Raw genomic sequence first — 54,960 nt, forward strand, 5'->3', positions numbered from 1 at the left:
GCACACGCTGCGCGCCGCCGCCAAGCAGGCCGCCGCAATCAGCCCCAAAAACCGGCCTTCAGACAGGCACGGGCGGAGGCACCCGGCCCCCGCCCGTGTCGATGTCGGCGCGCTGCCCGGCCGTGCTCAGACGATCGTCGCGCGGGTCTTGGCCACCACCTCGTCGCGGGTGACACCGGGCGCAAGCTCGACGATCTGCAGCCCGTGATGGGCGATGTCGAAGACGCCGAGATCGGTGATGATCCGGTCCACCACCTCCTTGCCGGTGAGCGGCAGGGTGCATTCCTTGAGGATCTTCGGCTCGCCCGCCTTGTTGGTGTGGTCCATCACCACCACCACCCGGCGGACGCCCGCGACAAGGTCCATCGCACCCCCCATGCCCTTGACGAGCTTGCCGGGGATCATCCAGTTGGCGAGGTCGCCCTTCTCGGAAACCTCCATGGCGCCCAGAATCGCCATGGCGATCTTGCCGCCGCGAATCATGGCAAATGACGTGGCGCTGTCGAAATAGCAGGTATGCGGCAGCTCGGTGACGGTCTGCTTGCCGGCGTTGATGAGATCGGGGTCGACCTCGTCCTCGGTCGGGAAGGGGCCGATGCCCAGCATCCCGTTTTCCGACTGCAGCGTCACATGGATGCCCTCGGGAATGTAGTTGGCCACCAGCGTCGGGATGCCGATGCCGAGGTTTACATACATTCCGTCCTCGAGCTCCTGCGCGGCGCGGGCCGCCATCTGGTCGCGTGTCCAGGGCATGACGTTTCCTCCTCTCAGGCCGCGCGCACGGTGCGCTGTTCGATGCGCTTCTCGAAGGTGCCCTGCACCAGCCGGTGCACGTAGATGCCGGGCAGGTGCACGTGATCGGGGTCGATCTCGCCGGGCTCGACGATTTCCTCCACCTCCATCACGCAGACCTTGCCGCAGGTCGCCGCGGGCACGTTGAAGTTGCGCGCGGTCTTGCGGAAGATGGCGTTGCCGGTGGTGTCGGCCTTCCAGGCCTTGACGATGGCAAGATCGGCGACGATGGCGCGCTCGAGGATGTAGGTGCGCCCGTCGAACTCCTTGTGCTCCTTGCCCTCGGCAATCACCGTGCCGACGCCCGTGGGCGTGTAGAAGGCGGGAATGCCCGCCCCGCCCGCGCGCATGCGCTCGGCAAGCGTGCCCTGAGGGTTGAATTCCAGTTCCAGCTCGCCGGCGAGGTACTGGCGCATGAATTCGGCATTCTCGCCCACATAGGACGAGATCATCTTCTTGATCTGCCGCGTCTGCAGGAGAAGCCCGAGGCCGAAATCGTCAACGCCGGCGTTGTTGGACGCGACGGTGAGATTCTTCACCCCCGAATCGCGGATCGCGGCGATCAGGTTCTCGGGAATGCCGCACAGGCCGAAGCCTCCGGCGGCGATGAACATGCCGTCAAAGAGCAGCCCCTCGAGGGCCGCGGCGGCGGATGGGTAGACCTTCTGCATGAAGGGGATCCTCCTTGTTCCTCGCCCGTTACATGCGACGAGGGGAAGGGGCCTGTCAATTCGCCGCACCGCGGCAGGGGCCGGAGGAAGGGGCGGCGGCTCAGGCCTTCTTGCCGGCGCGTGCGGGGCGTTTCTTTCCCTTCGTCGCCTTCTCGGCGATGAGCTCCACGGCCATTTCCATGGTCACGGCCTCGGGCTCCACCCCCTTGGGCAGGGTGGCGTTGACCTTCTCCCATTTCACATACGGCCCGTAGCGGCCGCTCATCACGTTCACCGCGCCGCCCTTCTCGGGATGCTCGCCGAGCTCCTTGATGGGCTTTGCCGCCGCCCCGCGCCCGCCACGCGCGGCCTTCTGGGCGAGAAGCTCCACCGCCCGGTTCATGCCGATCTCGAACACCTCGTCGACATCCGCCAGACTGGCATAGGTGCGCCCGTGCCGCACGTAAGGGCCATAGCGGCCGATGCCGGCCTCGACCGGCTCTCCATCTTCGGGATGGGGGCCGATGACGCGCGGCAGGCTGAGGAGCTTCAGCGCCTTTTCCAGCGTCATGTCGGCCGGATCCCAGCCCTTGGGCAGCGAGGCGCGCGGCGGCTTGGGGTTCTCCTCCGTCGCCTCGCCGCGTTGCACGTAAGGCCCGAAGCGCCCCGTCTTCAGCCAGATCGCATCCTCCCCGTCATAGCCGAGAAGCCTGCCCTCCGGCCCAAGGTCGTTCTCCTCCTCCAGCCCCGGCGGACCGAAGGGGCGCGTGTAGCGGCATTCGGGATAGCGCGAGCAGCCGATGAAGGCGCCGCCCGAGCGGGCGGTCTTCAGCGACAGCCGCCCCTCGCCGCAGGCCGGGCACAGGCGCGGATCCTTGCCGTCGGGCCGCGGGGGGTAGAGATGTGGCGCGAGCACCTCGTCGATCTTCTCGAGCACCTCGGAGATGCGCAGATCGGCGGTCTCGTCGAGATGGGCCTTGAACTCGCGCCAGAAGGCGCGCAGCACCTCGTGCCAGTCCCGCAGCCCGGCCGAGATCTCGTCAAGCTCCTCCTCCATCTCGGCGGTGAAGTCGTAGCTGACGAACTTGGCGAAATAGGTGACGAGAAAGGCCGTCACCAGCCGGCCCTTGTCCTCGGGGATCAGCCGGCCCTTCTCCTTGCGCACATACTCGCGCTCCTGAATCGTGGAGACGATCGAGGCGTATGTGGAGGGCCGGCCGATGCCGAGCTCCTCCATGCGCTTGACGAGCGTGGCCTCGGTGTAGCGCGGCGGCGGCTGGGTGAAGTGCTGCTCGGGGGTCACCGTGCGCTTCTCCACGGGCTCGCCGGTGTTGAGCTGGGGCAGGCTGCGGTCGGCTTCCTCCACCGCGTCGTCGTCGCGGCCTTCCTCATAGACCTTCAGAAAGCCGTCAAAGAGCATCACCTGGCCCGTGGCGCGCAGAACGACCTGCCCGTCGGGGCTGGCAATGTCGGCGGTGGTGCGCTCGAGCCGGGCCGAGGCCATCTGGCTTGCCAGCGTGCGCTTCCAGATCAGGTCGTAGAGCTTGCGCTGGTCGGGGTCGGCGATGCGCAGCTTCGAGACATCGCGGCTCATGTCGGTGGGCCGGATGCACTCATGCGCCTCCTGCGCGTTCTTGGCCTTGTTGTGGTAAATGCGGGGCTTTGCCGGCAGATAGTCCTTGCCGTAACGCGCGCCGATCTCCTCGCGCGCCGCGGCGACGGCCTCGGGTGCCATGTCGATGCCGTCGGTGCGCATGTAGGTGATGAGGCCGGCCTCATAGAGCCTTTGCGCGGCATTCATCGTCTGCCGCGCGCCCATGCCGAACTTGCGGCTCGCTTCCTGCTGGAGCGTCGACGTCATGAAGGGGGGCGCGGGGTTGCGGGTGACGGGCTTCGCCTCGACCTCGGACACGGCGAGCGGCCGGCTTTCGACGGCCTTCACGGCAAGCTCGGCGGCGGTGGCATCGGCGATGTCGAAGCGGTCGAGCTTGCGGCCGGCGAGCTGCGTCAGCCGCGCCTCGAATTCCTGGCCGCGCGGAGTGACGAGAACCGCCTTCACCGTCCAGTATTCGCGCGGGACGAAGGCCTCGATCTCCATCTCCCGCTCGACGATGAGCCTGAGCGCCACCGACTGCACCCGCCCCGCCGAACGCGCGCCGGGCAGCTTGCGCCAGAGCACCGGCGAGAGCTTGAAGCCCACGAGATAGTCGAGCGCGCGGCGGGCGAGATAGGCCTCGACAAGAGGCATGTCGATGTCGCGCGGCGCCTTCATCGCCTCGGTGACCGCGCGCTCGGTGATGGCGTTGAACACCACACGCGAGACGGCGGTGTCCTTCTTCAGCGCCCGGCGGGCGCGCAGAACCTCCGTGAGATGCCAGCTGATCGCCTCGCCCTCGCGGTCGGGGTCGGTGGCGAGAATGAGCGCGTTGTCCTCCTTCAGCGCGTCGGCAATCGCCTTCACGTGCTTGCGGCTCTCAGGGTTGATCTCCCACTTCATGGCGAAGTCGTGGTCGGGGTCGACCGAGCCGTCCTTCGCCGGCAGATCGCGCACATGGCCGTAGGAAGCGAGCACCTGATAGCCGCTGCCAAGATACTTGTTGATGGTCTTAGCCTTGGCGGGCGATTCGACGACGACGATGGGCATGGGGCTCCTTGCCTCGGGGCTGGATGCGATTGGGCGCGCACCATGTGGGCGGCAGCCCGGCAATGTCAATGAGCAGTGCTCAGAGGCAGGGCGCCGAAGAGCCACCGAAACGGTTGGCGGCGGGCTCCGCGGCGGCGGGCGCCATGCGGGTCGGGGTCTGTCCGGCGGCACGCTCTTTCCCCCGCTGCCACGGGCGGTCCCGGGCGACCCGCCCGCGCTATTGTGCCGCCGCACAGGCAGCCGCGCCTTCGGTATCGCCGCGCGCTCGCTCCGCCGGATGCCGGCGCAAGGCCCCGGCCGCGTTCAGTCCACCCGGCTCAAAAGGCCGCCCGGCTGGCGTTGGATGCGCCCCTCGAGTTCGAGCGCGACGAGCTCCGGCGTGACGCGCGCGGCGGGGAGGGCGAGGTCGCGTATGAGCTGATCCTCGGCAAGGGGGCTCGGGCCGAGCCGGTCGAGGATGGCGCGGTGGAGCGCGGCGGTTTCGGCGAGGTTGGCCGCCGCGCCGCGCCCCGCTTTCGGGTCATCCGTCCCGGCATCCCCGCCGGCGCCGGCGGAGCGAGGCGCCATCTGCGGCGCGGTGCCGCTCAGTGACGCCTTTGAGCGAGCCGTCGGTTCGGGGCCTGTCGGCATGGCCAGCGTCCGCGCCACGCGCCGCGCGCGCGACCGTGCAAGTGCCGCGCTCTCCTGCTCCCCGACCTGCGCCTGCCTTCCGGGCGTTGCGGAGGCCGGCAAGGGGAGAGCCTGCAGGCCGAGCGCCTCGAGAACGTCGTCGATGCCGCGTACCAGCGTGGCGCCGTCGCGGATCAGCATGTTGCATCCGGCCGCGCGCGCATCAAAGGGATGGCCCGGCACGGCCAGCACCTCGCGCCCCTGATCGAGCGCCCCGCGCGCCGTGATCAGGCTGCCCGATCGCGCTGCCGCCTCGACCACGAGCACCGCCTGCGCGAGGCCCGATATGATGCGGTTGCGCGCCGGAAAGTGCCGGGCGAATGGCTGGTCACCGGGCGGTCGCTCGGAAATGCGCAGCCCGCGCTCGGCAATCTCCTGCGCCAGCGTGGCGTTTTCCGTCGGGTAGATCACATCGACACCGCCGGGCATCACCGCCACGGTTCCGGCTTCGAGCGCCGCCAGATGGGCCGCGGCGTCTATGCCGCGGGCAAGCCCCGAGACAACAACGATGCCCACCTCGCCAAGCCCGGTGGCAAGGCGTCGGGCCATGCGCGCGCCAAGACTCGAGGCGTTGCGCGCGCCCACGAGAGCAACCATCGGGCGACGCAGAAGCTCCTCGCGCCCCATGACCCAGAGAATCGGTGGGGCATCGGGAATGAGCGCGAGAAGGGGGGGGTAGTCGGCAGCGCCGAAGGCAATCGGGCGGGCGCCGGCGCGGCGCCCCCCCTCAAGCTCGGCTTCAGCCTGTTCGCGGCTGCAAGGGGAATAGTCTTTGACCCCGGCGGCGCGCGCCACCTCCGGCAATGCGGCCAGCGCTGCATCCGCCGAGCCATGCTCGGCCATGAGCCGGTGAAAGGTGGTGGCGCCGACGCGCCGCGAGCGCAAGAGACGGAGCCACCACAGCCAATCCTCGTCGCTTCGGGGTGGGGTGAGGGGGTGGGGGGAAGGGACAAAGTCCTCGGCCATGATGATTCCGTCTCTTGCGGGGCCGACATTGCACCGCAGACGGTTAACGGGCCGTGAACGCCCAACCGGAAATTTCCCGGCGGCCCGGCGAGGGCTCAGGTGGCGCTGCCGCCCACCGTGAGCCCGCCGATCAGGATGGTCGGCTGGCCGACGCCCACCGGCACCCACTGCCCGGCCTTGCCGCAATTGCCCATGCCCGGATCGAGCGCCATGTCGTTGCCGATCGCGCGCACGTGGCGCAGCGCGGTGGGGCCGTCGCCGATCAGCGTCGCGCCCTTCACCGGCGCGCCGATCTTGCCGTTCTGCACCCGGTAGGCCTCGGTGCAGGAGAAGACGAACTTGCCGTTGGTGATGTCCACCTGCCCGCCGCCGAAGCCCACGGCGTAGATGCCATCCTTCAGCTCGGCGATGATGTCGGCCGGATCGGCCTCGCCGCCCAGCATGTAGGTGTTGGTCATGCGCGGCATCGGCGGATGCGCAAAGCTCTGGCGCCGGCCGTTGCCGGTGGGCGCGACTCCCATCAGCCGGGCGTTCTGCCGGTCCTGCATGTAGCCCACTAGGATGCCGTCCTCGATGAGCACATTGCGCCCCGAGGGCGTGCCCTCGTCATCGACGGTGAGCGAGCCGCGGCGCTCGGGGATGGTGCCGTCATCAAGCACCGTCACGCCCCTCGCGGCCACCTGCTGACCCATCAACCCGGCGAAGGCCGAGGAGCCCTTGCGGTTGAAATCGCCCTCGAGCCCGTGGCCGATTGCCTCGTGCAGCAGGATGCCGGGCCAGCCAGGGCCGAGCACCACGTCCATCACGCCGGCGGGCGCGGGCACCGATTCGAGGTTGACGAGCGCGATCCTGAGCGCCTCGCGCACCTTGCCCTGCCAGTGCTCGGGCGCCATCAGCCGCGCCAGCCCGAAGCGGCCGCCGCCGCCGGCCGAGCCGGTCTCGCGCCGGCCGTTCTGCTCGACGATCACCGAGACGTTGAGACGCGCCATCGGGCGCACGTCACGCACGGAGATGCCCTCGGGGCGGAGAATCTCCACCTCCTGAAGCGAGGCGGCGATGGTGGCTGACACCTGCACCACCCGCGGGTCGAGGCCGCGGGCGAAGGCATCGATCTCGCGCAGAAGCTCGATCTTGGCGGGAAATGCGGCCTCAGCCATCGGGTCGATCTCGGCATAGAGGCGGCGATTTGTGGCGCGTGGCGGCTCGGCCAGGGTTCCGCCGCCGACGCCCACGGCGAGGCGTGCCGTGGCCACGGCGCGGGAGATGGCCGGCTCGGAGATCTCGGTGGAGTGCGCGTATCCCGCCGTCTCGCCGGCGACGGCCCGCAGGCCGAAGCCCTCCGAGGCGTCGAAACTTGCCGTTTTTACCCGCCCATCGTCGAGGTGGATCATCTCCGAATGGCGCCGCTCGAAAAAGAGCTCGCCGTCGTCGGCACCCGCGACGGCCTCGCGCAAGAGCGCGAGCGCACGTTCGCGATCGACCCGCGACTCGAGCGGGCGGAAGGGGTTGGCGATGCCGGCTTCGGCCGCCGCCTTGCCGGCGACTTCTCGGCTTTGCGTCGTGTCTGGCATTTGTCCTCCGGGAGTTGCGGCCCGCTCGGCTGCGAGCGTCCGAATGCCGCAATCGAAAAGCTTGTTCCTCGCCTCATAATATGGTCTCAAGCGGCCAACCTGCAACGCGGCGTCGGCCGTGCGCGCAACCCGTGCATCGGCCCGGCCGCGGAAAGCTGAATTCGGGAACGGCGGCAGCGGCCGCGCGAATGAACAGGAAGTGGACATGCGAATGACAACCGCTCTGAGGGCTTTCTCCGGCCTCGCGGCCATGGGCAGCACGTTTCTCGCCGCGGGTATTGCGGCGGCGCAGGACCAGTTCGAGGGGCTCGCCTCCATCGGCAAGCCTCAAGACGCGGGAACCGGCTTCCAGCCCGCGGCCACGAAACTCGCGCGCGACCTGCAGTGGCTCGACGGGATGATTCTCGTCATCATCACCGCGATCGTGATCCTGGTGCTGACGCTGCTTGCGTTGGTGATCCTTCGCTACAACAAGCGGATGAACCCCAATCCCGCTCGCTTCACCCACAACACCCCGCTCGAGGTGACCTGGACTGTGGTGCCGATCGGCATCCTCGTCTTCATCGGCGCATTCTCGCTGCCGGTTCTGTTTGAGCAGCAGGAGATCCCCGAGGGCGACATTGTCATCAAGGTCACCGGCTACCAGTGGTACTGGGGCTATGAATATCCCGAGGAGGGGATCGCCTTCGATGCCTTCATGCTCCAGAAGGACGAGCTTGCCGATTACGGCTATTCGGAAGACGAATACCTCCTGGCTGCATCCAATGCGGTCGTGGTGCCGACCGGCAAGAAGATCGTGATGCAGGTCACCGGCGCGGACGTGATTCACAGCTGGACGATTCCGGCCTTCGGCGTGAAGCAGGACGCGGTGCCCGGGCGCCTCGCCGAGCTGTGGTTCGAGGTCGATCCCGGCAATGAGGGTGTCTATTTCGGCCAGTGCTCCGAGCTTTGCGGCAAGGACCACGCCTACATGCCGATCGTGGTGAAGGCGGTGACCGAGGCCGAGTACGAGGCCTGGCTTGCAAAGGCGAAGGAGGAGTTCGCGGCCCTGCCGCCGGCCTACAAGGTGGCGTCGAACTGAAATTGGCCGGGGTCCGGGGGCGTTGCCTCCGGCCGCGGCCGGGAGGATGGCTGACCTCATGACCGATACCAGCGCACGGCAATTCGAGGGCGAGGCCCGCTTCGGCGACTACGTGGCGCTTCTGAAGCCGCGGGTGATGTCGCTTGTGGTCTTCACCGCGCTGGTGGGTCTTCTGGTGGCGCCCGTGCGGCTTCACCCAGTCGAGGCCTTTGCCGCCATCCTCTTCATCGCCATCGGCGCCGGTGCTTCGGGTGCGCTCAACATGTGGTGGGACGCCGATATCGACGCGCGTATGCGCCGCACCGCCAAGCGCCCGATCCCGGCCGGCGTGGTGGAACCGGGCGAGGCGCTGGCCATTGGCGTGGCGCTGTCCGGCCTGGCGGTGGTGATGCTGGGGCTCGCGACAAACCTTCTTGCCGCCGCCCTTCTCGCATTCACCATCTTCTTCTATGCCGTCATCTACACCATGTGGCTGAAGCGCTGGACGCCTCAGAACATCGTCATCGGGGGGGCTGCGGGGGCCTTTCCGCCGATGATCGGCTGGGCTGCGGCGACAGGGAGCATCTCGCTCGAAGCGGTTCTGATGTTCGCGCTCATCTTCATGTGGACGCCGCCGCATTTCTGGGCGCTCGCGCTGTTCACCCGCTCGGACTATGCCGAGGCGGGCGTGCCGATGCTCACCGTCACGCACGGGCGGAGCGTGACGCGGGCCCACATCCTTGCCTACACGCTCGCGCTGGTGCCGGTGGCCCTCGGCCTGGGGCTGACCTCGATCGGCGGGCCGATCTACCTGGCGGTGTCGCTGGCGCTGAATGCGCGATTCGTGCTCGGCGCCTGGCGCATCTGGCGGCGCGAGGAAACGGAGGCCGAGGCCGACGGCTACCGTGCCGAGAAGCTGTTCTTCCGCGACTCTCTTGCCTACCTCTTTCTGCACTTCGGTGCGCTTCTTGCCGAAGCCGGTCTGAGGATGCTCGGCCTAGGGGGGGCGACATGGCTCTGAAGGTCGAACATGAGCTGCACCGACGCCGGCGCGGCCGCAATGTGGGGCTGGCGCTGTTGCTTGCCGGTTTCGTCGTGCTGGTGCTGGCGCTGACGGTGGTCAAGGTGCAGCGCGTGGGCTTCGCCCCGCTGCAGGGATATGACCATGTGGTTCAGCCCACGCTCGTGCCCGCCGCCGAGGGTGGCAGGTCGCTCGATCCCGTCACGCAGGGGAGGGGCAATTGACAAGGTTCTGGCAGCGTCTGGACGGAACGCGCCGCACGCTCGTCGCCACCCTTGCCGTCGTGGTCTTCATGGGCGCGATGGCGTGGGCCGCAGTGCCTTTCTACAACTGGTTCTGTCGGGTCACCGGCTTTGGTGGCACCGTGCTTGTGTCCGAGACCGGGTCGGAGCAGGTGCTTGACCGGACGATGTTGATCCGCTTCGACGCCTCGAAGGAACGTGGCATGCCGTGGGAGTTCCGCCCGTTGCAGACGAGCATGGAGGTGCGCATCGGCGAAACCGGGCTTGCCTTCTACGAGGCCTACAATCCGACGGACCGGCCGGTTGCCGGTAGCGCCAGCTACAATGTCGCGCCCTACGAGGCGGGTGGCTACTTCATCAAGATCGACTGTTTCTGCTTCACCGAGCAGGTGCTGGCGCCGGGCGAGCGCGTGCAGATGCCGGTGACGTTCTATGTCGATCCGGAGATCGTGAATGACCCGGACGCCCGCAGGCTGCGGCACATCACCCTGTCCTACACCTTTCATGAAATCGATCTGCCGGAGGAATATACCCTGCCCGGCAGTGCCGAACAGGCTGCGCTCAGCCCCGAGGACGGGGGCGGAACGGAGCTGAACTAGGAACAACGACAATCGACCCAGCGAGGGATCCGAGACCATGGCGCATGCGAAGAACCACCCCTATCACATCCTGAACCCGTCGATCTGGCCGTTTCTCGGCGCGGTATCGGCCTTCATCATGCTTTTCGGCGCGGTGCGCTGGATGCACGGCATGGGCCCGTGGGTCTTTGCCGTCGGCGCGCTTGGCGTTCTCTACGTCATGTACGGCTGGTGGTCCGACGTCATCCGCGAGGCGCGCGAAGGCGATCACACCCCGGTGGTGCGCCTCGGGCTCCGGATGGGCTTCCTTCTTTTCATCGTCTCCGAGGTGATGTTCTTCGCCGCCTGGTTCTGGACCTTCTTCAAGCACGCCCTCTACCCGATGCATCCCGAGGGGCTGTCGCCGAAGGTCGATGGCGTGTGGCCGCCCGAGGGCATCCAGACTTTTGATCCCTGGCACCTGCCGCTCATCAATACGCTGATCCTGCTGTGCTCGGGCGCGGCCGTCACCTGGGCGCACCACGCGCTGGTGCACGGGAATGACCGCAAGGGGCTGATCAACGGTCTGGCGCTCGGCATCTTCCTTGGCGCCATGTTCACCGTGCTCCAGGCCTATGAATATGCGCACGCCGGCTTCGGCTTTGCCGGCAACATCTATGGCGCCACCTTCTTCATGGCCACCGGCTTTCACGGCGCGCACGTGATCATCGGCACCATCTTCCTGACCGTCTGCCTGATCCGGGCGCTCAAGGGCGACTTCACGCCCGAACAGCATGTCGGTTTCGAGGCCGCGGCCTGGTACTGGCACTTCGTCGATGTGGTGTGGCTGTTCCTCTTCGGGGCCATCTACATCTGGGGCAGCTGAGCCACCGCCGGGGTCAGAGGCTTGATGCCTCCGGCGGGGGTATTTCAGCCAGGATGATGAAAAGGGGGGCGCGGAGCGGTCCGCGCCCCATTGCGTGGGGGCTCATGCATCATGCGGCGCGTGTTTCTGCCGGCGATCTTCGGGCTTGCGGGGGCGGCGGTGCTGCTCTCGCTCGGTTTCTGGCAGTTGCAGCGCCTTGAGTGGAAGCAGGCGCTCCTCGCGGAGATGACCGCCCGCGCCGCTGCCGCCCCGACGGCCGTGCCCGAGGCTCCGGATCCCGAGCGTGACCGGTTTCGTCCGGTACGCGTGCGCGGGCGTTTCACCGGCGCGGAGCTGCATGTGCTGACCTCCATGCGCGGGGCAGGGCCGGGATTTCGGCATGTGGCCGCTTTCGTGACCTCGGACGGGCGGCGGATCATGATCGACCGCGGCTTTGCGCCCGCTTCGGCTGATGTTGCGCCTGCGCAGGGCGAGGCCGAGGTGATCGGCAATCTCGACTGGCCGCGCGAGAGCGACTTCTTCACGCCCGAGCCCGATATCGAGCAGGGGCTGTTCTTTGCCCGCGACGTGACCGCGATGGCCGAGTTTCTTGGCACCGAGCCGCTGCTCGTGGTGGCGCGGCGGGCGGAGCCTGCCGACCCGCGCCTCACGCCGATGCCGGTCGATCCCTCGGCCATCCCGAATGACCATCTGGGCTATGCGATCACCTGGTTCCTGCTCGCGGCTGTCTGGCTGGGGATGACAGGGCTTTGGCTGTGGCGTATCAGGCGGCGCGAAGGCTGAAAAGGGCAGGGCGACATGCGATATATCTCCACCCGCGGCGCGGCACCGGAGCTTGGCTTCGAGGAGGCGATGCTGACCGCGCTTGCGCGCGACGGCGGGCTCTATGTACCGGCCGAGGTGCCGCAACTGTCGGCGGAGGAGATCGCCGCGCTGGCCGGGCGCGCCTATGAGGAAATCGCCTTTCGCGTGATGCGCCCCTTCATTGGCGAGGCGTTTTCCGATGCCGAGCTCGAGGGCGCCATTGCGCGGGCCTATGCAGGCTTCGGCCATGCCGCGCGCGCACCCGTCAAGCAGATCGGGGCGAACCACTTCCTGCTTGAGCTCTTCCACGGGCCGACGCTGGCGTTCAAGGATTTCGCCATGCAGCTCATCGGCCAGCTCTTCCAGCTGGCGCTGAGCCGGCGGGGCGAGCGCGTGACCATCGTCGGCGCCACCTCCGGCGACACCGGCTCGGCCGCCATCGAGGCCTTCCGCGGGCTCGATGCCGTGGATGTGTTCATCCTCTTCCCCGAAGGCCGGGTGAGCGAGGTGCAGCGCCGGCAGATGACCACGCCCGATGATGGCAATGTGCATGCCATCGCCGTGAAGGGCGATTTCGACGACTGCCAGGCGCTGGTGAAGGCGATGTTCAATGACCACGCCTTTCGCGACCGGGTGCATCTTGCCGGGGTCAATTCGATCAACTGGGCGCGGGTGCTGGCGCAGGTGGTCTATTACTTCGCCTCGGCCACCGCGCTGGGCGCCCCGCACCGGCCGGTCAGCTTCACCGTACCCACGGGCAATTTCGGCGACATCTACGCCGGGCACATCGCCCGCCGCATGGGGCTTGAGGTGGAACGGCTCGTGATCGCCACCAACCAGAACGACATTCTCCACCGCACGCTGGCGACGGGTGCGCATGTGAAGGAGGGCGTGCGCCCCTCGATCAGCCCGTCCATGGACATTCAGGTGTCGTCCAACTTCGAGCGCGCGCTGTTCGAGGCGTTGGGGGGCGAGGGGCGCGCGGTGGCCCAGCTGATGGCCGAGCTTGCCGAGCAGGGCGGCTTCACCCTGCCGCAGGGAGCGCTTGAGTGGCTACGGGCGCATTTCGCCTCCGGCCGCGCCTCGGAGGAGGAGACGCTCGACACCATCGCGCGCGTCTTCCGCACGACCGGCGAGGTCATTTGCCCCCACACCGCCGTGGGCGTGAAGGTGGCCGAGGAGCATTTGGGCCGCGCGCCCATGGTGACGCTCGCGACCGCGCACCCGGCGAAGTTTCCCGATGCGGTCGAACGCGCCACCGGCCTGCGCCCCCCTCTTCCCAAGCGCATGGCCGATCTTTATGACCGGCCGGAGCGGGTCACGGTCATTGCCAACGATCTTGCCGCCATTGAGAAGCTGATCGAGGAGCGTCGCGCGCGGTGACGGTGGAACTCACCACGCTTGCCAACGGCTTCCGCATCGTCAGCGAGGCGATGCCGGGGCTGCATTCGACGGCGCTTGGCGTCTGGGTGACGGCCGGCGGGCGCCATGAGGCGCCCGAGGAAAACGGCATTGCCCATTTCCTCGAACACATGGCCTTCAAGGGCACCACGACCCGAAGCGCGCTCGAGATCGCCGAAGCCATCGAGGATGTCGGCGGCTATCTCAACGCCTACACCTCCCGCGAGGTGACGGCCTATTACGCGCGGGTGCTCGAGGGCGATGTCGCGCTGGCGCTCGACGTGATCGCCGACATCCTGCTCAACCCCGTGTTCGATCCGGCCGAGATCGAGGTGGAGCGGGGGGTGATCCTGCAGGAAATCGGGCAGGTCAGCGACACGCCCGACGACCTGGTCTTCGACAAGTTGCAGGAGGTGGCCTATCCGGGGCAGGCGCTGGGAAGGCCGATCCTCGGCACGGCCGAACGGGTGCGCGCCTTCTCGCGCGATGATCTGATGTCGTTCATTGCGCGCCACTATGCGCCTGAGCGCATGATCCTCGCCGCCGCCGGCGCCGTGGATCACGCCGCGCTGGCAAGACAGGCCGAGGCCTCTTTCGGCGCGCTCACCCGCCATGGCCGCGAAGCAGTGGCGCCGGCGCGCTTTGCATGTGGCGAGTGGCGCGAAATCAAGCGGCTTGAGCAGGTGCACCTGGCGCTTGCCTTCGAGGGGCCGGGCTATCGGGCCGATGACTTCTACGCGGCGCAGGTCTATTCCACTGCCATGGGCGGCGGCATGTCATCGCGGCTGTTTCAGGAGGCGCGGGAGAAGCGGGGGCTGTGCTATTCGATCTTCGCCCAGACCGGCGCCTATGCCGATACGGGAATGACGACGATCTACGCCGGCACCAGCGCGAGCGACATCGCCGAGCTCATGGCGCTCACTGCCGACGAGCTGCGCCGCGCGGCCGATGGCATTTCCGAGGCCGAGGTGGCGCGGGCGCGCGCGCAGCTCAAGGCGGGGCTCCTGATGGGGCTCGAAAGCCCTTCGGCGCGGGCCGAGCGGGCAGCACGGATGCTGGCGATTTGGGGCCGGGTGCCGCCGATTTCCGAGACCATCGAGCGAATAGATGCCGTCGATGTGGCCGCCGTGCGCGCCTTCGCGGCAAGGACGGCCGAGGCGTCGGCGGCGATGGCCGTCATCGGCCCGGCCGACGCGGCGCCGCCCCTCGAAGCGCTGCGCGAAAGGCTCGCCGCCTGATGTTCGCTCGCCGCCGGCGCGTCAGGATCGAAACCGAGCGGATGTTCCTGCGTCCGCCCCAGCATGGCGATTATCGCGCCTGGGTGGCGCTCCGGCAGGCGTCGGCGGCGTTTCTCACCCCCTGGGAGCCGAGCTGGGCACCCGACCATCTCTCGCGCCGTGCCTTCACCAACCGCGTCTACTGGGCGAGCCGGTCGATCGCCGCCGAAACGGCACTGCCGCTGTTCCTGTTCCGCCGGGAGGACGAGGTGCTGCTCGGCGCCATCACGCTCGACAACATCCGTCGCGGGCCGGCCCAGGCGGGAACACTCGGCTACTGGATCGGCGCGCCGCACGCGCGGCAGGGCTACATGCGCGAGGCGATCGAGGCGGTGGTGCATCACGCCTTCACCACGCTCGATCTCAGCCGCATCGAGGCTGCCTGCCTCCCCGAGAATGCCGCCTCGCGCGGGGTGCTCGAGAAATGCGGCTTCAAATACGAGGGCGTGGCGCAGAGCTACCTGCAGATCAACGGCCGGTGGCGAAATCACGTGCTCTATGCCAATCTGAGACCCGACCGGCGCGGTCGCACGGAGATCGGCGCAGGCTGAGCGGCGCGCGCCGGTGCCAGCAAGGGAGGCACCCATGAGGCGCGTCACGCTTTCCCTGAGCGTTGTTCTGAGCCTTCTGTGGCACGGCGCGGCTCCGGCCCAGACGCGCAAGCCCAGTCACTGCATCGCCCTTGCCGAGGCCGCGCCGGGCATAGAATACGTTCACCTCGCCGGCTGGCACGCGCCCGTGCCGCAGGACAGCGTGCGCATCCGGTACATTGCCCATGCGATGTTTCTCATCTCCACCGCCGGCGGGCGTCACATGGTCACGGACTACACCGGCTTCATCGGCAATACGGCGCTGATCCCCGACGTCGTGACGATGAACCACGCCCATGACAGCCACTGGACGCCCTATCCCGACCCCGCCATTCCCCATGTGCTCGAGGGCTGGCAGCGTCAGCACCATCTCGATCTCGGCGAGGTGCTGGTGCGCAACGTCACCACCGACATCCGCTCCCCATTCGGCGATGGAGTGGAGCGCGACGGCAATTCGATCTTCATCTTCGAGGTTGCCGGTCTCTGCATCGGCCATCTGGGCCATCTGCACCATGAGCCGACACCCGCGCAGTACGCCGCCATCGGAAGGCTTGACGTGGTGATGGCCGCCGTCGACGGCGGTCTCACCGTAGATCTGCCGACCATGATCCGCATCCTCAAGCGGCTCAGGAGCTCGATCGTCATCCCGATGCACTGGTTCAGCGAGGCGACCCTCAACGCCTTCCTCGCCGGGATGGCCGACGGGTTCGAGATCGTTCGGCCCGGCCGCTCCGCGCTCGAGGTGTCGCTGCGCGAGCTGCCCGCAAGACCTGTCGTTTTCGTGCTGGAACCGGCATATCTGCGGGACGACTCGTAGAGCGTTCACCAGACCCCGAGGCCGACATGACCCTCAATCCCTGCGATGCCGGATTCGTCGCCCGGCTTTCCGCCGCCCTGCCCGAGGGGCGCATCCGCCCGCCCGAGCCGCGCTATCTCGAGGAGCCGCGCGGCCAGTGGCAGGGTCGCGCCGGCGCCGTCGCCACCCCGGCAAGCGTCGAGGAGGTGGCCACCATCATCCGTCTGGCGGGGCAGGCGCGCGTGCCCGTGGTGCCCTTTGGCGGCGGGACCGGACTTGTGGGCGGGCAGGTGATGGCCGACGGGCCGCTGCCGCTTGTGCTGAGCCTCGAGCGCATGGCGGCGGTGCGCGCGGTGTATCCTTCCGAGAATGTGCTGGTCGCCGAAGCGGGCACGGTGCTTGCCCGCGTGCAGGAGGCAGCGGAGGAGGCGGGGCGGCTCTTTCCGCTTTCGCTGGCCTCGGAAGGCACGGCGCAGATCGGCGGGCTTCTCTCAACCAATGCCGGCGGGGTCAACGTGCTGCGCTATGGAAATGCCCGTGAGCTCTGCCTGGGGCTCGAGGCCGTGCTGCCCGACGGCTCCATCTGGCACGGGCTCAAGCGGCTCAGAAAGGACAACACCGGCTACGACCTGCGCGATCTCCTGATCGGGGCGGAGGGCACGCTTGGCGTCATCACCGCCGCGAGCCTGCGGCTCTTTCCCCGCCCGGCCGCGGTCGGCACCGCGCTTCTTGTCGTCGATGGCCCCGCCGCGGCACTCGCGCTTCTCGCGCTTGCACAGGAGTGTGCAGGCCCCGCGCTGACAGCCTTCGAGCTCATCTCGGGTCAGGGGCTGCGCTTCGAGATCGAAACCGGCTTCGACTTGCGCCAGCCCTTCGATCCGGTGCCCGACTGGCTTGCGCTGATCGATCTGGGCTGCATGCGCGAACAGGATCCCCAGGAGCTGCTCGAGACGATCTTCACCGAAGGCCACGCCGCGGGCCTTGTCAGCGACGGGGTGATCGCGGCCTCTGAAGGACAGCGAGCGGCTCTCTGGGCGCTGCGCGAGAACATCCCGCTGGCCAATCGCCGCGTGGGCGCCATCGCCTCGCATGACATCTCGCTGCCGCTCTCGGCCATCCCTGCGTTCATCGAGGATGCCGGCCGGCGGCTCGCCCGCCTGGGCGCGTGGCGCATCAACGCCTTTGGCCACATGGGCGACGGCAACCTGCACTACAACGTCTTTCCTCCGGCGGGCCGCAGCCGCGCCGAATTCGCCGATCGCAAGGCAGAGGTGACGCGCACGGTGCACGACCTCGTGGTCGAGATGGAGGGCTCGATCAGCGCCGAGCACGGTATAGGCCGGCTGAAGCGCGACGACCTTGTCCGCTATGGCGACCCCGCGCGCCTCAAGGCCATGCGCGCGATCAAGTCCGCGCTCGACCCTGCCGGCATCATGAACCCCGGCGCCGTGATCGTGCCCGGCTGAGGCGCTCAGCGCTGCTCCCGGGCCGCCGTGATCTGTTGCTGGCGCAGCAGCCGGCGCTTGTAGGCGAAGACCTCTTCGCGCGGCACCCATTCGTATTCGGGGTCTTCCCGCGTCTTGCCCCACCAGAGAATGCCGCCAAGCCGCCATGGGTCGAGGACGATGCCATCGAACATGTCTGCCCCGCGCGCGCTGACGATCACCGTCGAGTGTTCGATTCGGAAGGGCTTGTCGTGGTTGGCGATGGCCCGGTGCAGCGTGAAGCTCTGGAAACCCTCCTGCCGCAGCCGCGCCTCCATGTCATCGGCCCAGTCCTTGCAGAGCCCCCGCGGCTTGATCCCCATGTTCACCTTCATGTTGTGAATGAGCGGCGGGTCCTCGATCTCGTAGGCGATGGCGAGCTCGCGGGTGTGGGAATAGGCGATCTCGGCGAGCCGCTCCGCCTCGGCGGGGTCGACGGCAGGGCCGAGACCCTTGAGAGCCGCTGCAAGCGCGGCGATGTCATCGCGGCTTGCCTCGGGCGGCGGGCCAGCCGGGCGGGTCGCACAACCCCCCAAGACCAGAACGAGCAGGAGCACGGAAACGAGACGAAACCCCCTCACGATGACCATGCACTCTCCCCGCTTCTCGCGTTGCCCGGCGCCCCTCTTCGTAGAGAGAGGGCGCCGCCCTGTCGAGAGTGGCCGGTGCTCACTTCCGCGTCAGCGGGTAACGGCCAGGGGAAGATGCCCCGCCGAGGGAAGAGCGGGGCATCGAAGTGCAAGTGTCACTGGTTGGTTTCAATCAAGGCGCCCGTTTTTCGCCGGGCACGTCATCGATAGCGCGCCGAGCTTAACAATGCCTTGCTGGCGGTCGCCTCAATGACCGGAAAACGCGCAAAGGGCGTGCACGTCCATCCCCATTGCCTCAAGCCGGCGCCGGCCGCCGAGATCGGGAAGATCGACAATGAAGGCGCAGCCGACGATCTCGCCGCCGAGGCGCTCCACGAGCTTGATCCCCGCCTCCGCCGTGCCGCCCGTGGCCAGAAGGTCATCCACCAGCAACACCTTTTCGCCCGGCGCGATGGCGTCGTCATGGATCTCCATGACCGCTTCGCCGTATTCAAGCTGGTATTCCTCGCTGATCGTCGGCCCCGGCAGCTTGCCCTTCTTGCGGATCGGCACGAAACCGGTGGAAAGCTGGTGCGCGATGGCCCCGCCGATGATGAAACCGCGCGCCTCGAGCCCCACCACCTTGTCGATGCGGCTGCCCGCGTAGGGGTGCAGCATCTGGTCGACCGCCATCCGGAACCCGCGCGGATCGGCGAAAAGCGTGGTGACATCGCGAAACATGATCCCCTCATGGGGAAAGTCCACGATGGTGCGAATGTAGTCCTTCACCGTCTTGCTGCCTGCCCCCATCGTCATCCTCGTCCCTTCCCGGTCATGTCCGGCGTTTCCCTCACAGGATCCGTCCAGCCACGGCGTCGAGCTTCGCCACAAGTGCTGGATCGCGCTTGTCGGGGGCCGTCAGAACGGCGTGCTCAAGCGCCCGGTCGCAGCCGTGCGCGCAGGCTTCCCGCGCGCCGCCCAGGAGGCCCGGAAGCCGGCGCACCAGCCGTCGCGCCTTGTCGGCGTTGCCGGTGAGGGTCGCGATGATTTCGGTGATGTCCACCGTGCCGTGGTCTTCGTGCCAGCTGTCGTAGTCCGTGACCATGGCCACGGTCACGTAGCAGATCTCCGCCTCGCGGGCGAGCTTGGCCTCGGGCATGTTGGTCATCCCGATCACATCGGCCCCCCACACGTCGCGATACATCCGCGACTCGGCGATGGTGGAGAACTGCGGCCCTTCCATCGCCAGATAGGTGCCGCCATCGTGCACGCGGATCCCTTCCGCTTCGGCCGCGGCCTTCACCGCGGCGCCCAGCCGCGCGCAGGTGGGGTGCGCCACCGAGACATGGGCCACGAAGCCCTCGCCGAAAAAGCTCTTCTCGCGCGCAAAGGTGCGGTCGATGAACTGGTCGACCACCACGAAATCCCCCGGCGCCATCTCTTCCCGGAACGACCCGCAGGCCGAGACCGAGACGATGTCGGTCACGCCGAGCCGCTTCATGGCATCAATGTTGGCGCGGTAGGGCACCGAGGTCGGCGAATGCACATGCCCCCGTCCGTGCCGGGGCAGAAATGCCATCGTCACCCCCTCGAGCCGGCCAACGAGAATCTCGTCCGAGGGAGCCCCCCAGGGTGTGTCGACGCGTCGCCACTCGGCCTCCTCGAGGCCTGCGATCTCATATACTCCCGAGCCCCCGATGACCCCGATCACCGTTTCCGCCATGGCTGTCTCCCCGCTGCCCGAACGGCGCGCATCATGCCGCGCTGCGCGGCGAATGCAACGATCATCGCCGGGGAGCAAGCGTGCGGCGGGGCGAAACGGCCGGTTTCATCACCCTGGACCAAATACCCTTGCCGAAGGCACGCCGCGTCAGCGGCGTTCCGCCCCGTGCGGCTCAGCGGGCGTGGTGCCAGGGGTTCTTCGGCTCCCGCTCCTCCGACAGCGACGGGCTGCGGCGCCTGGACAGCGCCTCGATGGCATCGGCCAGATGCACTTCGCCGATATGGTCGTCGTCGGCGGCGAGCCGCAGTCGGTGAGCCTCCATCAGCACCTCGGCGTGCGTCGCGCCCGCGGGCGGCTCGAACTTGTAGCAGGCGAGCTCGATCAGCAGGCCCAGAGGATCCTTGAAGTAGATCGAGTCCATGAAGCCGCGATCCCGCGGGCCGGAATGCCCGACGCCCCGCTCCTCGAGCCGTTCGGCGACCTGATTGAAGGTGGCGCGGCTGACCGCGAAGGCGAGGTGATGAACGCAGCCGGGGTCGGTCGGCGTGCGCCTGTGCACGGGCCGGCGCTGCTCATGCGTGAACACCGTGATCAGCCGCCCGTCGCCGGGATCGAAATAGAGATGCCCCTCTTCCGGGTCGTCGAGATTGGGCTGCTCGAACACGAAGGGCATGCCGAGCACCCCTTCCCAGAAATCTATGGTGCTCTGCCGGTCGGCACCGGTGAGCGTGATGTGGTGCACGCCCTGCACCTGCAGCTTGCGCATGTCTGATCCTCCTCGCCACCGAGCCTAGCGCATCGCTTCGGCGGGGGCACCTTCATTTGCCCCGCCATTTGCTCCGTTAGCGATCACGCTGCATTGCAGAAACGGCAATCCGGCCCTGCCGAGCCGGCATTTGTCCATGGCGCGGACGAGCGCCAGATTGAAGCCGTGAGGAGCCCATGTACCAAGGAAAGGGACAAGACGATGAACGGCTTTTTCGACCAGCTCCGCGAGCGTGCCCGCAAGCGCGCCCTCTACCGCCGCACCGTGCGCGAGATCCGCTCGATGCCCGACAGCGTTGCCCGCGATCTCGGCATCTACCGCGGCGAGGCCGAGCGCATCGCGCGCGAGGCGGTTTACGGTCAATGACACCGAACCGACCGGGGCCGCAGCGGTTGCAGCGCGGCCCCCGGTCCATTCGCTTCCGCGCTATTCCGCGCGTCCGAGTTTCTCGTAGAGCGCCTTGCGCACACCGGGTGTGACGAACTTCGACACGTCACCGCCCAGCCGCGCGATCTCCTTGACCAGACGCGAGGCGATCGCCTGATGCCGGGCCTCGGCCATCAGGAAGACCGTCTCGATGGAGCTGTCGAGCGCGCGGTTCATCCCCACCATCTGATATTCGTACTCGAAGTCGGCCACGGCGCGCAGCCCGCGCACGATCACCTTCGCCCCCACGTCATGGGCGCAGTCGATCAGCAGGTTCTCGAAGGGATGGGCAATGATTTCGGCGCCCGTGGCCCGCGCGAGCGTGCCGCATTCCTCCTCGATCATCGCCACCCGCTCCTCGAGGCTGAACATCGGCCCCTTGTCGCGGTTGACGGCGACGCCGATCACCAGCCGGTCGAAAAGCCGCGCCGCGCGTTCGATGATGTCGAGATGGCCCAGCGTCACCGGATCGAAGGTGCCGGGATAGAGAGCGATGCGCATGTGCCTCCCCTGCGCCATTGGCGGTCCGCCGGCAACAGACGCCATCGCGCGCCCGGATGCAAGGCCCCGCCCGCGAACCGGGCCGGCTCAGTGGCCCATGATCATGCCGGTGAGCGCTTCCTTCTCCATCGAAAGCTCGTCGAGGCGCGCCTTGACCACATCTCCGATGGAGATCAGCCCGATCATGCGGTCTCCCTCGACAACCGGCATGTGCCGGAAGCGCCCCTCGGTCATGCGCGACAGGATCTCGTCCGCCTTCTGGTCTGCGGTGCAGGTGACAGGCTCGCGGGTCATGATTGTGTCGACGGTGGTGCGCAGGCAGGCGTCGCCCGACCTGCCCAGCTCGCGCACGATGTCGCGTTCGGAGATGATCCCCTCCGGCCGCTCGCCGTCGGAGGAGACGACCAGCGCCCCGATGCGCTTCTCGGAGAGGATCCGCGCCGCCTCCGACACCGGCGCGTCCGGCCGAATGGTGGCCACGCTCTGGTCGCCCTTGGCTTTCAGGATCTGCTTGACGAGCATGTCGTTTTCCTCCTCCGTCAGTTGCCGACAGCGTCGCGTCGGCCGCAGCGGTCTGTCAAGCCTTTGTCATGTCCTGCAGCCGCGCCACTTCGGCCGGAAGCGCCTCGAGCAATGCGGCGGCAAAACGGTTGAGCCGTTCCACGCGCCGGTCGTCGGCATGGCGGACGAGATAGAAGCTGCGGGTGAGGGCGATTTCCTCGGGCAATACCCTTACCACCCGCGGGGCGAAGGGCAGGGCGAAGTCATGCACGATGCCGAGCCCGGCCCCCTCGCGGATCGCGGCCAGCTGCACCGGCACCGAATTGGAGGCCAGATGCACCCGCTCGGCGCCGATCTCGTCAAGATAGTCAAGCTCGCGGTCGAAGATCATGTCCGGGATGTAGCCGACGATGCGGTGACCCTTCAGATCGGCCCGCGAGCGGATTGGCGGGTTGCGGCGCAGATAGGCACGGTGGGCGGCCAGATGCAGCTGATAGTCGGTGATCTTCTGCACGGTCAGCCGGCCCGACGACGGTGGGCTCACCGCAATGGCCATGTCCGCCTCGCGCTTGGAGAGGTTGAAAACGCGCGGCAGTGCCACGATCTGGATGTCGAGATCGGGGTTTTCGGCGCCGATGCGGGCGCAGATCTGCGGCAGGAGATAGTTGGCGCAGCCGTCCGGCGCGCCGATGCGCACCTGCCCGCCGAGCCGCCCGGCCTTGTCGGCAAGCTCGTCGGCGGCGCCGATCACCGCCTGTTCGGCCTCCTCGGCGCGGGCAAGCAGCCGCTGGCCGTCCACCGTCAGCGCGTAGCCCTGCGGCGACTTGACGAAAAGCGTCGTGCCCAGCGCCTCCTCCAGCCGCTGCATGCGCCGGCCGACGGTTGCCGGGTCGAGCTTCAGCACCCGCCCCGCGCCGGACAGCGACTCGTGCCTGGCAACTGCCAGAAACACCCTAAGGTCGTCCCAATGCATGGCTGACGCACCCTCATTCGTGCAAAATGCCTTTGAAAGACTGCTTCTTTTCCCCACAATCATGCAAGGGTAATCTCGGCCATGTCAGGAAACGGAGCGCCGGCGCATGATGGCGCATGATCGTGGCGCTCGAGGTCGGGAGGATTTCCCATGCAGGAACTTGGTCACTACATCAACGGCACGCGCGTGAAGGGTCAGTCGGGGCGCTTTGCCGATGTCTACAACCCCGCGACCGGGGAGGTGCAGGCGCGCGTCGCCCTCGCCAATGCCGAGGAAGTCGCCTATGCGGTGGACATCGCCCGCGATGCCCAGCCCGGCTGGGCCGAGGTCAACCCCCAGCGCCGTGCGCGGGTGATGATGGAGTTCGTCCGGCTTCTTAACCGCGACATGGACAAGCTTGCCGAGGCGCTTTCGCGCGAGCACGGCAAGACGCTGCCCGACGCCAGGGGCGACATCCAGCGCGGGCTCGAGGTGGTGGAGTTCTGCATCGGCGCGCCGCATCTTCTGAAGGGCGAGTTCACCGATGGCGCCGGCCCCGGCATCGACATGTATTCGATGCGCCAACCTCTGGGCGTGGTGGCGGGCATCACGCCCTTCAACTTCCCCGCCATGATCCCGATGTGGCAGTTTGCGCCCGCCATTGCCGCGGGCAACGCCTTCATCCTGAAGCCCTCCGAGCGCGACCCCTCCGTGCCGCTGATGCTCGCGGAGCTGATGGAGGAGGCCGGCCTGCCCAAGGGCATCCTGCAGGTGGTCAACGGCGACAAGGAGGCGGTCGATGCCATCCTTGATGATCCGATCATCCAGGCGGTTTCTTTCGTCGGCTCCACGCCCGTCGCGCAATACATCTACGCCCGCGCCTGTGCGACCGGCAAGCGCGCCCAGTGCTTCGGCGGGGCGAAGAACCACATGATCGTCATGCCCGATGCCGACATGGATCAGGCCGCCGATGCGCTGGTGGGCGCGGGCTATGGTGCCGCCGGCGAGCGCTGCATGGCGATCTCGGTGGCGGTCCCGGTAGGCGAGAAGACCGCCGATGCGCTGATCGAGAAGCTCATCCCGCGCATCGAGAAGCTCCGGGTCGGCCCCTACACTGCTGGCGACGATGTGGATTTCGGCCCGCTGGTGACCGAAGCGGCCAAGAACCGCGTGCTGGGGCTGATCGAGAAGGGCATCGAGGAGGGCGCCAAGCTCGTCGTCGACAACCGCGACTTCACGCTGCAGGGTTACGAGAAAGGCTTCTTTGTCGGCCCGCACCTCTTCGACCACGTCACGCCGGAGATGGAGATCTACAAGACCGAGATCTTCGGCCCCGTGCTCTCCACCGTGCGCGCCGGTTCCTACGAGGAGGCGCTGCATCTGGCGATGGATCACGAATACGGCAACGGCGTGGCCATCTTCACCCGCGACGGCGACACGGCGCGCGACTTCGCGCATCGGGTCAACGTCGGGATGGTGGGCATCAACGTGCCGATCCCGGTGCCGCTCGCCTATCACACCTTCGGCGGCTGGAAGAAGTCGATGTTCGGCGATCTCAACCAGCACGGGCCCGATTCCTTCCGTTTCTTCACCCGCACCAAGACGGTCACCTCGCGCTGGCCGTCGGGGCTGAAGGAAGGCGGCGAATTCCACTTCAAGGCGATGGACTGAGCCTCGCCACAGCCGTTCGAGCCAGACACCGGCCCGCATGGATGCCCGGCTGCCACAGGTGGCCGGGCATTCCTGCTCGGAGCCGTTCGGTCCTCCTTTTCCCACCGCGCGCATTCGGCCTTTCTGAGAACACGCAGTGCCTGTACCTTGTGAGAAGGAGGCGAGGGCGGACGGCAGATGGCGTGGGACATCCGCATATATCCCGAGCTCGATCTGGCCTGGGTCCGTTACCACGGCGATGTGACCGACGCCGACTACCGCGCCGTCGTCGCCGCCTATCCCGAGCATCCCGATTTCCGGCTTGGCCAGCGGATGCTGGTGGACCTGCGCGACATGCGCTCGCTGAAGTTCCGCCACCTGCTGGTCATCGCCTTGCAAGCGCGGATTGCCGACTACGCCATGAGATCACCCAACGAGATCCTTCAGGTGATCGTCGCGCCGAGTTCTCTGGCGATGAAGGCGACCTCCACCGTGCTGCGCTCCTGGCGCGGGCTTGCGACCCCCGTCGTGCGCCGCGTGGTCGGCGAGCTTGACGAGGCCGCCACCATTCTCGGCATCGACGAGGCGAAGCTGCACCGCATTGGTCGGGAAGTTCGCCTGCCCGCGCCTGGCGCGCGCGGCCCTCAACCCGGCCCTTCGGGCGGCGCGAAGGGGTCCGAGGGGTAGCCCACGCCGGTGAGATAGAGCCCCTGCGGCGGCGCGACCGGCCCGCAGGCAGCGCGGTCGCGGGCGGCGAGCGCTTCGGCCACGCGCGAGGGCGCCCATGCGCCGGCGCCGACACGCTCGAGCGTGCCGACGATGGAGCGCACCTGATTGTGCAGAAAGCTGCGCGCGCGCAGATGAAAGCGGTATTCCGCCCCGCCGTCATCGCGCGGGATCTTCTCGATCTCGATCGCATCGAGGGTCTTGACAGGGCTTTTCGCCTGGCAGAGCGCGGCGCGGAAGGTGGTGAAGTCGTGTCGGCCGATCAGATGCGCCGCGCCGGCGCGCATCGCCTCCACATCGAGGCGGTGGTTGATCCGCCATGCAAGCCCCGCCTCGAGCGTGAGCGGCGCGCGGCGCGAGATCAGCCGGTAGGTATAGCGCCGCTCGATGGCGGAGAAGCGGGCGTGCCAGTCGTCCGGCACGCGCGCGGCGGCAAGAATGGCCACCGGATGCGGCTTCAGATGCCAGTTGAGCGCCTCCGAAAGGCGGAAGGGCTCCCAGTTCCGCCCGAGGTCGCAGTGGGCCACCTGACCGGTGGCGTGAACGCCTGCATCCGTGCGCCCGGCCGCAGCGACGGACGGCACCTTGGGCTCGAGCCGGCGCAGTGCCTCCTCCAGCGCCTGTTGCACGGAAGGCTGGCCGGCCTGGCGTTGCCAGCCCGAAAAGGGGCCGCCGTGGTATTCGATCTTCAGCGCATAGCGGGGCATGGCGCGTCTCTAGCGGCGCGGCAGAGCGATGGCAAACAGACGATCTTCAGCCTTCGCCTGTCGTCTCCGCCGGCAGAGAGGCCGCGCCCCCGCGCAACAGCGAGGCATGGGCGGCGACAAGCGCGGCAATCCTGGCGGCAAGCGTTTCGGGGGGCGGGGTCGGCGCGGGGGTCTCTCCTCCAAGGTGGCTCAGCGCGTGTTCGGCCGTGGCAATCAGCCGTTCACCGGCGAAGAGGGCATGAAACAGCCGCAGCTGCGCCCCCTCACCACTGTTGACTAGCGTTTCGACATGCAGCCTGTCGCCTGCCTGCGCCTGCCCAAGATGGCGGATGCGGATCTCTGCGGTGACGAAGCTGCCACCCGGCGTGTGCTCGCAGTCGGAAGCGATGATCTGCAGCACCCGCCGGGTGGCATCGCCGAGGACGTGCGAGTAGCGTTCCTCGCTCATGCGGCCGTCTGCTTCAGCCCAGTCGGCGGGCACGACCCGCTCGAGGCTGCGGATGGGGCGGGCAAGATCGACCAGATCATCAAAGCGGCGGGGCAGGGAGGATGCCTCCGACAGCGCGGCGTCGTGGCGGGCGAGCACCTCTCCCGCACCCCAGCCCCGCGCCTTGAGCCCGCGCAGGATGGTGACGAGGTTGGTATCGCGGATGCGCTCAAGCTCGCGGATCGAGTGCGCGCCCGACTGGGCGTCGGACTGGGAAGCGATTGCCTCCACAAGCGCCTCGTCAAGCTCGGGTACGTCCATCAGTTTCGTCCAGGGCCACTCCAGCGCCGGGCCGAACTGGGCGAGGAAATGCCGCATCCCCGCCTCGCCGCCGGCGATGCGGTAGGTCTCGAAAAGCCCCATCTGTGCCCATCTCAGCCCGAAGCCCATGCGGATGGCGTCGTCGATCTCCGCGGTCGTGGCGATCCCGTCCTTGATGAGCCACAGCGCCTCGCGCCAGACCGCCTCGAGCAGCCGGTCGGCGATATGGGCGTCGATCTCGCGGCGCAGGTGCAGGGGGTGCATGCCGATCGAGGCGAGAACCGCCTTGGCCTTCTCGACGAGCGCGGGGTCGTTCGCGTCGGTGGTGACAAGCTCGACAAGCGGCAGGAGATAGACCGGGTTGAAAGGGTGGGCGACGATGATCTGCCCGGGCCATGTCGCGCAGCCCTGAAGCTCGGATGGCTTGAAGCCAGAGGTCGAGGAGGCGAGCACGGCTGCCTCCGGCGCATGGGCCTGGATCTGCTGGTAGACCTTGCGCTTGAGCTCGAGCCGCTCGGGCACGCTTTCCTGAATCCAGTCGGCCCCGTGCACCGCCTCCGAGATGGTGGGCACGATCTCGACCCGCCCCTCGGGCGGCAGCGGCGCGTCGGCGAGGCCCGGCAGGGCAAGGCGGGCGTTGGCGAACACCTCCGCGAGCTTGCGCGGCGCTTCGGGGTCGGGGTCGAAAAGCGCCACCTCCCAGCCCATCAGCGCAAAGCGCGCCGCCCAGCCACCCCCGATCACTCCGCCGCCGATGATGGCGGCCCGCCCGCGCTCCACCGCCGCGCTCATGCCGGCAGGGGCGCGCGCTTGACGAGACCGAGGCGCGCGCGCACCTCCTCGGGGCCGATGACCCGTGCGCCCATGTTCTCGATGATCGTCACCGCGCGCTCCACGAGCTGGGCGTTGGTGGCGAGAACGCCCTTCTCGAGATAGAGATTGTCCTCAAGCCCCACCCGCACATTGCCGCCTGCGAGCACCGCGGCGGCGACATATGGCATCTGATTGCGCCCCAGCGAAAAGGCCGAGAAGGTCCAGCCCTCGGGGACGTTGTTGACCATCGCCATGAAGGTGTTGAGGTCATCGGGCGCGCCCCAGGGGATACCCATGCACAGCTGCACCAGCGCCGGCGCCTCGAGGATGCCCTCGCGCACGAGTTCCTTGGCATACCAGAGATGGCCGGTGTCGAAGGCCTCGATCTCGGGCTTCACGCCAAGCTCGGTCATCATCCGGCCCATCGCCCGCAGCATGCCGGGCGTGTTGACCATCACATAGTCGGCCTCGGCGAAGTTCATGGTGCCGCAGTCGAGGGTGCAGATCTCGGGCAGGCACTGGCGGATGTGCTCGACCCGCTCGGCGGCCGAGACCATGTCGGTGCCCGCCCCGAGCGGCAGCGGTGCCTCGGGCGGGCCGGTGACGAGATCGCCGCCCATGCCGGCGGTGAGGTTCAGCACCACGTCAACCTCGGCCTCGCGGATGCGCTCGGTCACCTCGCGGTAGAGCGCCACATCGCGCGCCGGCGCGCCCGTCTGAGGGTCACGCACATGGCAGTGGACGATCGCCGCGCCCGCCTTTGCCGCCTCGATGGCGCTCTCCGCGATCTGCCGGGGCGAGCGCGGCACATGCGGGCTGCGCTCCTGTGTCGAGCCCGATCCGGTAACGGCGCAGGTGATGAAAACCTCGCGGTTCATGGCAAGCGGCATGGGCGGACCTCCCTGATTCCCCGCGCCCATGATGGAGCGGGAGCACAGGCCTCGAACAGCCGTTTGCGACGGCCCGCGCCGCGAATGCGCATCCCGGCGCGGCCTCAGAACGGCATCGGATGCGCCTTGTGCGCCTCGGCGATCGCCGCGAGCACCTCGTCCGAAAGCTCAAGCTCGGCCGCCGACAGCGCGGTTTCCAGCTGCTCGTCGGTGCTGGCGCCGAAGATGGAGGCCCCGACGAAGGGGCGCGTGAGCGTCCAGGCCAGCGCCATGGCGTTGACATCGAGGCCATGGGCCTCGGCGATGGCGCGGTAGGCATCGACGGCGGGCCAGACGCGGGGCGAGACGCGGCCGTTCAGCGTGGGCTCAACGGCGCGGCGCGTGTTGGGCGGGGTCCGGTCGGGGCCGTACTTGCCCGAGATGAGCCCCATGGCAAGCGGCGAGTAGGGCAGAAGATGCACGTTCTCGTTGACGCAGAGCTCGGCGAGGTCGAGATCGGCAAAGCGGCACAGGAGCGAATACTCGTTCTGCACCGTGATGGGGCGCGGCAGGCCGTTCTCTTCCGCCAGCCGCAGCCACAGCGCGGTGCCCCATGTGGTTTCGTTCGACAGGCCGAACCAGCGCACCTTGCCGGCCGTGATCGCCCGGTCCATCGCCTCGAGCACCTCGACCATGTGCGCCACGGTTTCTGCCCGGTCCTGCCCGGAGGGGTCGTAGCTCCAGTTGCGGCGCATGTGATAGCCGCCGCGCGCCGGCCAGTGCAGCTGGTAGAGGTCGATGAAATCCGTCTTCAGCCGCCGCAGTGAGCCGTCGATCGCTTCGGGCAGGATCTTCCCGTCGAAGCCCGCGCCGTCGCGCACCGCCTGCGCGCCCTTCCCGGCGGCCTTGGTGGCGAGAATGACCTCGCCCCGCCGGCCGGTGCGCGCGAACCAGTCGCCGATGATCTCCTCGGTCAGGCCGGCAGTCTCCTTGCGGATCGGATAGGTCGGGTAGATTTCGGCGGTGTCGATGAAGTTGATTCCGGCCGCAAGCGCGCGGTCGATCTGCCGGTGCGCCTCTTCGGCGGTGTTGCGGCTGCCCCAGTTCATCGAGCCGAGGCAGAGCCGCGAAACCTTCAGGTCGCTGGTGCCGAGCGTGATGTAGTCCATGCCTGTCCCTTCCGTTGGTCAGGGAAGGGATAGCGCTGCGCTGGGCCTGGTCCAACCCGGCTGGGCAGGAAACCGGCCGCGCGGAGCGCGGCCAGTCTCGGTTCGCAGGTATCCGGTTCGCGAAAGCCGGATGCGCCCGCTCAGGGGCGCACGTAGGCGTAGCCCTGTTCCTGCAGCTCGATCAGCCGCACCACGCCCGAGGGCACCACGGCGGCCTCGTCCATCAGTTCGATCTCATGGCCTGCCTTGGCACTCATCGCGCGCTTGGTGTTTTCGCAGGCGGCGAAGGAGATGTTGTCCATTTCCAATGCCATTGCCGAGATGCGATCCTCCACCGGGCTCTTGCCGGGGATGAACATGTTGAGGCCCGGCCCGTAGGCGACAAGTTCGATGACCACTTCGTCGCCGATCGACTTGTAATAGCTGTCGACGTTGCGGGCGTTGTTGAGCGCCATGTTCATCACCTGAGGATCGTTCTGATCCACATGGATGGCCACGTAATGCGTCTTGCCCTCCGCGAGCACGCCGGCCGCAGGCGCCGTGGCAAGCATGACCGCCAGTGTGAGTGTCCTGACCGTCTTCATGGGTCTCCTCCCCTTGGTTGCGGCGGCGGTGCCAGTCCCTTGGTTCATCCCGCCACCTTGGAATTCTTGAATATGTTAGCCGCCCCGCGCCGGGGCCGCCAAGAACAATCGCGTTGCGGGGAGCAGATGGCGGGATGCTTGAGAACAATCAGAGAACATTGTAGTCGGGAAACATGACCGTGCCGACTCTCTCCCATGGCCTTTCGCGTTCGCGCCCCCTGCTGGAGGTGACGGGGGAGCTTGCGCTTGCGAAAGGCAGGGTGCACGAGTTCTGCGGCCCGGCGCGGCGGACGCTGGCGGCGGTGGTGGCCGGACGCACGGCCGGCCCGGTGCTCTGGATCGTGCCGGCTTGGGCGCCGGAGCGGCTGAACCCCGAAGCGTTGCTGCGCTTCTTCGACCCCGGCCGGCTCATGCTGGTGGAGCCCGCGCGGGGGGAGGATCTGCTGTGGTGCATGGAGGAGGCCCTGCGCGCGGGCGCGGTGGCGCTCGCGGTGGCCGAGCTGCCCGCCCCGCCCGGCCTGACCCCGGTCAGGCGGCTGCATCTGGCCGCCGAGACCGGGGCGGGCGAGGGGCAGGCGGCGCCTGTGGGGCTGATCCTCACGCCCGGCGCAGGCGGGGCGCGCGGGGTGGAGAGCCGCTGGCACGCCGCGCCTGCCCATGGTCCGGGCGACGGGGATGAGGGCTGGACGATCGAGCGCCGCCTTGCCCGGGCCGCGCCGCCTGCACGCTGGCGCATGGTGGGGCGGGGCGGGGGCTTCGCCCTGACACGGATGGCGCGGGGAGCGGCCGCGCCTGACATTCGCAGAAGCGAAGCGGCCGGGCACTGCTGAAGGGCCACACACCCCTCGCGCCCCCGCCGCAGGCATTGAGGGGACATCGCGCCCGGCACGAATGCGCCATGGGCACGTCGCAAAGGGACAAGCCTGGCTCTTCGGGCCGTGACAGGCCGGGCGGCGAGCCATGCAAGCGCCGCAACGGAGGGTGGATTGCGCCTCATTATCTCGCTCGCCGCACTCCTTCTCTCGGTTCTGCTGCTGCAACTCTCCTCCGGCGGGGTGGCCCCGCTCGACGCCCTGTCAGGCATCGCGCTGGGCTTTTCGCCGGCCGAGCTGGGGCTGCTCGGATCGGCCCATTTCGCCGGCTTTCTGGCCGGTTGCTGGTGGGCGCCGCGGGTGATGGGAGCGGTGGGGCACTCGCGCGCCTTCTCGGCCTTCACCGCAACCGGCGCAATCGGGCTTCTGGCCCACATGATCGTTGTCGATCCCATCGCTTGGGCCGTGATGCGCGTGGCCACGGGGCTTGCCATCGCCGGATGCTACACGGTCATCGAAAGCTGGCTCCAGGCGCGGGTGACAAATGCGGTTCGCGGCCGGGCCATGGGCGCCTACCGGCTGGTGGACATGGGCGGCTCCCTCGGCGCCCAGCTGCTCATCGCCGTCCTCGAGCCGGCGAGCTACGTGTCGTACAACATCCTTGCGATCCTGTGCGCGGCCTCGCTGCTGCCGCTGGCGCTGTCCACCGCGGTGCAGCCCGCCACCACCGAGGCTCCCCGGCTTCGACCGGGGCTGGCCTTCATCCGCTCGCCGCTTGCCGGTGTCGGGGTGATCGTGGCCGGACTCACCGGAGCGGCCTTCCGCATGGTCGGCCCGATCTACGCGCAAGGCGTCGGCCTCAAGCCCGGCGAGATCGCCTGGTTCCTCGCCGCCTATGTGCTTGGCGGGGCGCTCGCCCAGTTGCCCACCGGCTGGCTGGCGGACAAGATCGACCGCCGCTGGGTGCTGATCTGGCTCTCCGTCGTCGCCGTGGCGGCCTGCCTGCTCACCGTCGCCACGAGCGGGAACGGCACACTGACGGTGATGCTGGCGGCAGGGTTCTTCGGCCTCGCCACCTTCCCGATCTATTCGGTTGCCGCCGCCCACGCCCATGACTTTGCCGACGACGAGGAACGGGTCGAGCTTTCGGCCTCGCTCCTCTTCGCCTATGCGCTGGGTGCGATTGCCTCGCCGGTGATCACCGCAAGCCTTGTCGGCAGCTTCGGCCCGCCGGCGCTGTTCGTCTTCATCGCGCTGGCGCATCTGGCGCTGGCGGTCTTCGGCGCGATCCGCATGACCGCCCGCCCGGCGCGGCCGAAAACGCGCTATGTCTGGGCGCCGCGCACCTCCTTCAACATCGGCCGGCTCCTGAAGGCGGCCCGTCGCCGCGACTGAGCGCCGCCGCTCTGGCGCAGCGGTGCGCCATGCGCTATGGGGCCTGCGTTCGGCCAAGCGGGACGGAAAACCAGATGGCACGCATTCTCATCACCTCGGCGCTTCCCTACATCAACGGGATCAAGCACCTCGGCAATCTCGTCGGCAGCCAGCTGCCCGCAGACCTCTATGCGCGCTACATGCGCGCCCGCGGCCATGAAGTGATGTTCATCTGCGCCACCGACGAGCATGGCACGCCCGCCGAGCTCGCCGCCGCCAAGGCCGGCAAGCCGGTGGCCGAGTATTGCGCCGAGATGCATGAGGTTCAGGCGCGGCTCGCCGAGGGTTTTCGCCTCTCCTTCACCCATTTCGGCCGCTCGTCGAGCCCCCAGAACCACGCGCTGACCCAGCATCTGGCAAAGCGGCTGGGCGAGAACGGCTATATCGAGACCCGCACCGAGCGGCAGTTCTTCTCCATCGCCGACAACCGCTTCCTGCCCGACCGTTATGTCGAGGGCATCTGTCCCAACTGCGGCTATGACAAGGCGCGCGGCGACCAGTGCGAGAACTGCACCAAGCAGCTTGACCCCACCGAGCTCATCGAGCCGCGCTCGGCCATCTCGGGCTCGACCGAGCTCGAGCTGCGCGAGACCAAGCATCTCTACCTTCTGCAGTCGAAACTGGCTGGCGAGATCGAGGCCTGGATCGACTCGCGCACCGACTGGCCTCAGCTCACCGTTTCCATCGCCAAGAAGTGGCTGAAGGAGGGGCTGAAGGACCGCGCCATCACCCGCGACCTCAGCTGGGGCGTGCCCGCCCAGTTCCCCGGCGCGCCGTGGGAGGGGATGGAGGGCAAGGTCTTCTACGTCTGGTTCGACGCTCCCATCGAATACATCGCCGCCACCCATGAATGGGCCGATGCCCAAGGGCTCGACGATACGGCCTGGCGAAGCTGGTGGCGCAATGACGAGGGGGCAGAGGATGTGCGCTACATCCAGTTCATGGGCAAGGACAACGTGCCTTTCCACACGCTGAGCTTTCCGGCCACGCTCATCGGCTCGCGCGAGCCGTGGCATCTGGTCGACTACATCAAGTCCTTCAACTACCTCAACTACGAGGGCGGACAGTTCTCCACCTCGCAGGGGCGGGGGGTGTTCCAGGATCAGGCGCTCGAGATCCTGCCCGCGGACTACTGGCGCTGGTGGCTTCTCAGCCACGCGCCCGAGACCTCCGACAGTGAGTTCACCTGGGAGAACTTCCAGCTTTCGGTGAACAAGGATCTCGCCGACGTGCTCGGCAACTTCGTCTCCCGCGTGACCAAGTTCTGCCGCTCGCGCTTTGGCGAGGCGGTGCCCGAGGGTGGCGACTGGGGCGAGCGGGAGACCGCGCTGATCGCCGAGCTCGAGACGCGGCTTGCCGCCTACGAGCGCCACATGGAGGCGATGGAGGTGCGCAAGGCGGCAACCGAGCTCAGGGCGATTTGGGCTGCGGGCAACGAATACCTGCAGGAGGCCGCGCCCTGGGCCGCCTACAAGGAAGACCCCGCGCGCGCGGCGGCGATCATCCGGCTGGCGCTAAACCTTGCCCGGCTCTACGCGGTGATCTCTGCGCCCTTCATCCCCGACGCGTCTCAGACGCTCCTGCGCGCGCTGCGCGACGAGGAGGCCGGCTGGCCGGAAGCGGTGGGAACGGCCCTGGGCGCGCTGCCGCCAGGCCACGCCTTTGCCGTGCCCGACAACCTCTTCCGCAAGATTGCCGACGAGGAGCGCGAGGAGTGGCAGGCGCGCTTCTCGGGCAGGCGCAGTTGAGCGCAGTCTAGACGCCGTCGGCGAGTGTCACCTCCACCTCCCGCCTCTCGCCGGCGCGCTCGAGAGTCACGCGCACGCGCTCGCCGGGGCGGTGGCGGTCAAGGGCGGCGATCAGGTCATCGACTTCGTCCACGGGCATGCCGCCGAGCCCCACGATCACGTCACCGGGCACGAGTCGGCCGTCACGCGTGAGGCGGGCGGGCACCATGCCCGCCGCGTCCGCGGGCGAGCCGGGGATGACGTCGAGAACCAGCACGCCTCTGACACCTTGCCGTGCGGCCAGCGCGTTGACTTCCGGGTCATAGCGAATGCCCAGCGTGGGAGGCGTGTACCGGCCGGTATTTATGAGTTCGGGGACCACCCGGTTCACGGTGTCGACCGGCACTGCGAAACCGATGCCGGCGGAGGCGCCGGAGGGGCTGTAGATGGCCGTGTTAACGCCGATCAATCGGCCGGCGCTGTCCAGAAGCGGGCCGCCCGAGTTGCCCGGATTGATCGCCGCATCGGTCTGGACAAGCCCGGTGATGGGCCGGCCATTCGAGGCGGGCAGCTCGCGCCCGAGCGCCGAGACGATACCCTTGGTCAGCGTCCAGTCGAGCCCGAAGGGGTTGCCGATCGCAAGCACGGTCTGCCCCACCTCGAGCGTGGCGCTTTCGCCCACCGGCAGGGGCGGGGGCAGGGCCTCGGCGTCGATGCGCAGAACTGCGAGGTCATGCGAGGGATCGCGCCCGACAAGACGCGCCGAATAGCTGCGCCCGTCGGCAAGCTGCACCACCGCCGCGGAGGCGCCCTCGATCACATGGTCATTGGTGACGATGTGGCCGCGCCGGTCCCAGACGAAGCCCGACCCGGAGCCGCGCGGGATCTCGAAGACATTGCGCGTCCAGAAGTCGCGGACGCGCTCGGATGTCGTGATGAAAACCACGCTGTCGCGCGCTGCGCGAAAGACGGCGATGGTCGCCTTCTCGTCCTCGGCGAGGTCGCCCCGCGGCGTGACGAGGCGCGGCTCGGCAGGCGGCGCGAAATGGTCGCGGTAGATGTCGGGCCCGATGCGCCAGGCGAGGATGAGCACCAGCGCGGCGAGGGTGACAACGGCAAGACGGCGGGAAAATCGATCGTCCATGGACCCTTCCTGGCAAGCGTGCCCGAAAGAGGTGGCGCGCGGGCGCCGCGGGGTCAAGGCGATGGTGCCCGCGGCCGGACTCGAACCGGCATGGCCGAAGCCCGGGGATTTTAAGTCCCCTGTGTCTACCATTCCACCACGCGGGCGCGCTGATTCCGGGCCTGTTCTGGCAGGAAATCCCCGCAGGTGCCAGAGCCGGTCACCGATCGGGGACGCCTCGCGAAGGGCAGGGGGAGGGACGCCCCGGCGCCGGTGTCGGGGCGGTCTGTGCCCCGCGCGTCAGGCCTCGCGCACGCCGCGCGATGCAACGTGAGTCTCGGGCGCATGTGTGCGAGGCGCCATGTCTTCGCCGGAGACTGCGCGTTCCCCGGCCTTGCCGAGGGTTCGGGCTTGACGGCGGGAGGAAGCTGGGCGACGAGAAGGCATGTTCCCGATCCGCGATCACAATCCCTCGCGGCGCACGCCCTATGTGACGCTTGTGCTCATCGCCATCAATGTGGGGGTGTTCATCGCCACCGTGCCGGTGCTTTACGGCCCGCCCGCGGTGCAGCAGCGCTTCTTCCTCGACTGGGCGCTGATACCGGCCCGGATCGAGATGGGCGACGGGGGCTACACGCTCCTGACCTCGATGTTCCTCCACGGCGGCCTTCTGCACATTGCCGGCAACATGCTCTTCCTGTGGATCTTCGGCGACAACCTCGAGGATCAGATGGGGCATCTGGGCTTTCTGCTCTTCTATCTCGCCTGCGGGGTCGGGGCGGGGCTCACGCATGTCATGTTTGCCCAGGGCTCGACCATTCCCACCGTCGGTGCGTCGGGCGCGATCGCCGGCGTCATGGGGGGGTATCTGCTGTTCTTCCCGCGTGCGCGGGTGGATGTGCTGCTGATCTTCTTCATCTTCATCCAGATCGTCGCCGTGCCGGCGTGGTTCATGCTCGGCATCTGGTTCCTCCTGCAGCTCCTCAATGGCGCGGTTGCCGACCCGAACATGGGCGGCGTCGCTTACTGGGCGCATGCGGGGGGCTTCGTCTTCGGTGTCCTGTTCGCACTGCCGGCATGGCTCGCGCGTGGCGGGCCCCGCTTCTGGCGCATCAGCCATGGTCACCCGATGCATGCCGAAACGGTGCTGGGCCGTTACCGGTATTCTGACGTTCCCATCGTGCGGCGGCGCCGGCGCTGACGAGCGCATCCGCATCGCGCGGCCGGGCGCGGCGGCGGGTCAGTCGGTTCACTGGTTGCGGATGATCCGCGCGAACTGGTCGAAGATCTGCGGGTTGGCGCAGATCACCTCGCCATCCTCGAGGATGTTCCCGCCGGGGTCGATCGGCTCGACGAGCCCGCCGGCCTCGCGCACGATCAGGATGCCCGCGGCCAGGTCCCAGGCGTTGAGGCGACGCTCCCAGAAGCCGTCGTAGCGGCCGGCGGCCACCCATGCGAGATCAAGCGCCGCCGCCCCCCAGCGCCGCACGCCGGAGCAGGCGGGCAGGAGGCGGGCGAGATCCTGCAGCGTCTCGGGCAGGTCCGAGCGCCCCCCGAAGGGCAGGCCGGTGGCAAAAAGCGCCTCGATCATGCGCCGCCGTCCCGACACGCGCAGGCGGCGTTCGTTCATCCACGCGCCTGCGCCCTTCTCGGCCCAGAAAAGCTCGTCCTTGGCCGGGTCGAAGATGACCGCCGAGACGATCTCGCCCTTGTGTTCGAGCGCGATCGACACCGCCCAGTGCGGCAGGCCATGAAGAAAGTTCGTGGTGCCGTCCAGCGGGTCGACGATCCAGCGGCGGGTGGGGTCCTTGCCATCTTCGCCGCCGCCTTCCTCGCCGAGCCACCCGTAGTTGGGGCGGGCGGAGGTCAGCTCCTCCTTGATGATGCGCTCGGCGGCAATGTCGGCGCGGGAGACAAAGTCGCCCGCCCCCTTCATCGAGACCTGAAGGTTTTCCACCTCGCGGAAGTCCTTCACCAGACTGCGCCCCGCCTTGCGCGCGGCCTTGATCATCACGTTGAGGTTGGCGCTGCCGTGCATCGGTGTTCTCCGGGAAGGGTCCGGCCGGCCTCATAGGCCAGGCGGGCGCGATTGCCAAGGGCAGCCGCACGGCCAGCCGGGAGAGCCAGCCAGCAGAGGCAGCACCTGGCCCGGCACCCGTGGTCCGCAATCTGGTTGGCGGCGCCCATCACTTGCGCTAGCATCGCGACGCGGTTGCAAGCCGGATGTGCCGCAACCGGGGGAGGAGATGCGACCAATGAACAGGCTTTCAGCCACGGTTTCGGCGGTGATGCTGGGCGCGCTGGCGCTGCCCGCCGCTGCCGCGGATTATTCCAAGATCCTCGAGCGGATCCGCCTGCCCGAGGGCTTCAAGATCTCGATCTTCGCGGAGATGCCCAAGGCGCGCTCCATCGAGGTGGGCAAGCCCCTGGGCGTGGTCTATGTCGGCTCGCGTCACGGCTACATCTATTCGATGGTGGATTATGACCGCGATGGCGTCGCCGACGAGGTGAAGAAACGCGTGGATGGGCTCAACGTGCCCAATGGCGTGGCGATGCAGGATGCGATCCTCTACGTTGGCATGCAGGACCGCATCGCCTATTGGCCGGTGCCGGCGGAATTCGACACCGCCCTGCCGATCGAGCCGCTGGTGACCATCCTTGACGGCATCGACGAGGGCTTCCTGCACGGCTGGCGCTACATCGACTTCGGGCCGGACCGGAAGCTTTACGTCTCGCTCGGTGCGCCCTGCAACATCTGTGAGCTGAAGGAGAACACCGGCAAGATCATCCGCATGGACCCGGACGGCTCCAACGTCGAGGTGGTGGCCGATGGCGTGCGCAACTCGGTGGGCTTCGACTGGCATCCGGTGACGGGCGAGCTGTGGTTCACCGACAACGGCGCCGATGGCATGGGTGACGACATCCCGCCCGACGAGCTCAACCGCGTGACGAAGATCGGCCAGCACTTCGGATTTCCGTATTACGGCGGCAAGTCGGTGAAGCTCACCGGCTACGAGGACAAGGAACCACCCTTCGAGGTCACCCCGCCCGAGATCGAGTTCCAGGCGCATTCGGCCAATCTCGGCATCGACTTCTACACGGGCGACATGTTCCCCGCCGAATACAGGAACGATGCCTTCGTCGCCCAGCACGGCTCGTGGAACCGGACCGAGCCGGTGGGTTACCGCATCATGCGCATCCGCTTTGACGAGAACGGCAACGCGGTGGGCAAGGAGGTCTTCGCCGACGGCTGGCTTGGCGAGGATGGCGCCGCGGTGGGTCGGCCGGTGGACATCGAGGAGCTGCCCGACGGCTCGCTTCTCGTCTCCGACGACTTCGCCGGCGTGATCTACCGGATCAGCTATGGCGAGTGAGACCTTGCGGCTGGGGGCGGGCGCGCTTGCGCTCGCCCTTGCTTTGCCCGCCGCGGCGCAGGACATCCGCGCCGGGCGCGACAAGGCGCGCATGTGCACGCCCTGCCACGGGCCGCTCGGCATCGCCGTGGCCCCGGACGCGCCCAATCTCGCAGGCGAGAACGCCGCCTACATAGCCGAGCAGCTGCGCGCCTTCCGCGATGGCAGGCGGGCGCATCACCAGATGTCGATCATCGCTTCGGGGCTGAGCGATCAGGACATCGCCGATCTCGCCGCCTGGTTCGAGGCCATCGAAGTTACGGCGAAGGCGCCGGTTCTCGACTGACCGGCTTGTGCCCCTCGCGCTGGAGGCGCACCGGAATTGTGCGCCCCAGCCGCAGGAGATGCGCCATGAAGGGCTTGGTGGTGTCCTCGCTGCGGGTCGCGGCATAGAGCCGGCGCGTGAGCCCCTTCTCGGTGATCGGCCGCGTGACATAGTCGGAGTGATAGCGCACCTCGCGCACCACCCAGTCGGGCAGCACCGCCACGCCGCGGTTCGAGGCCACCAGGAGCAGGATCACCGCCGTCAGCTCCACCTGCCGCACCGCGCGCGGCTCCACCTTGGCCGGGGTCAGAAGCTGGCTGAACACGTCAAGCCGGGAGCGCTCCACCGGATAGGTGATGAGCACCTCGTCGCGGAAATCCTCCGCCTCCACGAAGGGCTTTTTCGCCAGCGGGTGCTGGGAGGAGGCGACGAAGACCGGCTCGTAGTCGAAGAGCGGATTGAAATCGACGCCGGGCAGATCCTCGGGGTCGGAGGAGACGACGAGATCGACCTCCTCGCGCAGGAGCGCGGGCAGGGCGTCGAAGGCCAGCCCGGGGCGGATGTCCACATCCACCTCGGGCCAGGCCTTGCGGAACTCCTCGAGCACCGGGAACAGCCATTCGAAACAGGCGTGGCACTCGATGGCGATGTGGAGCCGCCCCGACCGCCCCGATTTCAGTGCACGAAAATCCGCCTCGAGCTGCTCGATCTCGGGCAGGATCTTGTCAGCGAGCTTCAACAGCCGCTGGCCCGCCGCCGAAAGCCGCAAGGGCTTGGAGCGCCGCACGAACAGCTCCACCCCCACCTGATCCTCCAGCCCCTTCACCTGATGCGAGAGTGCTGACTGGGTGATGTTCAGCTGCTCGGCCGCGCGCGCAAGCCCCCCGGCCTCGTGGATCGCCTTGATCGTGCGCAGATGGCGAAGCTCGATGTGCATGTTCGATTCTGCTCATGACATTCTTGAGGATTATGAATTTGTCTCACGTCGCGGCCCGTGAGACAAGAGCGCCAACGCAAAGGGAGTCGCAGATGAAAACTCCGCGCATTTCATTCGAATTCTTCCCCCCGCAGTCGCTGGACGCTTCTTTCCGGCTGTGGGAAACGGTACGCACGCTCGCCCCGCTGCGGCCGGATTTCGTTTCGGTCACCTATGGGGCCGGGGGCACCACACGCGATCTGACCCATGAAGCGGTGGAGACGATTCATCGCCACTACGGGCTCAACGTGGCCGCGCATCTGACCTGCGTGAACGCGAGCCGCGCCGAGACGCTGGAAATCGCCGAGCGCTATGCGCGCGCCGGCGTGACCGAGATCGTCGCGCTGCGCGGTGACCCGCCAAGGGGGCAGGGGCGCTTCACGCCGCATCCCGAGGGCTTTGCCAGCTCGATCGAGCTCGTGGAGGCACTGGCGCGGACCGGCAAGTTCACCATCCGTGTCGGCGCCTATCCCGAGGGGCACCCCGAGTCGGCCGACATGAAACAGAATGTCGAGTGGCTGAAGCGCAAGCTCGATGCCGGGGCGTCCTCGGCAATCACCCAGTTCTTCTTCGAGGCCGAAAGCTTCTTCCGGTTCCGTGACGCCGCGGCGGCGGCGGGCATCGATGCGCCGATCATCCCCGGCATCCTGCCGATCGACAACTGGGAGGGCGTCAAGCGCTTTGCCGCCCGCTGCGGAGCGCGCGTGCCGGCATGGCTCGACGAGATGTTTGCCACTGCCACCCGCGACGGGCGACAGCACCTCCTTGCCACGGCCGTCTGCACAGAGCTGTGCACCGATCTGATCGAGGGCGGGGTGGAGGCGCTCCACTTCTACACCCTCAACAAGCCGGCGCTGACGCGCGATGTGTGCCACGCGCTTGGCGTCACTCCGGAAGTGGTGCTCGAGAACGTGGCCTGACGCTCCCGGTCGGCCGATCGAGCACCCCGGGGCACGCGCAACCGACACCCCTCGCAAGCGTGCCCCCTGACCACGCCCGGCCCGCCCCCCTCGCAGGCGGCGCCCCCCTCGCGCCGCTCTCGCCGGGCCGGGCGTGGTTCTATCCCTGCGCATGCTGAACAGTCGCGCTGCCGCCCGCACGGTGAGCGCGCCTGGACGCCGCGTTGATTGAGGCTTTGTTAACGGATGGCGCGCTAATCTGGGCTCAGTCCGTGTCCGGCCCAAGGGGGAAATTACTGCGGACGTTGGGCAACAGTCGAAGGCGGCAGCGTGAGCACAGGCAATGCACGGTCTCATAAACCGCTCGATCGAGGCCTTTCTGGCCGAAACCTACGGCCTTGAGGCGTGGCGCGCCATCGTGGCACGCGCCGGTATCGGGGTGGAAAGCTTCGAGCCCATGCTGACGTATCCGCCGGAGGTCACCGAGCGGTTGCTTGCGGGGGCGGCTGCGCATCTGGACCGGTCGCGCGAGCAGATCCTCGAGGATCTCGGCACCTATCTCGTTTCCGAGCCGCGCATGCAGGCGGTGCGCCGGCTTCTGCGTTTCGGCGGGGAAAGCTTTGTCGATTTCCTGCACTCGCTGGAGGAGCTGCGCGACCGCGCCCGCCTCGCCGTGCCCGATCTGGAGTTGCCCGAACTTGAACTGCACCCGGCGGCCGGCATGGCCTACACGCTCGACATCCGTTTCGAACGCCCCGGCTTCGGCCCTGTCCTGCAGGGCATGCTGCGGGCCATGGCCGACGACTACGGCGCGCTGGTCATGCTCGACCATCTCGGCGCAGCCGGCGGTTGCGAGCGGCTGCGCATCGAACTTCTCGATGCGGCCTTCGCCGAGGGACGCCGCTTCGAGCTTTGCGCGCGGGCTCGGTGAGGATCGATGATGCCGCCGAGCGACTGTCTGCAAATCGATCGGGCCCGGCTCGATCAGCTCATGCCCATGCACCTTGTGGTGGCCCCTTGCGGGAGCATCCGCCACATGGCGCCGACGATCCGGCGCATCCTCGGCCCGCCCGACCCCGCGCGTACACGCATCTTCGACCTGTTCGAGATCCGCCGCCCCCGTGAAGCTAGATGCACGGGTGACCTGCGGAGGCTTGCCGGTGTCACCCTCGGTCTGCGCCTGAAGGAAAGGCCGGGCACCACCTTCAAGGGCCTTGCGGTGCCGGTCGGGCCCGGCGCGCGGGGTGATCTCCTCGTCAATCTCGGCTTCGGCATCAGCGCAGTGGACGCCGTGGGGCACTATCGCCTGACCGCTTCCGACTTCGCGCCCACCGATGCGACGGTGGAGCTTCTCTATCTCGCAGAAGCCAACCGCGCGGTGCTCACCGAATCGCGCAACCTCAACCGCCGCCTGCAGGGGGCGATGATCGCGGCCGAGGAGCAGGCCTTCACCGACACGCTGACCGGGCTGAAGAACCGCCGGGCAATGGAGCATATCCTGACCCGCCTCGCCGGTGCGGAGGCCGATTTTGCCCTGATGCTGGTCGATCTCGATTTCTTCAAGCAGGTCAATGACGGCTTCGGCCATGCCGCCGGGGACCATGTGCTGCAGAGCGTGGCGCGCACGCTCATCTCGGCCACCCGCGCTCAGGATGCGGTGGTGCGCGCAGGCGGCGACGAATTCGTGCTGATCTTTCCCGGCCTGACCGACAGGGAGCGGCTCGCCCGCATCGCCGGGCGCATCATCGAGGGGCTTGAAAAGCCGATCGCGGTTGAACGGACGACCTGCCGCATTTCGGCCAGCATCGGGATTGTCACCACGGCCGGATATGGGCACCCCGACCCCGAGGCCATGCTCAGGGACGCGGACGCGGCGCTTTACGCCAGCAAGCACGCGGGGCGGGCGCGCTTCGCCTTCGGCGGGCCGGACGCGGCGCAGACGCGCGAAGCCGCGGGCGAGGAGCGTGCGACGCATGCCGGGGACAACGCCCGCGCCGACCAGGCGGCACCGGGCCGGAGAGCCTGACCGCCCGGCAGTCGGGAAAGGGCAGCGTGCCGGGAACAGGCGCCGGCACCGCCCCTCTCAGGCCGCCTCGCCGCCGGTGCTCTCCCGCGCCGCGAGCGCCGCGTCGCAACGGCCACACACGCCCGGGTGGGCATGCGTGCCGACATCGGGCAGGAACTTCCAGCAGCGGGCGCATTTCTCGCCCTCCGCCCGCTCCACCACCACGCCCACGCCCGGCACCTCGGGCAGGCGGAAGGCCTCTGCGGGCGAAGGGTCGGCGGTAAGCTGGATGCCCGAGGTGATGCAGATGTCGTCAAAATCGACCGAGCGCAGTGCGTCGAGAAGGGCGGCATCCTCCACATGCACCACCGGTGCCGCTTCCAGCGAGGCGCCGATCTCCTTCTCGCGGCGCTTCACCTCAAGCGCCGCCGTGACCACCCGCCGCACCCGGCGAATGCCCTCCCACTTCGCCGCAAGCGGCTCGTCAAGCCAGTCGGCCGGGGTAACGGGGAAGTCCTGCAGATGCACCGAGCTCTCCTCACCGGGGCGGCGGGCAAGCCAGACCTCCTCCATGGTGAAGGCGAGGATCGGGGCAAGCCAGGTGGTCAGCCGCTCGAAGAGGATGTCGAGCACGGTGCGCGCGGCGCGCCGGCGCAAGCTGTCGGCCGCGTCGCAGTAGAGCGCGTCCTTGCGGATGTCGAAGTAGAAGGCCGAAAGATCGGAGGTGGCGAAGGTGAAGAGCGCCTGGAACACCCCCTGGAAGTCATGCGCCATGTAGCCCTTGCGCACGCGATGGTCGAGTTCGGCCAGCCGGTGGAGCACCCAGCGCTCGAGCTCCGGCATCTCCTCGGGCGCCACGCGCTCGGCCTCGTCCCAGCCGGCGAGGTTGCCGAGCATGAAGCGCATGGTGTTTCTGAGCCGGCGGTAGCTGTCGGCCACACCCTTGAGAATCTCCGGGCCGATGCGCTGGTCGGCGGTGTAGTCCGTCTGGGCCACCCACAGCCGCAGGATGTCGGCGCCGTACTGCTTGACGACCTCCTGCGGGGCAATGGTGTTGCCCAGCGACTTGGACATCTTGTTGCCCTTCTCGTCGAGCGTGAAGCCATGCGTCAGCACCGAGCGGTAGGGCGCGCGACCGATGGTGCCGCAGGCCTGCAGGAGCGAGGACTGGAACCAGCCGCGATGCTGGTCGGTGCCCTCGAGGTAGAGATCGGCAATGCCGTCGGGCGAGCCGTCCTCCCGGTCGCGCAGCACGAAGGCGTGGGTCGAGCCCGAATCGAACCAGACGTCGAGCACATCGAAGACCTGCTCCCACTCCTCGGGGTCGTGGTCGGGGCCAAGGAAGCGCTCCTTGGCGCCCTCGGCATACCACGCGTCCGCCCCCTCGGCCTCGAAGGCCTCGGCGATGCGCGCGTTCACGGCCGGGTCCTTCAGCAGGAAGTCGGGATCATCCGGTTTTGCACCGCGCTTCACGAAGCAGGTCAGCGGCACGCCCCAGGCGCGCTGGCGCGAGAGCACCCAGTCGGGCCGCGCCTCGACCATGGCGTGGATGCGGTTGCGCCCCGAAATGGGGATCCACTTCACCAGCTTGTCGATCGAGGTCAGCGCGCGCTCGCGGATGGTGCGGCCGAACTCGTCCTTGCCGTCGCCCACCTCGCGGTCAATGGCGGCGAACCACTGCGGCGTGTTGCGGTAGATGACAGGTGCCTTCGACCGCCAGGAATGCGGGTAGGAGTGCTTGATGCGCCCGCGTGCGAGAAGCGCGCCGACGTCCAGCAGCTTGTCGATGACGGCCTTGTTGGCGCCGCCCTCCTTGCCCTTTTCGGTGACGATCACCTCGCCGCCGAAGAAGGGCAGGTCGGGGCGGAAGGAGCCGTCCTCGAGCACGTTCCAGGTCATCTTGAGCCCGTACTTGAGCCCGAGCTGATAGTCCTCGTCACCGTGGCTCGGCGCGGTATGCACAAAGCCCGTGCCCGCGTCGTCGGTGACGTGTTCGCCCGGCAGGAGCGGCACCTCGTAGTCCCACTCGCCATGCGCGCCCTCGGCGCCGGCGAAGGGGTGGCTGGCAACGAGCTTCTCGAGCTCCTCCGCCGTCACGTCGCGCAGGCGGCGATACATGGAGGCGTCGAGCCGCGCGTGGGCCATCACCTCCCCGGCCAGCCTGTCGGCGATGAGAAGCCGCTCGCCGATGCGCGCCCAGCACTCCTCGGGCCGGCCGGTGATCTCATAGAGGCCGTAGGAGATGTCGGGGTTGTAGGCGATGGCGCGGTTCTGCGGGATGGTCCATGGCGTCGTCGTCCAGATCACCACCTTGGCGCCCTTGAGGTCGGGCGCGATCTCGCTGCCGTCCTTCGCCGTCTCGCGCAGGGCAAAGCGCACCCAGATCGCGGGGCTTTCGCGGTCGTGATACTCCACCTCCGCCTCGGCGAGCGCGGTGCGCTCCACCGGCGACCACATCACCGGCTTCGAGCCCTGGTAAATGAGCCCGTTCATGAGAAACTTCATGAACTCCTCGGCGATCACCCGCTCGGCGTGGAAGTCCATGGTCAGGTAGGGGTCTTCCCAGTTGCCGGTGACGCCGAGGCGCTTGAACTCCTCGCGCTGCACCTCGATCCAGTGCTCGGCGAAGCGCCGGCACTCCTGGCGGAAGTCGATGACCGGCACTTCGTCCTTGTTGCGGCCCTTGGCGCGGTACTGCTCCTCGATCTTCCATTCGATGGGCAGACCGTGGCAGTCCCAGCCCGGCACGTAGCGCGCGTCATAGCCCATCATCTGGTGGCTGCGCACCACCATGTCCTTGAGGATCTTGTTGAGCGCGTGGCCGATGTGCAGATGCCCGTTGGCATAGGGCGGGCCGTCATGCAGGATCCAGGGCTTGCGCCCCTCTGCCCTGGCCCGTTCGCGCAGCCGGTGGTAGACGCCGATCTTTTCCCAATGCGCGAGCCATCCCGGCTCGCGGCTTGGCAGGCCCGCGCGCATGGGAAAGTCGGTTTGCGGCAGAAACAGCGTCTCGCGGTAATCGGGCGCTTCGGTGTCGTCGGTCTTGGGCGTGTCGGCGCACATGAGGCTCGTCCTCAGGCTGAAGGTGGCGGTGTCTGCGAAGGGGCGGCGCGGCAGGTCATACGCCTTGTCCCGGCGGCTCTTCGGTCAGAGCGCCGGGCCGGTAATTCGGCCAATGATCGCGAAGCTCCACGTCATGGGCGCGCTTATAGGCAGGCGCCCGGCACGCGACAAGACCCGCCGCGCGCTCAGCGCACCCCGGTACCGACGGGACAGGAGACGCCGGTGCCGGCAAGCCCGCAGTAGCCGCCCGGGTTCTTGTGCAGATACTGCTGGTGGTAGGCCTCGGCGTAGAAGAATTCGGGCGCTGCGCGGATTTCGGTTGTCACCGGGCCGAAGCCTGCCGCGCGCAGCTTCTCGCCATAGGCCTCTGCGCTCGCCGCGGCCGCCTCGGCCTGTTCGGAGCCGAAGGCATAGATGGCCGAGCGGTACTGGGTGCCGATGTCATTGCCCTGGCGCATGCCCTGGGTGGGGTCGTGGTTTTCCCAGAACAGCCGCAGAAGCTCGGTGTAGGGCAGGGCGGCGGGGTCGAAGATCACATCGACGACCTCGGCATGGCCCGTCAGCCCGGTGCAGACCTCTTCATAGGTGGGGTTCGGCGTGTGCCCGCCGGCATAGCCCACCCGCGTGAGCCACACGCCAGGGGTCTGCCAGAAAAGCCGCTCAGCCCCCCAGAAGCAGCCCATGCCGAACATCGTGCGCTCCATGCCCTCGGGCGGGGCGGCCTTAAGCGGCCGGCCGAACACGGCGTGCGTCTCGGCGGTCGGAATGGGCTCGGGCCGGCCGGGCAGCGCCTCCTGCGGGGAAACGAGCTTGAGAGGCTTCGCGCTGAGGCCGACCATCGGTTTGTTCCTCTTGTTTTCGGATATGCCGGAATGTCGTGCGAGCGCGTGGCGAAATCAAGCGCTTGGCGCTAAAGGGCCTACTGTGCGGCGCGCGCCGCCGAGGCCCGGCGCCGCCACAGCGCGAAGATCGTCTCGTTGCCCGGCTCCGGGTGGCGGGGGATCATCAATGCCAGAAGCAGAGAGACGCCTGCCATCGCCGCGGCAAGGCCAAACACCGAGGCCGGCGAGGCCACCCAGAGATAGCCGAGTGCGGCCGGCAGGAACACGGCCGCGATGTGGTTGATGGTGAAGGCCACGGCGGCGGTCGGGGCGATGTCGCCGGGGTCGGCGATCTTCTGGAAGTAGGTCTTCATGGCAAAGGCGAGCGAGAAGAACAGGTGATCGATCACGTAAAGCGCCGCCGCCACCACCGCGCCCCAGCCGAAATAGTAGATGCCGCCATAGGCGAGGAAGACACCCATCAGCCCGACATATTCAAAGACGAGCGCGCGCCGCTCGCCGAACCGGCCCACGAGCGCGCCCATCAGCGGCCCGAAGATCATGTTGGCGACATAGTTGATCAGAAACAGCGCCGTCACCTCATGCACCTCGAAGCCGAAGCGCTCGACCATCATGAAGGCGGCAAAGACGACGAAGATCTGCCGCCGCGCGCCGGACATGAACTGCAACAGGTAGTAAAGCCAGTAGCGCCGCCTGAGCACCATGCGCTTGAGCTGCGGGTGCGGTGCCTCGAACTGCGGGTAGGCGAGGAAACCGAACAGCGCCACCGCCGCGGTGAAGCCGCCCGCGGCGAGATAGACGGTGTTGTAGTCAAGGCCGAGCGTCTTCCAGCCGAGCACCAGCGTGGCATAGGCGATGAGCGAGGCGGCCGAGCCCGCCGCCACCACCCAGCCGAGGATCTGCGGGGCGCGCCTCTTGTCGAGCCACTGCAGCTGCAGCGACTGGTTCACCGTCTCGTAGTAGTGAAAGCCGAGCGAGGAGAGGAAGGTGACGACGAGAAGCCCCGTCAGCGAGGGAAACCACGCCGTCACCGCCGTTGCGATGCCGAGGAGTGCCAGCGAGATCAGCGCCAGCGTCTGCTCGCGCACGAAGATGATGATCGCGATGACGCCCACGGCAAAGAAGCCGGGGATCTCGCGCACCGTGTGCAGCCAGCCGATCTCTACCCCTGTGAAGCCCGCGGCCTCGATGACGAAGTTGTTGAGCAGCGCCGACCATGTGGCAAAGGAGACCGGCATGGCGAAGGCCATGAGCAGCAACAACGCCACCGGCTGCCGCCACAAGGGCAGCGCTTTGGCCTCTTCGAGGGTCATCTTCCGCCGCATGGCTTCGAGATACGCCGAGGCGCGGGCGAAGGCGAGAGCAAATTGACACGGTCAATGAAGGGCAAACGAATTCGGCAATTCGCATGACATGGATCAAGGGGCCGGCCTCGCCTCTTGGCTATGCGAAGGCAAACGGAGGCGGCGATGGACATCCTGTCACTTGTCGAGCGAATCGGAGAACAGCCCGCGGCGGCGCTTATGGGCCTGATGACTGGGGTCATCTTCGGGGTGGCGGCACAGCGCTCGCGCTTCTGCCTGCGTGCGGCGACGGTGGAATTTGCCCGCGGCAAGCTTGGCCCGCGCATGGCCGTGTGGCTCCTGTGCTTCGCCACCGCACTGTTCTGGGTGCAGGGGGCGGAGCTTCTGGGCTTCATGCGTGCCGAGGATGCCCGCATCCTTGCCGTGCCGGGGAGCTGGTCGGGTGCCGTCATCGGGGGTCTGATATTCGGTGCGGGCATGGTGATGGCGCGGGGCTGCTCGGGGCGGCTTCTGGTGCTCGCCGCCACGGGTAATCTGCGCTCGGTGGTCTCGGGGCTTGTCTTTGCCGTCTTCGCGCAGATGAGCCTGACGGGTTGGCTGGCGCCTTTGCGCGACTGGCTGGCCGCGCTCTGGGTGACGCCGGGCGGGCGCAATGTTCAACTCACCGCCTATTGGCCGGAGGGGACGGGCCTAGCGCTTGGCGTGATCTTTGCGGTGATCGCGCTGTGGCTTGCCTGGCGCAACCGCGTGGGCTGGCATGTGCTCCTCTTCGGCTCCGGTGTGGGGTTTGCCGTTGCCGTCGGATGGGTCGTCACTTTTGGTCTGGCGCAGGTCAGCTTCGAGCCGGTGCAGGTGGAGAGCCTGACCTTCTCCGGCCCTTCGGCCAATACGCTGATGTTCTTTCTCGACCGCTCCTCGGTGCTTGAGTTCGACATCGGGCTTGTGCCTGGTGTGGCGCTTGGCGCCTTCCTTGCCGCCGCCATGGGGAGGGAACTCAAGCTTCAGGGCTTCGAGGGTGCCCAGCCGATGCGCCGGGCTCTGACGGGCGCGGCGATGATGGGCTTTGGCGCCATGCTCGCGGGAGGCTGCGCCATCGGCAACGGGGTCACGGGAACATCGGTGTTTGCCGCCACCGCCTGGGTGGCGCTGACGGCGATGTGGGTCGGTGCCGTGGCGACCGACTGGCTGCTCGACCAAGGGCATCTTGAGCTTCTGCGCGGCCGGGCACGGCCAGCGTAGCAGAACCCGTCTAGTAGAAACTCTGCGGGTCGATATCGACGGTCACGCGCACCCCCGATGGGGGGCGGAACTGGCCAAGCCAGCGGGCGATGGCCGCTTGAAGAGGCGCGGTCTTTTCAGCCTTGATCAGAAGCCGCACCCGGTGGCGCCCGCGGATGCGCGCGATCGGCGCGGGAGCGGGCCCGAAGAGGCGCGCGCCGATGGCGCGCAGCGGGGCGTCCATCATGGCCAGCTCGCGGCCGAAATCGCTCACCTGCGCAAGATCGGTGGACGACAGGATGATCCCCGCAAGCCGGCCGAAAGGCGGGGCGCCGGCCGCGCGCCGCTCCTCCGCCTCTGCCTGCCAGAAGCGTTCCTCCTCGCCCGAGAGGATCGCACGGATCACCGGGTGCTCCGGCTGGAAGGTCTGCAACAGCGCCTCGCCCGGCCGCTCGGCGCGCCCCGCGCGCCCGGCCACCTGCCGCATGAGCTGGAAGGTGCGCTCGGCCGCGCGCAGGTCCGAGCCCTGCAGGCCGAGATCGGCATCGATCACGCCGACGAGCGTCAGAAGCGGGAAGTTGTGGCCCTTGGCCACGAGCTGCGTGCCGATGATGATGTCGGCCGCGCCTTGCGCGATTGCCTCGATCTGCGCCTTCAACGCCCGCGCCGAGGCGAAACGGTCGGAAGAGAGAATGGCGATGCGCGCACCGTGCCAGAGCGCGGCCGCCTCCTCGGCCAGCCGCTCCACGCCGGGGCCCACGGGGGCGAGCCGCCCTTCGGCGCCGCAGGAGGGACAGGCCGAGGGCACGGGCTTTGTCGCCCCGCACTGATGGCACATGAGCCGCTTGAGAAAGCGGTGCTCGACCATGCGCGCATCGCAATGGTCGCAGCCGATCTGTGCCCCGCAGGCGCGGCAGAGCGTCACCGGCGCATAGCCGCGGCGGTTGAGAAACAGAAGTGACTGCTCCCCCGCCTCGAGCCGCCGGCCGACCGCCTGCGCAAGGCTGGGCGAGATCCAGTGGGCCGCCGGCATATCCTCGCTGCGCATGTCGATGGCGCTGATCGCCGGCATCACCGCCGCACCATAGCGGGTGGTCAGGTCAAGGCGCGCGTATTTCCCCGTCTGCGCATTCACCCACGTCTCGAGTGAGGGTGTCGCGGAGGCCAGCACCACCGCCGCACCCGCAAGCGAGGCGCGCAGCACCGCCATGTCGCGGGCGTTGTAGATGACCCCGTCCTCCTGCTTGTAGGAGCTGTCGTGCTCCTCGTCGACGACGATGAGCCCCAGATCGCGAAAGGGCAGGAACAGCGCCGAGCGCGCGCCCACGACAAGCTCCGCCCCGCCCTCGGCGACCATGCGCCACAGCCGCCGCCGCTCGGTCATGGTCACGCCCGAGTGCCACTCGGCGGGCCGCGCGCCGAAGCGCGCCTCCACCCGGGCAATGAACTCGGCCGTCAGCGCGATCTCGGGCAGGAGCACCAGCGCCTGGCGCCCCGCCCGCAAGGTCTCCGCCACCGCCTCGAGATAGACCTCGGTCTTGCCCGAGCCCGTCACCCCCTTCAGAAGTGTCGCCGAAAAGCCGCCCGCCCGCGCGGCCTGCCGCAGCGCCTCGGCTGCGCGCTCCTGATCCTCGGTCAGCGCCACGCCGGGGCGGTCCGGGTCAAGCCGGGGGTAGGGGGTGTCGCGCGGGCTGTCCTCCCCGGCGATGGTGCCGGCCTTGACGAGCCCCTTGATGACCGAGGGGCTGACGCCAGCCGCCTCGGCAAGCTCCGAAAGCGTCACTGCCGCGCCGCCAAAGGCGTCGAGCGCATCGAGCACGCGCGCGCGCCCCTCGGTCATGCGTGCAGGTTCGGGCCCGGCGCGGCGGTAGACCTTGCGCATCATCGCCCCGCCGGCAAGACCGGGCGCGCGGGTGGCAAGGCGCAGCATCGCCGGCAGCGGCGTGAGCGTGTAGTCGGCCGCGCGGGCCAGGAAGGCCTGCATCTCCGCGCGCATGGGCGGCACGTCCAGCACGCGCGTGACGGGGCGGACCTTCGCGAGGTCGAAGCCGCCCTTGCCCGGCCCCCAGACCACGCCCAGCACCTGCCGCGGCCCGAGCGGCACCTCGACGAAGGCGCCGAGGTGGCAGCCGCCTTCCGGCGCCAGATAGTCGAGCGTGGTGGCGAGCGGCTGGGTCGTCAGCACCGCCACGAGCGCACCTCTCCCGTAGTGGCCGGGGGGTGCTGCGGGGCTTTCGGGCGGCGCGGTCATCGGCTATCAGTGCCGCGAGTTTTCGCGCGAGACAACGGGAGACCCCCCATGAAATTTTTTGTCGATACCGCCGATGTCGCCGCCATCCGCGAGCTTGCCGCTCTGGGCATGGTCGACGGCGTTACCACCAACCCCTCCCTGATCGCCAAGTCGGGCCGCGACATCAAGGAGGTCACCGCCGAGATCTGCGAGATCGTCGACGGCCCTGTCAGCGCCGAAACCGTGGCGCTCGACGCCGAAGGGATGATCGCCGAGGGCCGCGAACTGGCCAAGATCGCCGACAACATCGCCATCAAGGTGCCGCTCACCTGGGAGGGGCTCAAGGCCTGCCGGGCGCTTACCGGCGAAGGCTACATGGTGAACGTCACGCTGTGCTTCTCGGCCAACCAGGCAATTCTTGCCGCCAAGGCCGGGGCAACCTTCGTCTCGCCCTTCATCGGAAGGTTGGACGACATCAATCTCGAAGGCATGGATCTGATCGCCGATATCCGCAAGATCTACGACAACTACGACTTCTCCACCCAGATCCTCGCGGCCTCCGTGCGTCAGCCCAACCATGTCAGCCAGGCGGCGCTGATCGGGGCCGACATCGTCACCGCGCCGCCGGAGGTCATCAAGAAGATGGCCCAGCATCCGCTGACCGACAAGGGGCTCGCCGCCTTCCTCGCCGACTGGGAGAAGACCGGTCAGAAAATCCTGTGATTCACGGAGTCGCGCGGCGGGGGCGCTGAGGCCCACAAGGCAAGAAGCCAGAAAGTTGCGGAAATTCCGCCCCATCCGGTATAGGATGGGGCAAGAGCCGACCTTGGCAGCGAAGAGGCAGGCATGACGGGCAGCAATCTGGCCGAGATCAGCGACGATTTGCGCGCGCGCATCCTCTCCGACCCGGAGGTGATTCTCGAAGACCCCGAGGTGATGGCCGCCCTTGTTGCCGCGAATGAGCGGCTCATGGGCGGCAACATCGTCGATCTGCGCGGCGTGGCGATGGAGCGGCTCGAGGCCCGGCTCAAGCGGCTCGAGGAAACGCATGCCCAGGTCATCGCCGCGGCCTACGAGAATCTCGCCGGAACCAACCGGGTCCACCGGGCGGTGCTCCGGCTGATGGAGGCCACGGAGTTCGAGGACTTCCTTGCCTGCCTGTCAAGCGAGATGCCCGAGCTTCTCAGGGTTCAGGCGATACGTCTGGTGGTGGAAACCGAGGCGTCGCCCGACGATCCCGCGGTGCGGCGACTGGGCGACGTGCTGACCGTTGCCGACCCGGGGTTCATCGAGGGGTATCTGACCCAGGGGCGCAACGTGCCGGCCCGGCAGGTGACGCTGCGCCAGCTTCAGCCCGACAGCGAGGTGATCTATGGCGCGGCGGTGGGCTGGGTGCGCTCGGAGGCCTGCCTGAGGCTCGATTTCGGGCCCGGCAACCTGCCCGGCATGCTGTGTCTCGGGGCGGAGGATCCGCATCAGTTCAAGCCCTCGCAGGGCACCGATCTGCTGGCCTTCTTTGCCGGCGTCTTCGAGCGGCTGATGCGCCGCTGGCTGGCGTGAGCGCCCGCCGCGTCGAACCGGCATTGCGTGATCCCGAGCTCATCGCGCCCGCCTTGCGCGCGGCGATGGCTGAGTGGCTCGCCGGGCTCCGCGCGCTTCAGGGCGCCTCGGAGCGCACCATCGAAGCCTATGGCGCCGATGTCACCGGCTTTCTCGCCTTCATGGCGCGCCATCTCGGCGGGCGCGGGGGCATCGGCATGCTGGCGGCGATCGGGGTGAGCGACATGCGCGCCTGGATGGCGCACGAGCGCGGGCGCGGGCTGTCGCCCCGGTCGCTGGCGCGGGCGCTGTCGGCGGTCAAGACCTTTACCCGCTGGCTCGCCGAACGGGAGGGTTTCGACGCGACGCCGATCCTGATGGCGCGCAGCCCCCGCTTCAAGGCGAAGCTTCCGCGCCCGCTCTCCGAGCCCGATGCGGTGCGGGTGATCGAGACGGTGGGTGAACAGGCCCGCGATGGCTGGCAGCGGGCGCGTGACGTGGCGGTGGTCACGCTTCTCTACGGCTGCGGGCTGCGCATCTCCGAGGCCCTGGCGCTCACGGGGGCGGATGCCCCGCTTGGCGAGATGCTGAGAATCGTCGGCAAGGGCGGCAAGGAGCGGCTGGTGCCGGTCATTCCCGCCGCCCGGGAGGCGGTGGCAGCCTATGTGGCGGTCTGCCCCTACGCGCTTGCGCCCGAGGAGCCGCTCTTTCGGGGCGCCCGGGGTGGGGCCTTGAGCCCCGCGATCGTGCAGAAGGCAATGCAGCGCGCGCGCATGCAGCTCGGGCTGCCCGCCACGGCGACCCCGCATGCGCTGCGCCATTCCTTCGCCACCCACCTGCTTGCCGCCGGCGGCGATCTGCGCGCCATACAGGAGCTCTTGGGACATGCCTCGCTGTCAACGACGCAGGCCTACACGGCGGTCGACGCGGTGCGGCTGATGGAAGTCTACGAGGCCACACATCCGCGCGCGTCGGGCTGAGGCGACCTCGCGCGGTTTGCACGCGCGGCGGTTTTCGTTCATGACAGGCGCATGACTGCCCGTGCCAAGGCCATTTTCGTGCATCTCTTCACCGCCACGGGTGCGGTGCTGGCGATGCTCGCCATGCTCTCCGCTGTCGACGGCGACTGGAGCATGATGTTCCTGTGGCTGGTGGCGGCCTTCATCGTTGACGGCATCGATGGGCCGCTGGCCCGCCGCTACCACGTCAAGACCCATGCGCCGCAGTGGAACGGCGAGCTCATGGATCTCATCATTGACTATCTCACCTATGTCTTCATCCCCGCCTTCGCCCTCTTCAAGTCCGGCCTGCTCCCGGGGTGGACGGGATGGACGGCGATCATCGTCATCACCTTCGCCTCGGTGATCTATTTCGCCGACACACGGATGAAGACAAAGGACAAGAGCTTTGCCGGCTTTCCCGGCTGTTGGAACATGGTGGTGATCGTGCTGTTCGCGCTGAAGCCGGAATTCTGGACGATCCTCACCATCGTCGTCCTTCTGGCGGCGGCGATGTTCACGCCGCTGAAATTCATCCATCCCATCCGTACCCGCCGCTGGCGCGCGCTTTCGCTGCCGGTGGCGCTTGCCTGGACGTTCTTTGCGGGCTGGGCAGCCTGGGTGGATTTCCATCCCGAAAGTTGGGCGCACTGGGGGCTTCTTCTGACGAGCCTCTATCTGCTGTTTGCCGGCATCGCTCAGCAGATCATCCCCGAGCGGGCTGCATGATCTCGGCCTTCCGTCTGAGCGGAAACCGCCTTGAGCCGCTCGATGCGTCGCAGGCACTTGAACGGGCAGACTGGATCGACCTTCTCGCGCCGAGCCCCGAGGAGGTCGCGGCCGTCGCCCGGCTGGGGCTCGACATCCCGAGCGCGGACGAGATGGAAGAGATCGAGCCGTCAAACCGCCTGTTTCGCCGCGACGGGGTCGATTACATGACAGTCGTCCTGCCGGTCACGCGCGAGGTGCCGCTGCCACGCGTGCGGCCTGTCAGTTTC

Annotated in this window: 53 protein-coding genes and 1 tRNA gene (1 of these 54 running past the window's edge); 29 read left to right on the forward strand and 25 right to left on the reverse strand. The window is 68.0% G+C overall.

Features of this window, described 5'->3' with window-relative positions; translation table 11 throughout:
- Positions 1-126: 126 nt before the first annotated feature.
- From BLQ14_RS07610 to tldD, 5 genes are all read right to left on the reverse strand, one after another.
- A complete protein-coding gene (locus BLQ14_RS07610) occupies positions 127-753 on the reverse strand; it encodes a 3-oxoacid CoA-transferase subunit B (RefSeq protein ID WP_092499812.1) in 627 nt (208 codons plus the stop codon).
- Between the two features lie 14 nt (positions 754-767).
- A complete protein-coding gene (locus tag BLQ14_RS07615) occupies positions 768-1,463 on the reverse strand; it encodes a CoA transferase subunit A (protein ID WP_092499814.1) in 696 nt (231 codons plus the stop codon).
- 100 nt (positions 1,464-1,563) lie between these two features.
- Complete coding sequence (gene topA / locus BLQ14_RS07620) at positions 1,564-4,086, reverse strand: type I DNA topoisomerase (RefSeq protein WP_092499816.1); 2,523 nt, start codon at positions 4,084-4,086, stop codon at positions 1,564-1,566.
- Positions 4,087-4,389: 303 nt separating this feature from the next.
- The gene (gene dprA, locus BLQ14_RS07630; RefSeq protein ID WP_245657008.1) at positions 4,390-5,721 is read right to left on the reverse strand and encodes a DNA-processing protein DprA; all 1,332 of its coding nucleotides are present in this window, start codon (positions 5,719-5,721) and stop codon (positions 4,390-4,392) included.
- A 95-nt stretch (positions 5,722-5,816) separates the two neighbouring features.
- Positions 5,817-7,292 (reverse strand): metalloprotease TldD, encoded by a 1,476-nt coding sequence (tldD, locus tag BLQ14_RS07635; RefSeq protein WP_092499818.1) that lies wholly within the window; start codon positions 7,290-7,292, stop codon positions 5,817-5,819.
- Between the two features lie 250 nt (positions 7,293-7,542).
- Between tldD and coxB the strand changes: the two genes are divergently transcribed.
- The 11 genes from coxB (at position 7,543) to BLQ14_RS07690 (ending at position 17,392) form a co-directional block, all read left to right on the forward strand.
- Positions 7,543-8,373: a cytochrome c oxidase subunit II gene (coxB, locus tag BLQ14_RS07640; RefSeq protein WP_245657030.1), complete on the forward strand. Its 831-nt coding sequence runs from the start codon at positions 7,543-7,545 to the stop codon at positions 8,371-8,373.
- 46 nt (positions 8,374-8,419) lie between these two features.
- Positions 8,420-9,373, forward strand: coding sequence for a heme o synthase (cyoE, locus tag BLQ14_RS07645; protein ID WP_092499822.1), 954 nt, complete (start codon positions 8,420-8,422; stop codon positions 9,371-9,373).
- Complete coding sequence (locus tag BLQ14_RS07650) at positions 9,364-9,597, forward strand: hypothetical protein (RefSeq protein ID WP_092499824.1); 234 nt, start codon at positions 9,364-9,366, stop codon at positions 9,595-9,597. Before cyoE ends, BLQ14_RS07650 begins: the two co-directional genes overlap by 10 nt.
- A complete protein-coding gene (locus BLQ14_RS07655; RefSeq protein ID WP_281220842.1) occupies positions 9,594-10,214 on the forward strand; it encodes a cytochrome c oxidase assembly protein in 621 nt (206 codons plus the stop codon). Before BLQ14_RS07650 ends, BLQ14_RS07655 begins: the two co-directional genes overlap by 4 nt.
- Positions 10,215-10,251: 37 nt before the next feature.
- Complete coding sequence (locus BLQ14_RS07660; RefSeq protein WP_092499825.1) at positions 10,252-11,058, forward strand: cytochrome c oxidase subunit 3; 807 nt, start codon at positions 10,252-10,254, stop codon at positions 11,056-11,058.
- A 111-nt stretch (positions 11,059-11,169) separates the two neighbouring features.
- Complete coding sequence (locus tag BLQ14_RS07665) at positions 11,170-11,841, forward strand: SURF1 family protein (RefSeq protein ID WP_092499827.1); 672 nt, start codon at positions 11,170-11,172, stop codon at positions 11,839-11,841.
- Between the two features lie 15 nt (positions 11,842-11,856).
- Complete coding sequence (thrC, locus tag BLQ14_RS07670) at positions 11,857-13,245, forward strand: threonine synthase (RefSeq protein ID WP_092499829.1); 1,389 nt, start codon at positions 11,857-11,859, stop codon at positions 13,243-13,245.
- A complete protein-coding gene (locus tag BLQ14_RS07675) occupies positions 13,242-14,501 on the forward strand; it encodes a M16 family metallopeptidase (RefSeq protein WP_092499831.1) in 1,260 nt (419 codons plus the stop codon). The genes thrC and BLQ14_RS07675 overlap by 4 nt, the downstream gene beginning before the upstream one ends.
- Positions 14,501-15,091, forward strand: coding sequence for a GNAT family N-acetyltransferase (locus BLQ14_RS07680; protein ID WP_092499833.1), 591 nt, complete (start codon positions 14,501-14,503; stop codon positions 15,089-15,091). Before BLQ14_RS07675 ends, BLQ14_RS07680 begins: the two co-directional genes overlap by 1 nt.
- A gap of 34 nt (positions 15,092-15,125) precedes the next feature.
- Positions 15,126-15,947 (forward strand): MBL fold metallo-hydrolase, encoded by an 822-nt coding sequence (locus tag BLQ14_RS07685; RefSeq protein WP_092499835.1) that lies wholly within the window; start codon positions 15,126-15,128, stop codon positions 15,945-15,947.
- Between the two features lie 26 nt (positions 15,948-15,973).
- Positions 15,974-17,392, forward strand: a complete 1,419-nt coding sequence (locus BLQ14_RS07690) for an FAD-binding oxidoreductase (RefSeq protein WP_092499837.1) — start codon at positions 15,974-15,976, stop codon at positions 17,390-17,392.
- Between the two features lie 5 nt (positions 17,393-17,397).
- On the opposite strand, the gene BLQ14_RS07695 is transcribed toward BLQ14_RS07690, so the two are convergent.
- The 4 genes from BLQ14_RS07695 to BLQ14_RS07710 all read right to left on the reverse strand — a co-directional run bounded on the left by BLQ14_RS07695 (position 17,398) and on the right by BLQ14_RS07710 (position 20,468).
- Positions 17,398-18,000, reverse strand: a complete 603-nt coding sequence (locus BLQ14_RS07695; RefSeq protein WP_092499839.1) for a hypothetical protein — start codon at positions 17,998-18,000, stop codon at positions 17,398-17,400.
- Between the two features lie 246 nt (positions 18,001-18,246).
- Positions 18,247-18,789 (reverse strand): adenine phosphoribosyltransferase, encoded by a 543-nt coding sequence (locus BLQ14_RS07700; protein ID WP_092500218.1) that lies wholly within the window; start codon positions 18,787-18,789, stop codon positions 18,247-18,249.
- Positions 18,790-18,829: 40 nt separating this feature from the next.
- On the reverse strand, positions 18,830-19,702 hold the full coding sequence (locus BLQ14_RS07705; RefSeq protein ID WP_092499841.1) for an S-methyl-5'-thioadenosine phosphorylase: 873 nt from the start codon (positions 19,700-19,702) through the stop codon (positions 18,830-18,832).
- A gap of 172 nt (positions 19,703-19,874) precedes the next feature.
- Positions 19,875-20,468, reverse strand: a complete 594-nt coding sequence (locus tag BLQ14_RS07710) for a VOC family protein (protein WP_092499843.1) — start codon at positions 20,466-20,468, stop codon at positions 19,875-19,877.
- Between the two features lie 201 nt (positions 20,469-20,669).
- Here BLQ14_RS07710 and BLQ14_RS15265 point away from each other — a divergent pair, with 201 nt between their 5' ends.
- Positions 20,670-20,834, forward strand: a complete 165-nt coding sequence (locus BLQ14_RS15265) for a YjiS-like domain-containing protein (RefSeq protein ID WP_143004470.1) — start codon at positions 20,670-20,672, stop codon at positions 20,832-20,834.
- Between the two features lie 60 nt (positions 20,835-20,894).
- On the opposite strand, the gene coaD is transcribed toward BLQ14_RS15265, so the two are convergent.
- The 3 genes from coaD to BLQ14_RS07725 all read right to left on the reverse strand — a co-directional run bounded on the left by coaD (position 20,895) and on the right by BLQ14_RS07725 (position 22,869).
- Positions 20,895-21,395 (reverse strand): pantetheine-phosphate adenylyltransferase, encoded by a 501-nt coding sequence (gene coaD, locus BLQ14_RS07715; protein WP_092499845.1) that lies wholly within the window; start codon positions 21,393-21,395, stop codon positions 20,895-20,897.
- 87 nt (positions 21,396-21,482) lie between these two features.
- On the reverse strand, positions 21,483-21,917 hold the full coding sequence (locus BLQ14_RS07720) for a CBS domain-containing protein (RefSeq protein ID WP_092499847.1): 435 nt from the start codon (positions 21,915-21,917) through the stop codon (positions 21,483-21,485).
- 55 nt (positions 21,918-21,972) lie between these two features.
- Positions 21,973-22,869 (reverse strand): LysR family transcriptional regulator, encoded by an 897-nt coding sequence (locus BLQ14_RS07725; RefSeq protein ID WP_092499849.1) that lies wholly within the window; start codon positions 22,867-22,869, stop codon positions 21,973-21,975.
- A 150-nt stretch (positions 22,870-23,019) separates the two neighbouring features.
- Here BLQ14_RS07725 and BLQ14_RS07730 point away from each other — a divergent pair, with 150 nt between their 5' ends.
- Positions 23,020-24,519, forward strand: coding sequence for a CoA-acylating methylmalonate-semialdehyde dehydrogenase (locus BLQ14_RS07730; protein WP_092499851.1), 1,500 nt, complete (start codon positions 23,020-23,022; stop codon positions 24,517-24,519).
- A gap of 177 nt (positions 24,520-24,696) precedes the next feature.
- Positions 24,697-25,185 (forward strand): hypothetical protein, encoded by a 489-nt coding sequence (locus tag BLQ14_RS07735; RefSeq protein ID WP_092499853.1) that lies wholly within the window; start codon positions 24,697-24,699, stop codon positions 25,183-25,185.
- Here BLQ14_RS07735 and truA read toward each other — a convergent pair.
- The 5 genes from truA to BLQ14_RS07760 all read right to left on the reverse strand — a co-directional run bounded on the left by truA (position 25,143) and on the right by BLQ14_RS07760 (position 30,114).
- Positions 25,143-25,931 (reverse strand): tRNA pseudouridine(38-40) synthase TruA, encoded by a 789-nt coding sequence (truA, locus tag BLQ14_RS07740; protein WP_092499855.1) that lies wholly within the window; start codon positions 25,929-25,931, stop codon positions 25,143-25,145. The genes BLQ14_RS07735 and truA overlap by 43 nt on opposite strands.
- Positions 25,932-25,977: 46 nt before the next feature.
- Entirely contained in the window at positions 25,978-27,471 is a 1,494-nt protein-coding gene (locus tag BLQ14_RS07745; protein WP_092499857.1) for a carnitine 3-dehydrogenase, read from the reverse strand.
- Positions 27,468-28,382, reverse strand: a complete 915-nt coding sequence (gene bcoG / locus BLQ14_RS07750) for a 3-dehydrocarnitine:acetyl-CoA trimethylamine transferase BcoG (RefSeq protein ID WP_092499859.1) — start codon at positions 28,380-28,382, stop codon at positions 27,468-27,470. The genes BLQ14_RS07745 and bcoG overlap by 4 nt, the downstream gene beginning before the upstream one ends.
- Positions 28,383-28,486: 104 nt before the next feature.
- The gene (locus BLQ14_RS07755; RefSeq protein ID WP_092499861.1) at positions 28,487-29,530 is read right to left on the reverse strand and encodes an aldo/keto reductase; all 1,044 of its coding nucleotides are present in this window, start codon (positions 29,528-29,530) and stop codon (positions 28,487-28,489) included.
- A 140-nt stretch (positions 29,531-29,670) separates the two neighbouring features.
- A complete protein-coding gene (locus BLQ14_RS07760) occupies positions 29,671-30,114 on the reverse strand; it encodes a DsrE family protein (protein ID WP_092499863.1) in 444 nt (147 codons plus the stop codon).
- Between the two features lie 173 nt (positions 30,115-30,287).
- Here BLQ14_RS07760 and BLQ14_RS07765 point away from each other — a divergent pair, with 173 nt between their 5' ends.
- The 3 genes from BLQ14_RS07765 to metG all read left to right on the forward strand — a co-directional run bounded on the left by BLQ14_RS07765 (position 30,288) and on the right by metG (position 34,108).
- Positions 30,288-30,944, forward strand: coding sequence for an ImuA family protein (locus tag BLQ14_RS07765; protein ID WP_092499865.1), 657 nt, complete (start codon positions 30,288-30,290; stop codon positions 30,942-30,944).
- A 156-nt stretch (positions 30,945-31,100) separates the two neighbouring features.
- Positions 31,101-32,321 (forward strand): MFS transporter, encoded by a 1,221-nt coding sequence (locus tag BLQ14_RS07770; protein WP_092499867.1) that lies wholly within the window; start codon positions 31,101-31,103, stop codon positions 32,319-32,321.
- 74 nt (positions 32,322-32,395) lie between these two features.
- Positions 32,396-34,108, forward strand: coding sequence for a methionine--tRNA ligase (gene metG / locus BLQ14_RS07775; RefSeq protein WP_092499869.1), 1,713 nt, complete (start codon positions 32,396-32,398; stop codon positions 34,106-34,108).
- Positions 34,109-34,115: 7 nt separating this feature from the next.
- Here metG and BLQ14_RS07780 read toward each other — a convergent pair whose 3' ends face one another.
- Both BLQ14_RS07780 and BLQ14_RS07785 read right to left on the reverse strand, forming a co-directional pair.
- Complete coding sequence (locus BLQ14_RS07780) at positions 34,116-35,231, reverse strand: S1C family serine protease (protein WP_092499871.1); 1,116 nt, start codon at positions 35,229-35,231, stop codon at positions 34,116-34,118.
- Positions 35,232-35,293: 62 nt separating this feature from the next.
- Positions 35,294-35,377: transfer RNA gene (locus tag BLQ14_RS07785), tRNA-Leu, on the reverse strand.
- Positions 35,378-35,655: 278 nt separating this feature from the next.
- Between BLQ14_RS07785 and BLQ14_RS07790 the strand changes: the two genes are divergently transcribed.
- Entirely contained in the window at positions 35,656-36,411 is a 756-nt protein-coding gene (locus BLQ14_RS07790; protein WP_092499873.1) for a rhomboid family intramembrane serine protease, read from the forward strand.
- Positions 36,412-36,459: 48 nt separating this feature from the next.
- Here BLQ14_RS07790 and BLQ14_RS07795 read toward each other — a convergent pair whose 3' ends face one another.
- Complete coding sequence (locus BLQ14_RS07795) at positions 36,460-37,248, reverse strand: inositol monophosphatase family protein (RefSeq protein WP_092499875.1); 789 nt, start codon at positions 37,246-37,248, stop codon at positions 36,460-36,462.
- A 217-nt stretch (positions 37,249-37,465) separates the two neighbouring features.
- Here BLQ14_RS07795 and BLQ14_RS07800 point away from each other — a divergent pair, with 217 nt between their 5' ends.
- Both BLQ14_RS07800 and BLQ14_RS07805 read left to right on the forward strand, forming a co-directional pair.
- Positions 37,466-38,584, forward strand: a complete 1,119-nt coding sequence (locus tag BLQ14_RS07800; RefSeq protein ID WP_170068363.1) for a PQQ-dependent sugar dehydrogenase — start codon at positions 37,466-37,468, stop codon at positions 38,582-38,584.
- Positions 38,574-38,909: a c-type cytochrome gene (locus BLQ14_RS07805; RefSeq protein WP_092499879.1), complete on the forward strand. Its 336-nt coding sequence runs from the start codon at positions 38,574-38,576 to the stop codon at positions 38,907-38,909. Before BLQ14_RS07800 ends, BLQ14_RS07805 begins: the two co-directional genes overlap by 11 nt.
- Here BLQ14_RS07805 and BLQ14_RS07810 read toward each other — a convergent pair.
- The gene (locus BLQ14_RS07810) at positions 38,881-39,825 is read right to left on the reverse strand and encodes a LysR family transcriptional regulator (RefSeq protein ID WP_092499881.1); all 945 of its coding nucleotides are present in this window, start codon (positions 39,823-39,825) and stop codon (positions 38,881-38,883) included. The two genes, BLQ14_RS07805 and BLQ14_RS07810, sit on opposite strands and share 29 nt — an antisense overlap.
- Before the next feature lie 92 nt (positions 39,826-39,917).
- Between BLQ14_RS07810 and metF the strand changes: the two genes are divergently transcribed.
- The 3 genes from metF (at position 39,918) to BLQ14_RS07825 (ending at position 42,789) form a co-directional block, all read left to right on the forward strand.
- Positions 39,918-40,784 (forward strand): methylenetetrahydrofolate reductase [NAD(P)H], encoded by an 867-nt coding sequence (gene metF / locus BLQ14_RS07815; protein ID WP_092499883.1) that lies wholly within the window; start codon positions 39,918-39,920, stop codon positions 40,782-40,784.
- Positions 40,785-41,106: 322 nt separating this feature from the next.
- On the forward strand, positions 41,107-41,694 hold the full coding sequence (locus tag BLQ14_RS07820; RefSeq protein ID WP_092499885.1) for a heme NO-binding domain-containing protein: 588 nt from the start codon (positions 41,107-41,109) through the stop codon (positions 41,692-41,694).
- A gap of 105 nt (positions 41,695-41,799) precedes the next feature.
- Positions 41,800-42,789: a GGDEF domain-containing protein gene (locus BLQ14_RS07825; protein WP_245657010.1), complete on the forward strand. Its 990-nt coding sequence runs from the start codon at positions 41,800-41,802 to the stop codon at positions 42,787-42,789.
- A 57-nt stretch (positions 42,790-42,846) separates the two neighbouring features.
- Here BLQ14_RS07825 and ileS read toward each other — a convergent pair whose 3' ends face one another.
- The 3 genes from ileS to BLQ14_RS07840 form a co-directional block, all read right to left on the reverse strand.
- Positions 42,847-45,831, reverse strand: a complete 2,985-nt coding sequence (ileS, locus tag BLQ14_RS07830; RefSeq protein ID WP_092499887.1) for an isoleucine--tRNA ligase — start codon at positions 45,829-45,831, stop codon at positions 42,847-42,849.
- Between the two features lie 185 nt (positions 45,832-46,016).
- Positions 46,017-46,670, reverse strand: a complete 654-nt coding sequence (gene msrA, locus BLQ14_RS07835; RefSeq protein ID WP_092499889.1) for a peptide-methionine (S)-S-oxide reductase MsrA — start codon at positions 46,668-46,670, stop codon at positions 46,017-46,019.
- An 80-nt stretch (positions 46,671-46,750) separates the two neighbouring features.
- Positions 46,751-47,998, reverse strand: coding sequence for an MFS transporter (locus tag BLQ14_RS07840; RefSeq protein ID WP_092499891.1), 1,248 nt, complete (start codon positions 47,996-47,998; stop codon positions 46,751-46,753).
- A gap of 144 nt (positions 47,999-48,142) precedes the next feature.
- On the opposite strand from BLQ14_RS07840, the gene BLQ14_RS07845 reads away from it, so the two are divergent.
- The gene (locus BLQ14_RS07845; RefSeq protein WP_092499893.1) at positions 48,143-49,216 is read left to right on the forward strand and encodes a YeeE/YedE family protein; all 1,074 of its coding nucleotides are present in this window, start codon (positions 48,143-48,145) and stop codon (positions 49,214-49,216) included.
- A gap of 10 nt (positions 49,217-49,226) precedes the next feature.
- Here BLQ14_RS07845 and BLQ14_RS07850 read toward each other — a convergent pair whose 3' ends face one another.
- Positions 49,227-51,446 (reverse strand): primosomal protein N', encoded by a 2,220-nt coding sequence (locus BLQ14_RS07850; RefSeq protein WP_092499895.1) that lies wholly within the window; start codon positions 51,444-51,446, stop codon positions 49,227-49,229.
- 48 nt (positions 51,447-51,494) lie between these two features.
- Between BLQ14_RS07850 and fsa the strand changes: the two genes are divergently transcribed.
- From fsa to BLQ14_RS07875, 5 genes are all read left to right on the forward strand, one after another.
- On the forward strand, positions 51,495-52,148 hold the full coding sequence (fsa, locus tag BLQ14_RS07855) for a fructose-6-phosphate aldolase (RefSeq protein ID WP_092499897.1): 654 nt from the start codon (positions 51,495-51,497) through the stop codon (positions 52,146-52,148).
- 123 nt (positions 52,149-52,271) lie between these two features.
- On the forward strand, positions 52,272-52,985 hold the full coding sequence (locus BLQ14_RS07860) for a DUF484 family protein (protein WP_092499899.1): 714 nt from the start codon (positions 52,272-52,274) through the stop codon (positions 52,983-52,985).
- A 65-nt stretch (positions 52,986-53,050) separates the two neighbouring features.
- Positions 53,051-53,944, forward strand: coding sequence for a tyrosine recombinase XerC (locus BLQ14_RS07865; RefSeq protein WP_092500220.1), 894 nt, complete (start codon positions 53,051-53,053; stop codon positions 53,942-53,944).
- A 51-nt stretch (positions 53,945-53,995) separates the two neighbouring features.
- Entirely contained in the window at positions 53,996-54,691 is a 696-nt protein-coding gene (locus tag BLQ14_RS07870) for a CDP-alcohol phosphatidyltransferase family protein (RefSeq protein WP_092499901.1), read from the forward strand.
- Positions 54,688-54,960 carry the beginning of a CorA family divalent cation transporter gene (locus BLQ14_RS07875; protein ID WP_092499903.1) on the forward strand. The gene runs 693 nt beyond the window's last position, so the window shows 273 of its 966 coding nt (coding positions 1-273); it begins with the start codon at positions 54,688-54,690; its stop codon lies off the right edge, out of view. The genes BLQ14_RS07870 and BLQ14_RS07875 overlap by 4 nt, the downstream gene beginning before the upstream one ends.

The sequence above is a fragment of the Meinhardsimonia xiamenensis genome, from assembly GCF_900102905.1.
Classification (GTDB): Bacteria; Pseudomonadota; Alphaproteobacteria; order Rhodobacterales; family Rhodobacteraceae; genus Meinhardsimonia; species Meinhardsimonia xiamenensis.

Bases quoted from the DNA above. Each gene is read 5' to 3' on its own strand.
- BLQ14_RS07685 (WP_092499835.1), top strand. From the start codon at position 15,126: ATGAGGCGCGTCACGCTTTCCCTGAGCGTTGTTCTGAGCCTTCTGTGG.
- metG (WP_092499869.1), top strand. From the start codon at position 32,396: ATGGCACGCATTCTCATCACCTCGGCGCTTCCCTACATCAACGGGATC.
- BLQ14_RS07765 (WP_092499865.1), top strand. From the start codon at position 30,288: ATGACCGTGCCGACTCTCTCCCATGGCCTTTCGCGTTCGCGCCCCCTG.
- BLQ14_RS07710 (WP_092499843.1), bottom strand. From the start codon at position 20,468: ATGCGCAAGCTGCAGGTGCAGGGCGTGCACCACATCACGCTCACCGGT.
- BLQ14_RS07695 (WP_092499839.1), bottom strand. From the start codon at position 18,000: ATGGTCATCGTGAGGGGGTTTCGTCTCGTTTCCGTGCTCCTGCTCGTT.
- msrA (WP_092499889.1), bottom strand. From the start codon at position 46,670: ATGGTCGGCCTCAGCGCGAAGCCTCTCAAGCTCGTTTCCCCGCAGGAG.
- BLQ14_RS07805 (WP_092499879.1), top strand. From the start codon at position 38,574: ATGGCGAGTGAGACCTTGCGGCTGGGGGCGGGCGCGCTTGCGCTCGCC.
- BLQ14_RS07650 (WP_092499824.1), top strand. From the start codon at position 9,364: ATGGCTCTGAAGGTCGAACATGAGCTGCACCGACGCCGGCGCGGCCGC.
- BLQ14_RS07860 (WP_092499899.1), top strand. From the start codon at position 52,272: ATGACGGGCAGCAATCTGGCCGAGATCAGCGACGATTTGCGCGCGCGC.
- ileS (WP_092499887.1), bottom strand. From the start codon at position 45,831: ATGTGCGCCGACACGCCCAAGACCGACGACACCGAAGCGCCCGATTAC.
- truA (WP_092499855.1), bottom strand. From the start codon at position 25,931: ATGCCCCGCTATGCGCTGAAGATCGAATACCACGGCGGCCCCTTTTCG.
- BLQ14_RS15265 (WP_143004470.1), top strand. From the start codon at position 20,670: ATGAACGGCTTTTTCGACCAGCTCCGCGAGCGTGCCCGCAAGCGCGCC.
- bcoG (WP_092499859.1), bottom strand. From the start codon at position 28,382: ATGCCGCTTGCCATGAACCGCGAGGTTTTCATCACCTGCGCCGTTACC.
- BLQ14_RS07615 (WP_092499814.1), bottom strand. From the start codon at position 1,463: ATGCAGAAGGTCTACCCATCCGCCGCCGCGGCCCTCGAGGGGCTGCTC.
- BLQ14_RS07730 (WP_092499851.1), top strand. From the start codon at position 23,020: ATGCAGGAACTTGGTCACTACATCAACGGCACGCGCGTGAAGGGTCAG.
- BLQ14_RS07610 (WP_092499812.1), bottom strand. From the start codon at position 753: ATGCCCTGGACACGCGACCAGATGGCGGCCCGCGCCGCGCAGGAGCTC.
- BLQ14_RS07865 (WP_092500220.1), top strand. From the start codon at position 53,051: ATGGCTGAGTGGCTCGCCGGGCTCCGCGCGCTTCAGGGCGCCTCGGAG.
- BLQ14_RS07725 (WP_092499849.1), bottom strand. From the start codon at position 22,869: ATGCATTGGGACGACCTTAGGGTGTTTCTGGCAGTTGCCAGGCACGAG.
- BLQ14_RS07800 (WP_170068363.1), top strand. From the start codon at position 37,466: ATGAACAGGCTTTCAGCCACGGTTTCGGCGGTGATGCTGGGCGCGCTG.
- fsa (WP_092499897.1), top strand. From the start codon at position 51,495: ATGAAATTTTTTGTCGATACCGCCGATGTCGCCGCCATCCGCGAGCTT.
- BLQ14_RS07660 (WP_092499825.1), top strand. From the start codon at position 10,252: ATGGCGCATGCGAAGAACCACCCCTATCACATCCTGAACCCGTCGATC.
- BLQ14_RS07780 (WP_092499871.1), bottom strand. From the start codon at position 35,231: ATGGACGATCGATTTTCCCGCCGTCTTGCCGTTGTCACCCTCGCCGCG.
- coaD (WP_092499845.1), bottom strand. From the start codon at position 21,395: ATGCGCATCGCTCTCTATCCCGGCACCTTCGATCCGGTGACGCTGGGC.
- BLQ14_RS07840 (WP_092499891.1), bottom strand. From the start codon at position 47,998: ATGCGGCGGAAGATGACCCTCGAAGAGGCCAAAGCGCTGCCCTTGTGG.
- BLQ14_RS07680 (WP_092499833.1), top strand. From the start codon at position 14,501: ATGTTCGCTCGCCGCCGGCGCGTCAGGATCGAAACCGAGCGGATGTTC.
- BLQ14_RS07850 (WP_092499895.1), bottom strand. From the start codon at position 51,446: ATGACCGCGCCGCCCGAAAGCCCCGCAGCACCCCCCGGCCACTACGGG.
- cyoE (WP_092499822.1), top strand. From the start codon at position 8,420: ATGGCTGACCTCATGACCGATACCAGCGCACGGCAATTCGAGGGCGAG.
- BLQ14_RS07810 (WP_092499881.1), bottom strand. From the start codon at position 39,825: ATGCACATCGAGCTTCGCCATCTGCGCACGATCAAGGCGATCCACGAG.
- thrC (WP_092499829.1), top strand. From the start codon at position 11,857: ATGCGATATATCTCCACCCGCGGCGCGGCACCGGAGCTTGGCTTCGAG.
- BLQ14_RS07825 (WP_245657010.1), top strand. From the start codon at position 41,800: ATGGCGCCGACGATCCGGCGCATCCTCGGCCCGCCCGACCCCGCGCGT.
- topA (WP_092499816.1), bottom strand. From the start codon at position 4,086: ATGCCCATCGTCGTCGTCGAATCGCCCGCCAAGGCTAAGACCATCAAC.
- BLQ14_RS07795 (WP_092499875.1), bottom strand. From the start codon at position 37,248: ATGCACGGCAGCGCCAACCTCAACGTGATGATCAAGGCCGCGCGCAAG.
- BLQ14_RS07665 (WP_092499827.1), top strand. From the start codon at position 11,170: ATGCGGCGCGTGTTTCTGCCGGCGATCTTCGGGCTTGCGGGGGCGGCG.
- BLQ14_RS07790 (WP_092499873.1), top strand. From the start codon at position 35,656: ATGTTCCCGATCCGCGATCACAATCCCTCGCGGCGCACGCCCTATGTG.
- BLQ14_RS07700 (WP_092500218.1), bottom strand. From the start codon at position 18,789: ATGGGGGCAGGCAGCAAGACGGTGAAGGACTACATTCGCACCATCGTG.
- BLQ14_RS07870 (WP_092499901.1), top strand. From the start codon at position 53,996: ATGACTGCCCGTGCCAAGGCCATTTTCGTGCATCTCTTCACCGCCACG.
- metF (WP_092499883.1), top strand. From the start codon at position 39,918: ATGAAAACTCCGCGCATTTCATTCGAATTCTTCCCCCCGCAGTCGCTG.
- coxB (WP_245657030.1), top strand. From the start codon at position 7,543: ATGGGCAGCACGTTTCTCGCCGCGGGTATTGCGGCGGCGCAGGACCAG.
- BLQ14_RS07745 (WP_092499857.1), bottom strand. From the start codon at position 27,471: ATGAGCGCGGCGGTGGAGCGCGGGCGGGCCGCCATCATCGGCGGCGGA.
- BLQ14_RS07735 (WP_092499853.1), top strand. From the start codon at position 24,697: ATGGCGTGGGACATCCGCATATATCCCGAGCTCGATCTGGCCTGGGTC.
- BLQ14_RS07690 (WP_092499837.1), top strand. From the start codon at position 15,974: ATGACCCTCAATCCCTGCGATGCCGGATTCGTCGCCCGGCTTTCCGCC.
- dprA (WP_245657008.1), bottom strand. From the start codon at position 5,721: ATGGCCGAGGACTTTGTCCCTTCCCCCCACCCCCTCACCCCACCCCGA.
- BLQ14_RS07755 (WP_092499861.1), bottom strand. From the start codon at position 29,530: ATGGACTACATCACGCTCGGCACCAGCGACCTGAAGGTTTCGCGGCTC.
- tldD (WP_092499818.1), bottom strand. From the start codon at position 7,292: ATGCCAGACACGACGCAAAGCCGAGAAGTCGCCGGCAAGGCGGCGGCC.
- BLQ14_RS07760 (WP_092499863.1), bottom strand. From the start codon at position 30,114: ATGAAGACGGTCAGGACACTCACACTGGCGGTCATGCTTGCCACGGCG.
- BLQ14_RS07820 (WP_092499885.1), top strand. From the start codon at position 41,107: ATGCACGGTCTCATAAACCGCTCGATCGAGGCCTTTCTGGCCGAAACC.
- BLQ14_RS07705 (WP_092499841.1), bottom strand. From the start codon at position 19,702: ATGGCGGAAACGGTGATCGGGGTCATCGGGGGCTCGGGAGTATATGAG.
- BLQ14_RS07720 (WP_092499847.1), bottom strand. From the start codon at position 21,917: ATGCTCGTCAAGCAGATCCTGAAAGCCAAGGGCGACCAGAGCGTGGCC.
- BLQ14_RS07845 (WP_092499893.1), top strand. From the start codon at position 48,143: ATGGACATCCTGTCACTTGTCGAGCGAATCGGAGAACAGCCCGCGGCG.